Below are 55,983 nucleotides of genomic sequence, written 5' to 3'. Positions count from 1 at the left end.
CGCACAGGTCGGCGGCGAGCGCGAGCTGGAAGCCCGCTCCGACGGCATGGCCCTGCACGGCGGCGACGCTGACCAGGTCCGGACGGCGCCACCAGGTGAACGCCTCCTGGAAGACGGCGATCGTCTCGTCGATCTCCTGGTCGGAGGCGTGCGCGAGGTCGCCGAAGTTCAGCTCGCCCTCGATGCCCTCGGGAGCGAACGCCTGCCTGTCGAGGCCTGCGGAGAAGGACCGGCCCTCGGCGCGCAGCACCACCACCCGGGCGTCGCCGGGCACCATGCGGCCCGCTTCGGTCAGCGCCCGCCACAGGGCGGGGGACTGGACGTTGCGCTTGGCGGGATTGGTGAGCGTGACCGTGGCCACGGCACCGTCCACGGCGAGGCGCACGCCGTCCTTGTCCAGCAGGGTCATCGACATCCTCCGGTGGTTACTCGGCAGTCATGTGACTGAAGAGTAACCACCGGAAGGGGATGCCTGGAAGTCCCGTCAGGCCGAGGCGGACTTCTTGCCTCGCGTGGCCCCGCCGCGACCTCGCAGGGTTACACCGGATTCGCTGAGCATCCGGTGCACGAATCCGTAGGAACGGCCTGTTTCTTCGGCCAGCGCCCGGATGCTCGCACCGCCGTCGTACTTCTTCTTGAGGTCTGCCGCGAGCTTCTCGCGCGCGGTGCCGGTCACCCGGCTGCCCTTCTTCAGAGTCTCGGCCACCCGTGCCTCCTCATGGGAAGTGCGCTACGTGACTCTCATGATCACCCCTCCCCCTGCTTCTGGCCACCCATTCGGCAAGGTCCATCGGGGCGCGGTCACCGGAGGGCTACTGTCCGTTGACGTCGGAGGACGCGATTCCGGTGGCTTGATCCTTTGCCCCGGACACCGGCCGGCGGTGAACACACAGGTCAGGCAGGCCCGTTGAGCGCTGCCCGGCACCGGGGGCAGGGTCTGCCACAGGCGTCCCGCGGCGCCGCGCGGGCACGCCGGGGTACGAGCCGCCCTCACTCAGATGAAGGATCAAGTGTCGGCCGAATGATCCAGAAGGGGTTGATCAAGGGGCGCGGCCGCCGCAGAGGGTCAGGCGAGGGCGACGAGATCCGCGTAGTCCTCGCTCCACAGGTCCTCGACGCCGTCCGGCAGCATGATGATCCGCTCCGGTTCCAGCGCCTGCACCGCACCCTCGTCGTGGGTGACGAGGACGACGGCCCCCGTGAAGGTGTGCAGGGCGCCCAGGATCTCCTCGCGGCTGGCGGGATCGAGGTTGTTGGTCGGCTCGTCCAGCAGCAGGACGTTGGCGGAGGAGACCACCAGGGTCGCCAGGGCCAGCCGGGTCTTCTCCCCGCCCGACAGCACCGAGGCCGGCTTGTCCACGTCGTCACCCGAGAAGAGGAAGGAGCCCAGCGTCTTGCGGATGTCGACGAGGTCCATGTCGGGGGCGGCCGAGCGCATGTTCTCCAGCACGGTGCGCCCGGGGTCGAGCGTCTCGTGCTCCTGGGCGTAGTAGCCCAGCTTGAGCCCGTGGCCAGGGACGACCTTGCCCGTGTCGGGCTCCTCGATGCCCGAGAGCAGCCGCAGGAGCGTCGTCTTGCCGGCACCGTTGAGGCCCAGGATCACGACGCGGGATCCCTTGTCCACGGCCAGGTCGACGCCCGTGAAGATCTCCAGCGAGCCGTAGGACTTCGAGAGGTCCTCCGCCATCAGCGGTGTCCTGCCGCAGGGCGCGGGGTCGGGGAAGCGCAGCTTCGCGACCTTGTCGGAGACGCGTTCCGCCTCGAGCCCGGAGAGCAGCTTCTCGGCGCGCCGGGCCATGTTCTTGGCCGCTACCGCCTTCGTGGCCTTGGCGCGCATCTTGTCGGCCTGCGAGTTGAGCGCCGCCGCCTTCTTCTCCGCGTTGGCGCGCTCGCGCTTGCGGCGCTTCTCGTCGTCCTCGCGCTGGACGACGTACTGCTTCCAGCCCATGTTGTAGACGTCGATCGCCGCACGGTTGGCGTCCAGGTAGAAGACCTTGTTCACGACGGTCTCGATCAGGGCCAGGTCGTGGGAGATCACGATCAGGCCGCCGCGGTACGTCTTGAGGAAGTCGCGCAGCCAGACGACGGAGTCGGCGTCGAGATGGTTGGTGGGCTCGTCGAGGAGCAGGGTGTCGGCGTCCGAGAAGAGGATGCGGGCCAGCTCGATGCGGCGCCGCTGACCGCCGGAGAGGGTGTGCAGCGGCTGGGTCATCACGCGGTCGGGAAGGCCCAGGCTGGCCGCGATCGTCGCGGCCTCCGCCTCCGCGGCGTACCCGCCCTTGGTGAGGAACTCGGTCTCCAGGCGCTCGTACTTCTTCAGCGCGCGCTCGCGGGTGGCGCCCTGGCCGTGCGCGATGCGCTCCTCGTTCTCGCGCATCTTGCGGATGACGGTGTCCAGTCCGCGGGCGGAGAGGATGCGGTCCCTGGCGCTGACGTCGAGATCGCCGGTGCGCGGGTCCTGCGGGAGGTAGCCGACCTCTCCGCTGCTGGTGATGGTGCCCCCGGCAGGGTTCGCCTCACCGGCGAGGCACTTGGTGAGCGTGGTCTTCCCGGCCCCGTTGCGGCCGACGAGGCCGATGCGGTCGCCCTTGGCGACGCGGAACGTGGCGGATTCGATCAGGATGCGGGCGCCGGCGCGCAGCTCCAGGCCGGTGGCGGTGATCACGGACTACTCCAGGCATGGTTTACGGGCGTACGTACGGACACTGAGGCGGACGTACGGCGCTAATGCGTGCGGGAAGTAGCCATGCCGTCAGTCTAACGGCGCCGCGCAACGGATTTGTCTCCGGCGATTGTCAGTGCCCGCTGCGAGACTGCGGAGCAGGTGAGGAAGGTCCGCGGCGGCGCGGGCCCCGTCGAGGAGGCATCGTCATGAGTGACGCACCGACCCTGTACCCGACGCTCGTGTACAGGGACGCGAAGGCGGCCATCGCGCAGTTGGAGAAGGCGTTCGGCTTCAGGCGCTCCGCGCTGTACGAGGGGGAGGACGGCACCGTTCTGCACGCCGAACTGACCTACGGCAACGGCGCGGTGATGCTCGGCTCGAAGAACAAGGAGGGCGTGTTCGCCGAGGCGATGGGCCAGGCGGGCCCCGCAGGGCTGTACGTGGTGGTCGACGACGTCGACGCGCACTGCGCCAGGGCCCGCGAGGCCGGCGTGGAGATCCTCATGGAGCCGACCGACCAGGACTACGGCTCGCGCGACTACATGGCCAGGGACCTGGAGGGCAACGTCTGGAGCTTCGGCACCTACGTGCCGCCTCTCGGCCCGTAGGCCGCACCCGGTCCCGGCGGAGGCGGCGCGGTCAGAGGCCCCCGGTGTGGACCTGGAACGCGGCACGGCGCACCGCCTTGGCGAGCGCCGGGTCGGGGTGCGCGGCGGCGAGCGCGACGAGCACCTGCACGGTGCGGGGATGGCCGATGGCCCGCACCTCCTCCAGCAGCTTGGGAACGGTCCCCTGCACGGCGGTCTCCAGGTGGTCGACGAGCAGGCGCTCCTCGCCGTGGTCGGTGACGGCCGCCGCGGTGTCCACCCAGAGCCAGGTGGCCTCCTCGCGGGTGAGGACGCCGGGGGCGCCGCCCGCCAGGTCCTCCGGGTCGGCACCCTCGTGCTCGGCGAGCCAGAGCAGCGCGTACGGGCGCAGCGTCGGTTCCGCGGCGGCCGTGCGCACCTCGGGTTCCGCGGGGGCGCCGACGACGCGGAGCGCCTCGAAGGCCAGCCCGCGGATGAGGGCGTCCTCCCCCCGGGCGGCGCCCAGCAGTTCGGTGATGGCGGTTCCGGTGGAGCGGGCGGCCAGCCAGGCGCGGTACTCGTCGCGCGCGGGACCGGGGCTGAGGCGCGCACACCCGCGCAGCATGTCCTGGGCGGGCTGCTCGATGTTGCCGGCGGGGCTCTGGGCGGCCACGCAGATCTGTTCGAGCTTGGTCCACACCGCCCAGTTGCCCAGCGGGGTGAGCACGGCGGAGCCCTGGCGTACGGCCGGCTCTCCCGGGGGGTCCCCCGGTTCCGGGCTCCCCTCGGGTGCCGTGGCACGCGGCCCGGCGGGCGCCTCGACGTCGGAGCACCGGGTGAGGGCGCCGACGGCCGCGAAGCCGTCGAGTGCCCAGTCGAGCAGGCCGGGGAGCGAGACCTCGGTGGCGGCGATCGCCGCCGGGCCGTCGGCCGGTGCGTCCCGGCGCTCCGGCGCGGTGTCCGTCCCGTCGGGCTCCCCGTCGGCCGCCGCCTCACCCGCCGCCTCGGGTGCGGCGTCGCGCTCGGCGCGCAGCTCGGCCACGCGCTTGGCGAGCAGGTCGTGCAGATCGGGGAAGGTGAGCGGCCCGGCTGTCAGATGCATGACGGACAGCAACTGCGGGGCCGCCTCGACCACTTCGGCGACGAGGCCGGGGTCGGCGGGGGTGGGCGCCGGATAGGCCAGGGACCACGCGTCGAAGAGGGCGACCCAGCCGCGCAGTACGGCGCTGTCGTCCCGCTCCCAGGCGCGCAGTCGCCAGCCCGGGCGGGCCGTCCCGTCGTGGAGCTCGACGAGGCCGGCGAGGCGCGCGCGGTCCCACTGGGTCCGGACGTGCGACGGGGGCATCCGGAGCGCCGTGGCGGCTCGTTCGGTGTCCGGTCCGCTTCCGGGGTGTGCCTCGTGCCGCTCGGCCCACCGGGCCAGCGTCACGGCGTCGGCCAGCGCGGCTCTCGCCTGTCGGGCGAGCTCCTCGCGGGAAGGCAGTCCCTCGGGCGGCGGCGGCGCGGGGCGCGTACGCCGGGCGGTCACCGTGCGCCGGGCAGCGGCGATCGGCCGCGTGGGGACGAGGCGGAGCGGGTTGTCTCGCGGGGTACGGGACGGCGTCACAGGGGCAGTCTTCATGGTCTGTGGCGCAAATCCCAAACGGGGTCCCGGAATTCTCTGTTCCGCTTCCCGTTGCCGGGCCCAACTGCCCTGGTCCGAGCGGCGGTTGGCGACAATTCAATGGTTTTCCACGGCTGCCCCCGGCGGCACCGGCCGACCGGCTGCCGCAGCCGTTCCGCGGAGGCTGCCCCCGTTCCGGGGAAGCGGCCTTCACAGGAGCGGCGTCAGGAAGCGCCGCAGCCTCTCCTCGTACTCGTCGGGGTCCGCGTTCCACATCGCGGCGTGCGGGGCGTGCGGAACCGTGTACAGGCTGACGAGTTGCTCACGGGCGGCAGCGAAGGCCGTCGACGCTTCCCAGGGGGCGATCGTGTCGTCCGGGCCGTGGACGATCAGGGCCGGCACGGCGAGGCGGTCCGGACGGACCACCGGAGCGGGTGGGTCCGGTTCGGCGGCGCGGGCGTGCCCCTGAGCGGCCCGTACGGCCAGCGGCAGGAGCGGGCGCGGTACGTGGCGCTCCGCGGCGAGCGCCCGCAGGGTGGTCCACCAGTCGAGCACCGGCGAGTCTAGAACGAGACCGCTGACGCGTCCCGCGGCGCCGCCGTCCCCCGGCCCGGCCCGGGACCGCAGCTCGTCCGCGGCCCGCAGCGCCATGGACGCCCCGCTGGACCAGCCGTGCAGCACGACCTGCGCGGCGCCCTCCCCGACGGCGTACCGCACGGCGGCCTCCACGTCGCGCCACTCGGTGCCGCCGAGATGGCGGACGCCGCCCGGCGGGGCGGGCGCGCCGGCGTCGCCCCGGTAGGAGAGGCCGAGGACGGGGAGCCCCAGGGCGGCGTAGAAGGGGAGCAGCGGCAGCGGCTGCTCCGGTCCGGCTCCGAGGCCGTGCAGCGCGATGACCCAGACGTCGCGAGGCCCGGGCACGAACCACGCGGGCAGCGGCCCGAGTTCGCCCGGAATCTCGATCTCCGTGCGGTCCACGCCGAGCGCGTCACCGGGACCTCCCGTGCACACCTGGGGCGTCAGCCAGACCTTGGTGCGGGGAGCCAGCTCGCCGTAGGTGATCCGCTCCAGGCGGCGTACGACGGTGTCGGCGGCGGCGCCGGCCTGCTGCCCGCCGCTCAGCACGGGGCCGACGACGGCGTGGCAGCCGCGCCCGACCAGGCCGTACGTGCCCGGGAGCAGGGTCGTCAGGGAGCGGGTCAGCGCGATGTGGCCGGTGCCCACCTCGTGCACCGTGAGGGAGGGCCCGCCGAAGCCCGCGGGCAGGTGCCCCCGTCCCGCGGCCGGTGCGGAGCGCGCCGGCCGGAGAGCGGCCCCGGCCGCGTACCGGCCCGCGGCCACGGCGGCCGCGGCGGCGCCGAGCGCGGAGGTGGCGGCCACCGCCGCCGTACGCATGCGCATCCAGCCAGTGTCGCGTCTCCGGGGCGCCTACGGCCAGCGGGCGGCGTCGCCCGGGTGACCGCGACGGAAGGCGTCCGGGAACCCTGCGGCGGCGGATTTCCGGGCGGAACGGAGCCGGGCGGGTCCAACGGCGGGGAGGGGCGGAGAGGGGGCCGCGGAGCCCGGAAGCACGCCCGGCGGCCGTCGCCTTCACCCGGCCGGCGTCTGGCCGTACCCGCTGAACTTCTCGGCCACGCGCCGGAGTTCCTCGTCCGGCAGCAGCGACGGGGTACGTCCCGGCACGGAGGAGGCCGTCAGCCACAGGCGGCACATCCACTCGAGCTGCGCCGTCCTGTCGTACGCCTGGTCGAGGTCGGCTCCGTAGGCGATGGTGCCGTGGTTCTGCAGCAGGCAGGCGCTGCGCCCGTCGAGAGCCTCGAGCATGCGGGCGGCCAGCTCGTCGCTCCCGTAGGTGGCGTACGGGGCGACGCGTACGGGGCCGCCCAGCGCGGCCGTCATGTAGTGCACGGCGGGGAGTTCGGTGACGAGCGTGGAGACCGCGGTCGCGTGTACGGCGTGGGTGTGGACGACGGCCCGTGCCCCGGTGCGCCTGTACACGGCCAGGTGCATGGGGAGTTCGCTGGTGGGCTCCAGACTGCCGGCGGTGCGCCGCCCGTCGAGGTCCACTGCGCACAGGTCGCCGGGACCGAGCCGGTCGTAGGGGACGCCGCTCGGCGTGACGAGGACGTTCTCCCCCACGCGTACGGACACGTTCCCCGAGGTGCCCACCACGAGGCCCTCCGCAGCCGTACGGCGGGCGACGGTCACCAACTCGTTCCAGGCGCTGAGCACTTGAGGACCTCCGGGAGGGTGCGGAGCCCCGCTCGGGGCGGTCGGAGAGGGCCCCGGCGACGGGCCCGGGGAAGCGTGGCACGCGGGACGGACGGTGGTGGCGGGACCGGTTGTGGCACCGCTCACAACGTACGGCGGGGAGCGACACCCCGCTGCCCGCCGTAGTTCATCTTCCGTTCACCCACCGTCCCTACGTTCAACGAGTCATTAACCTTCGACTGATTGTGCCTGGGTGAATGGAACACATCACGCTTCTCATCGGGATCGTGATCGTCACGGCCTTGGTGTTCGACTTTACGAACGGCTTCCACGACACGGCCAACGCCATGGCCACCACCATCTCCACCGGGGCGCTGAAGCCCAAGACCGCGGTGGCGATGTCGGCGGCCCTCAACCTGATCGGCGCGTTCCTTTCCGTCGAGGTCGCCAAGACCATCTCTTCGGGAATCATCGACGAAGGCTCCGGTATCCAGCCTGAAGTGATCTTCGCCGGCCTGGTCGGCGCGATCATCTGGAACCTCCTGACATGGCTCGCGGGGCTTCCCTCAAGCTCTTCCCACGCGCTGATGGGCGGCCTCCTCGGCGCCACCGTCGCGTCCGTGGGGATCGGCGCCGTCAACGGCGGCACCGTGGTGATGAAGGTGCTCATCCCCGCCCTCGCCGCCCCGCTCGTCGCCGGGCTCGCCGCGCTGTTCGCGACGCGTCTGACCTACCGGGCGGCACGGAACGCCGACGAGCAGCAGACCGCGAAGGGCTACCGGGCCGGGCAGATCACCTCGGCCGCGCTGGTCTCCCTCGCGCACGGCACCAACGACGCGCAGAAGACGATGGGCGTCATCACCCTGGCGCTGATCACCGGCGGCGCGCTGGCGCCGCAGGCCGACCCCCCGACCTGGGTCATCGTCTCCGCCGGTGTGGCCATCGCACTGGGCACGTACCTGGGCGGATGGCGGATCATCCGCACCATGGGCAGCGGCCTGACCGACATCAAGCCGCCTCAGGGCTTCGCCGCGCAGACCAGCGCCGCCGTGACGATCCTGGCCTCCTCGCACATCGGCTTCTCGCTCTCCACCACGCACGTCTGCTCGGGCGCCATCATGGGCTCGGGGGTCGGCCGCAAGGGCGGCGTCGTGCGCTGGTCGACGGCGGCCCGCATGGTCATGGGCTGGGGCCTGACGCTCCCGGCCGCGGGGCTCGTCGCCGCGGGTGCGGCCCTTCTCGCGGGGCAGGGCACCTGGGGCGTCACCACGGTCGCCGTGCTCGCGGTGGTCGTCAGCGGCGGCATCTGGCTGCTCTCGCGGCGCCAGCCCGTCGACCACACCAACGTCAACGACACGGCGGTCCCGGGCGAGACCGCGGAGGAGGACGCCGCGGGCGTCGTCACGACCGCGCTCCAGGCCGTCGCACCGCCGCCCACCGTGAAGGCGGGAAGCGACGCCTCGCTGCCGGAGATGTCCCTGCCGCCGCAGGGCACGCCGGCTGCCGGGTCCGCCGCCGAAGCCGAGAAGGAACGCCCCCGGGCGGGCTCCACGCTCGGCTAGCGAGCCGGCCCGCCGGACGGGACGCTCGCACCACAGCACCGACTCGAGACACCCCGACCCCGACCGCACAGCAGAGCGGCGTCAGCCGGACCTCTGCCGGACCTGAGACAGGGAAACGCTATGGACATCGACTGGGCAGCACTGGGCGAGGTATTCGGCGTCAGCCTCGTGGCCACTGTCGGCCTGGTGGGGCTCTTCACGCTCGGCATCGTGAACGGCTCCGCGGGCAAGGCGCAGGGCGGCGGCACGGCGACCCTCGCGCGCACCGGCGCGTACGCCTGCTACGCGCTGTGCGCCGCGGCGGTGGCGTACGGCATCTACATCATCACCGCACCGTGAAGTAGCGCCCGCCGGCCGGACTTCCGGGCACGGCGGGCAGCATCGGGCGAGGGGTACGGGCGGGCAGCCCGTACCCCTCGCCGTGCGTCTGCTCACACTCTTCCGCCGCAGGTCAGCGGCGAGTTGACGGCCCATCCCGTACATGGTGGACTTCCGGTTGCCCAACGGCGGCTGGAGAGGAAGCCGGTGAGAATCCGGCGCGGTCCCGCCACTGTCACCGGGGAGCGAACCCCAAGCGAAGGTCACGGCCCACGAGCGTCAAGGGGCCGGAAGGCCGGGGGACGCTGCGATCCGGGAGCCAGGAGACTCTCGCCGCCGGTACGTCGAGCCAGGGCGAGGACCCTGAGTGAGGACACCGCCATGCGTGGCTTCCCGGCCGCACCCCGTCCCGCAGTCGCATCCGCCGTCCCGGCGGGACTCCCCCGCCCGCGCCTGCCTCGTGCCGGCAGCCCTCCGCTGGGGGCCCGTCCCGTCCGCCGGAGCCCGACGGCGCGCTGAGCCATGCGAGTTCATCGCGCGTACGCCTGGGGCGCCGCCCTCGGCTACCTGGGGGACGTGCTCCTGGGCGACCCCCGCACCGGGCATCCCGTCGCCGTCTTCGGACGGGCCGCCGCCGCGGCCGAGCGCGTCCTGTGGCGCGACTCCCGCGCGGCGGGAGCCCTCCACACCGCACTGTGCGCGGGCGGCCCGGCCGCGGCGGCCGCGCTCCTCACCCGCGCCCTGCGCCGCAGGGGTCCGGCAGCGTCCGGCGTCGCGGCGCACGCGCTCGCGGGCATCCCGGCTCATGCGGCGGCGACGTGGACCGTCCTCGGCGGCAGCGGACTGTGCACGGCGGCGTGTTCCGTCCAGGCCGCCCTGGAAGCGGGGGACGTGGACCGCGCGCGCGTGCTGCTGCCTCAACTGTGCGGCCGCGACCCGCAGTCGCTGGACGCGGAGGGCATCGCCCGCGCCGCCGTCGAGTCGGTGGCGGAGAACACGTCGGACGCCGTCGTGGGTGCCCTGGTGTGGGGAGCGCTGGCCGGCGTCCCCGGTATGACGGCGTTCCGGGCGGTCAACACGCTCGACGCGATGGTGGGTCATCTCTCCCCGCGTCACCGGAAGTTCGGCTGGGCCGCCGCGAGGCTGGACGACGCGGCGGGCTGGCCCGGCGCACGTCTGACGTCGGCGCTCGCCGCGCTCGCCGGCCCCTGCCCGCGCGGCGCCCTGCGGGCGTGGCGCGGCGACGCGCACCGGCATCCCAGCCCCAACGCGGGCCCGGTGGAAGCCGCGTTCGCGGGTGCGCTGGGAGTCCGGCTCGGCGGGACGCTGAGCTACGGCGGGCGCACGGAGCACAGGCCGGTGCTCAACTCCCCCGGCAGGGCCGTGCGTCCGGGCGACATCGCACGCGCCGTGCGCCTCTCGCGGCGCGTGGGGCTCCTCTCGCTGGCGCTCACCACGGCGGCGGGCGTGGCGGGACGGCTCGCCGCCGCCCGGGTCCGCTCGCGTGGCGGAAGCCGTACGGGAACGGGAGGTACCGCGGCGTGACGGGCGGGCAGGAAGAGCGCGGCGGACCGGGCCCCGGTGCCGCCGCACGGGGCGGCGGACTGCTCGTCGCCGGCACGACGTCCGACGCGGGCAAGAGCGTGGTCACGGCGGGCATCTGCCGCTGGCTGGCGCGCAAGGGGCTGAAGGTCGCGCCGTTCAAGGCCCAGAACATGTCGCTCAACTCGTACGTGACGCGGGAGGGCGCGGAGATCGGGCGGGCGCAGGCCATGCAGGCCGCCGCGGCGCGCACCGAGCCGACGGCCCTGATGAACCCGGTGCTGCTCAAGCCGGGCGGCGACCGCAGCAGCCAGGTGGTGCTGCTGGGCAAGGCGGTCGGCGAACTCAGCGCGCGCGGCTACCACTCGGACCGGCAGGAGAAGCTGCTGGGAACCGTCACCGGCTGCCTGGAGGAGCTGCGGCGCACGCACGACGCCGTCATCTGCGAAGGCGCGGGAAGCCCGGCGGAGATCAACCTCAGACGCACCGACATCGTCAACATGGGGCTGGCGCGCAGCGCGGGTCTGCCTGTCGTCGTGGTCGGCGACATCGACCGCGGCGGCGTCTTCGCCTCGTTCTTCGGTACGACGGCGCTGCTCGCCGCGGAGGACCAGGCGCTCCTCGCGGGCTACGTGGTGAACAAGTTCCGCGGCGATGTGTCGCTGCTGGAGCCCGGGTTGGAGATGCTGCGCGGACTGACGGGACGGTCCGTGCTGGGGGTCCTGCCCTGGCGGCACGGTCTGGGCATCGACGAGGAGGACGGGCTGCGCGTCTCCCTGCGAGGCGCCGTACGGGAGTCGGCCGCGGAGGGGCCGTACGGAACGGACCTGCTGCGCGTCGCGGTCGTACCACTTCCGCTGATGTCGAACTTCACGGACGTCGACGCGCTGGCCGCCGAACCGGGCGTGGTCGTCCGCTTCACGGACCGCCCGGAGGAGCTCGCCGACGCGGACCTGGTGGTGCTCCCCGGGACCCGCGGGACGGTGCGTGCACTGGAGTGGCTGCGCTCGCGCGGGCTGGCGGACGCGCTGCTGCGCAGGGCGGCGGAGCGGCGTCCGGTGCTGGGCGTCTGCGGCGGCTTCCAGATGCTGGGCGAGCGCATCGAGGACGAGGTCGAGTCGCGGGCGGGAACCGTCGACGGGCTCGGGCTGCTGCCCGTCCGCGTGCGCTTCGCCGCCGCCAAGACCCTTGCCCGGCCGGCCGGTCGGGCGCTCGGCGAGTTCGCGGAGGGCTACGAGATCCACCACGGCGTCGCCGAAGTCCTGGGCGGCGAGGCCGTGTTCACAGGCAGCGGAGGCGAGCCGCTCGACGGGTGCCGGGCCGGCCCGGTGTGGGGGACGCACTGGCACGGTTCGCTGGAGAGCGACGGGTTCCGTCGGGCGTTCCTGCGGAGAGTCACCCGCGACGCGGGCCGTACGGGGTTCGTCCCCGCACCCGGCACGAGCTTCGAGGCGCTGCGCGAGGAGCAGTTGGACCGCCTGGGCGACCTCGTCGAGGAACACGCCGACACCGACGGGCTGCTGCGGCTGATCGAGTCCGGCCCGCCCGCGGGTCTGCCGTTCGTCGCGCCCGGGGCGCCGGGAGATTTCCATGATGTCCGAGACGGCCGAGACGCGGGAGCGCACTCATGAGCACCATCCGGAGCCCCTACCCCTTCTCAGCGATCGTGGGCATGTCCGACCTGCGGCTGGCGCTGCTGCTCAACGCGGTCTCGCCCGCCGTCGGCGGCGTGCTGGTGCGCGGTGAGAAGGGGACCGCGAAGTCCACCGCCGTACGGGCGCTGGCGGCGCTGATGCCCGAGGTCGCGGTCGTACCGGGGTGCCGCTTCTCCTGCGACCCCGCCGCACCGGACCCCGACTGCCCCGACGGGCCGCACGAGCCGGGCGGCGGAGGGGCGCGTCCCGCGGCGATGGTGGAGCTGCCCGTCGGCGCCTCCGAGGACCGCCTGGTGGGAGCGCTCGACATCGAACGTGCCCTGTCGGAGGGCGTGAAGGCGTACCAGCCGGGTCTGCTGGCCGACGCCCATCGCGGCGTGCTGTACGTGGACGAGGTCAACCTCCTCCACGACCACCTCGTCGACCTGCTGCTGGACGCCGCCGCCATGGGCGCCTCCTACGTGGAGCGTGAAGGGGTGTCCGTCCGGCACGCCGCGCGGTTCCTGCTCGTCGGCACGATGAACCCCGAAGAGGGCGAGCTGCGGCCGCAGTTGCTTGACCGCTTCGGGCTGACCGTGGAGGTGACGGCCTCCCGCGACACCGACGAGCGCGTGGACGTCGTACGCCGGCGGCTGGCGTACGACGCCGACCCCGCCGCGTTCAGGGCGAGTTGGGCCGACGAGGAGCAGTCGCTGCGTGAACGCATCGCTGCGGCACGGGAGTTGCTGCCGGGCGTGCGGCTGGGCGACGAGGCGCTGCGGCAGATCGCGGCGACCTGTGCGGCGTTCGAGGTGGACGGCATGCGCGCCGACCTGGTCATGGCACGCACCGCGACCGCTCTCGCCGCGTGGGCCGGACGCACCGACGTCGTGGCGGACGACGTGCGGCAGGCGGCTCTGCTGGCGCTGCCGCACCGCCGCCGGCGGAACCCGTTCGACGCGCCCGGCCTGGACGAGGACAAGCTCGACGAGACGCTGCGCCGGCACAGCACGCCGGACGGCGGCGACGGATGCGGAAGCGACGACGACGGGGACGACGACCCGGACGGCGGCGGTCCCGACGGCGGCGGGCAGCCCCCCGGGAGCGACGGCCCGCCGGGTCCGGACGAGCCCGCGCAGAGCCAGGAGAGCCAGGCGGACGCGCCCCTTCCGGAGCCGCGCCGGGGCGGTGAGGGGCAGCAGGAGCCCTCTCCGGCGGCCGGCGAGGCCGAGGCAGCTCCGGAGGGCGGTGACGACGGGCCCGGCGAGAAGGACGGCACCGGCGGGGCGCCGCCGGGCCGGCCCGGTGAGAAGGCGCCCGCCCGCGCGTCCGAGCCGTTCCGGGCCCGCACCCTCTCCGTCCCCGGCCTGGGCGAGGGAGCCGCCGGCCGCCGCTCCCGCGCCCGCACGTCCCAGGGCCGCACCACCGGCGCCCGGAGGCCCCGCGGCGCGCTCGGCAGGCTGCACGTCGCGGCCACCGTGCAGGCGGCGGCTCCGCACCAGCACGTCCGCGGACGCAGCGGGCCGGGCCTGGTGCTGCGGCGCGACGATCTGCGAGAGGCCGTACGGGAGGGGCGCGAGGGCAATCTCGTCCTGTTCGCCGTGGACGCCTCGGGCTCCATGGCCGCCCGCAAGCGGATGGGCGCTGTCAAGGGGGCGGTGCTGTCGCTCCTGCTGGACGCCTACCAGCGGCGCGACAAGGTGGGCATGGTCACCTTCCGCCGGTCCGGGGCGGAGGTCGCGCTGCCGCCGACGTCGTCGGTGGAGGCCGCGGCAGCACGTCTCGAGTCGCTGCCCACGGGCGGCCGCACCCCGCTGGCCGCCGGGCTGCTGAAGGCCCGTGACGTGCTGCGGGTGGAGCGGATGCGGGACGCGGCGCGCCGCCCGCTGCTGATCGTCGTCACCGACGGGCGCGCCACCGGCGGCGCCGACCCGGCCCGTCAGGCTCAGCGCGCCGCCCGGCTGCTGGAGGCGGACGGCACCACGTCGGTGGTCCTCGACTGCGAGGCGGGGCCGGTACGGCTCGGCTTGGCGGGCGAACTCGCGCGGGACCTCGGGGGCACCGCGGTCACGCTGGAGGAGCTGAGGGCGGACGCCGTGACCGATCTCGTACGGCACGCCACCGGTTCGCGGCCCCGCGGCGGGACGGGCCCGGCAGCACGGCAGGGCCCGGGGCGAGAGCACGGTCCGGCAACAGGAGCAGGGGCAGGAGCAGAGACGCGGGCGGGGGCATCCGCCCGCCGAGGGAGGGCGGCGTAGTGCCGAAAGGACAGCCGAACACCGTGCCGGACGACGGCCTGACCACCCGGCAGCGCCGCAACCGCGCCCTGGTCGCCGTCCACACCGGAACCGGCAAGGGCAAGTCGACCGCCGCCTTCGGCCTGGCGCTGCGGGCCTGGAACCAGGGCTGGCCCATCGGGGTCTTCCAGTTCGTGAAGTCGGCCAAGTGGAAGGTCGGTGAGGAGCGGGCCCTGCGCGTGCTGGGCGACTCCGGCGAGGGCGGCCCCGTCACCTGGCACAAGATGGGCGCGGGCTGGTCGTGGATCCAGCGCGACGGCGAGATGGGCAGCGAAGAGGCCGCACTGGAGGGCTGGGAGCAGGTCAAGCGCGACCTGGCCGCGGAGACGTACCGGCTGTACGTCCTCGACGAGTTCGCCTACCCGCTGCACTGGGGGTGGATCGACGCGGACGAGGTGGTCCGCGTGCTGCGCGACAGGCCCGGCACCCAGCACGTGGTCGTCACCGGGCGCAACGCCCCGCGGCAACTCCTCGACGCGGCGGACCTGGTGACCGAGATGACCAAGGTCAGACACCCCATGGACGCGGGCCAGAAGGGCCAGCGGGGCATCGAGTGGTGAGCGCCGGAACAGCCCGCGCCCGGCGCGCGTTCTTCGGGCCTCCCGGCCTTGCCGGCCGACGGCGCCTGCCGCCCGCCGAGGTGGTGCGGGCATGGGCGGCGTGAACGTCCCGCGCCTCGTCCTCGCCGCCCCCTCGTCGGGCAGCGGGAAGACGACCGTCGCCACCGGGCTCATGGCCGCGTTCACGGAAGCGGGAGTGGCCGTCTCGCCGCACAAGGTCGGGCCCGACTACATCGACCCGGGCTACCACGCGCTCGCGACGGGACGGCGCGGCCGCAACCTCGACGCCTACCTGTGCGGCCCCGAACGCGTCGCGCCGCTGTTCGCGCACGGCGCGGCGGGCGCCCAACTGGCCGTCGTGGAAGGGGTCATGGGCCTCTTCGACGGTGCGGCAGGTGCGGGGGAGCTGGCTTCGACCGCCCATGTGGCGAAGCTGCTGCGGGCTCCCGTCGTCCTGGTCGTGGACGCCTCCTCGCAGTCCCGGTCGGTCGCGGCGCTCGTACACGGCTTCGCGTCCTGGGACCCGGAGGTGCGGGTGGCGGGCGTGCTGCTCAACAAGGTCGCCTCCGACAGGCACGAGGAGCTGCTCCGGGACGCCATGGAGGCCTCGGGCGTGCCCGTGCTGGGGGTGCTGCGGCGCGTGCCCGCGCTGGACGCGCCCTCGCGCCATCTGGGCCTGGTCCCGGTGGCCGAACGCGCTGCCCAGGCCGTCGAGGCCGTGCGGGGTGCCGCGGAGCAGGTACGGCGCGGATGCGATCTCGACGCGCTGCTGGCGCTCGCGCGAACGGCTCCGCCGCTTCCGGTGACGCCCTGGGACGCGGCCGAGGAGGTGGCGCCGGAGCCGGCTGCCGCCCCGGAGACGGCGTCCCGGGGGACTGCGCGCGGCTCCGCCGCCGCGGCCGGCGTGCCCGCCCGGAGGGACGGCCGGTGCGGGGACGGTGTACGCGGCGGACCCCGCCGCCCTGTCGTCGCGGTCGCCGGAGGACCCGCGTTCACCTTCTCCTACGCGGAGCACGGGGAGTTGCTGCGCGCGGCGGGCGCGGAGGTCGCCCCCTTCGACCCGCTGCGGGACGAGGCACTGCCCGAGGGCACACGCGGCATCGTCATCGGCGGAGGGTTCCCCGAGGTGTACGGCCCGGAGCTGTCGGCGAACAAGGCGCTGCGCGACGAGGTCGCCGGGCTGGTGGCCGGCGGCGGCCCCGTGGCGGCCGAGTGCGCGGGGCTGCTCTACCTGACGCGCGAGCTGGACGGGAACGAGATGTGCGGCGTGCTGGACGCCACCGCCCGGATGACGGAGCGTCTGACGCTCGGCTACCGCGAGGCCGTCGCCGTCGGGGACAGTTCCGTCGCGGCGGCGGGAGCCCGGGTCCGCGGCCACGAGTTCCACCGGACCGCCGTCACCCCCGGAGCGGGGCTCGAACCGGCCTGGGGGCTGGTGCGGCCCGAGCGCCGTACGGAGGGTTTCCTCGGCGGCGTACGCGGCGGCGTCCACGCCTCGTACCTACATGTGCACTGGGCCGCCTCGCCCTGGGCGGCCCGCAGGTTCGTGGAGAGGTGTGCCGAATGACGGGACCGCACGCGGACGCCGGCGCCGCCCCGCGCCGCGACGATCCGGCCGCGCCGGTACGTCCGCGCGAACTCCCCTCGCCCCAGCGGATGTTGACGGTGGGCGTGGGCGCGAGCCGCGGGGTGGGAAGCGGCGAGGTCCTCGAACTCGTCGAGCGCGTCCTCGCCGAGGGCGGCCTCCCGGCCGACTGCGTGAGGGAGTTGGCGACGGTCGACTCGAAGGCCGGCGAACCGGGGCTGCTCGCCGCCGCCGAACGCCTCCGGGTGCCGCTGCGCACCTTCCCGTCCGAGGCGCTGTGCGCGGTCGAGGTACCGACGCCCTCGGAGCTGACGCGTACCGCCGTCGCGACCCCTTCCGTGGCCGAGGCGGCGGCGCTCCTCGCCGCGGGCGGGGGCGGCCGCCTGCTCGTGCGCAAGACTCCGTCCGCGCGGCCGGGCCGTACCGCGATGGCGACGGCCGCGGTGGCCACCGCGGCCATGCCGAGCGCCGTCGGGGCGCCCCTCGGCGTTCCGGCGGAACGGGCGTACGGCCGCCCGGCGGCGGGACCTCTCGGCCCGGCGGACGCGACGGCGGGGCCCGGCGCCCATGCGCTCTGATCCGGCACCGCGGGCGGCAGCGCCGCACGGGACGCCGGACGGGCCCGGCCTGCGGCACCACGGCGACGCCGAACTCCGCGACGCCGAGCCGGGGTTGACCGATCTCGCCGTCAACGTGCGGACGGGCACGCCGCCCGGCTGGCTCACCTCACGCCTCGCCGCCTCCCTCGGCTCCCTCGCCGCGTACCCGGACCCGAGGGCCGCCCGCAGGGCCGTCGCCGCCCGGCACGGTGTGGCGGAGGAGCAGGTCCTGCTCACCGCGGGGGCCGCCGAGGCGTTCGTGCTGCTGGCCCGCGCGCTGGAGGCCGTCCGGCCCGTCGTGGTCCACCCGCAGTTCACGGAGCCGGAGGCTGCCCTGGAGGACGCCGGCCGGAGCGTGCGGCGCGTCCTGCTGCGTGCGGCGGACGGGTTCCGGCTCGACCCCGCGGACGTACCGGAGAGCGCCGACCTCGTCGTCGTCGGCAACCCGACCAACCCGACGTCCGTCCTGCATCCTTCGCGCCTGCTCGCCGGACTCGCCCGGCCGGGGCGGACACTCGTCGTGGACGAGGCCTTCGCCGACGCCGTCCCGGGCGAGGCGGAGTCCCTGGCACCTTCGCCGGCGCAGCGGGAGGCGCCGCCCCGTCCGGCTCCGGGCGCACCGGACGTGGCACACGCGGCGGGCCCCGGGACGGAGCCGGGCCCGCGGGCCGACGGGACGCGACCGCTGCCGGGACGCGTCGTCGTGCTGCGCAGCCTCACCAAGACGTGGGGGCTTGCCGGGCTGCGCATCGGCTACGTGCTCTCCGACGCCGGGACGATCGCCGCCCTCGCCCGGCATCAGCCGCTGTGGCCCGTCTCCACGCCGGCCCTGACGGCCGCCGAGGCGTGCTGCGAACCGCACGCCCTGGCCGAAGCGGAGGCGGCGGCACGGCAGATCGAGAGAGACCGTGACCATCTGCTGGACCGCCTGCGGGAGTTCACACCGGCGGGACTCGCGGTGGCGGGCCGCCCGCGTGGACCGTTCGTCCTCGTGCAGCACCCGCAGGCGGCCGCGCTGCGGGAGGAGTTGCGCGCGCGGGGCTTCGCGCTGCGCAGGGGCGACACCTTCCCCGGTCTGGGCCCCGAGTGGCTCCGTATCGCCGTCCGGGACCGGGAGTGCACGGACCGGCTGGCGGCGGCGATGGCCGGCGTTCTCGGCCTTCCCTGAGCCCCGGCGCCCCCGGGGCCGCCGGGCTCAGCGGCTACCGCGCTCTTGCGGCGTCGCTGCTCGACGGCTGCTCCCGGGGCGACCGCTCGTCCACCACGCCCCGCGCGATGCCCAGCCGCACCACGTCCTGCGGCCGGAGCCACAACTGGTCGGCGGTACGCGGCACTTCGTCGCTCGGCCGCTTGAGGATCGCCGCGGCCAGCTCGGGAGCGATCACGGAGAAGTAGCTGTCGGGGGTGACCCACAGCCTCCCGGGCGCGGCGAGAGCCAGGGCGCCGCCCGAGCCGCCCTCCCCGACGAGCAGCGACGTGACCGGCACCGTCGCCCCGGCGACCGCCGCGAAGGCGTCCGCGATGGCGGGGCCCGCGCCTGCTCGCTCCGCCTCCGCGTCGTTGGCCGCTCCCGGCGTGTCGATGAGCGTGAGCACGGGGATGCCCAGCCGGTCCGCGGTACGGATCAGGCGGGCCGCCGTACGGAAGCCCGCGGGGCGCGTGGCGGTCCCGCACTGCGCCGCGTAGGCGACCGTTCGGCCGTCCCGGCGCCCGAAGCCGCAGAGCATCCCCTCGTCGGTGCCGCCGCAGCGGTCCCCCCGAACGTCCTCACGCGTGTCGAAGTAGTCGTCCAGATAGGCGGCGGCGCGCGGCCGCAGGGCGTCGCGGGCGCGCGCCACCGCCTCCTGCCCGTCGGCGGGGACGGACGGGGGGCGTCCCCCGGGCAGGGCCCCGGGAGGGGGCGGAGCGGTGCCGGAGCCGCCGGTCAGCAGCGTGAGCCACCGCGCGAGTGCCTCCCGCAGCTCCTCCTCCCCCACGATCTGGTCGATGTGCCCCGCCTCCCACTGCCCCTCCGCGGAGTAGGGGTGCGGGTCGGCGCCCTGCGGACGTACGCGCGACCCCGCGAAGGCGACCTGGGCCCCCGGCAGGGCGAGGACGACGTCCGCTCCGGCGCCGAGCGTGGCCCATCCCCCGCCGGTGGAGGGGTCGCGCAGCACGGCGATCTGCGGCAGCCCCGCCCGTCGCGTGAGCATCGACTCCCGCGCCACGCGCTGCAGTTGGGACAGGGCGACCATGCCCTCCTGCATGCGGCTGCCGCCGGTGGCGATGAGGGAGACCACGGGCATCCCGCGTGCGCGGGCCTGCGCGTAGGCCGCGGCGATCCGGTCGCCGGTACGCGCTCCCAGCGAGCCGCCGAGGAAGGCGAACTCGAAGGAGATCAGCACCACTTCCACACCGCCGGCCACCGCCGTGCCGCACACCGCCGACTCGGTCTCGCCTGTGCGCTCCACCGCTCGCTCGCGGGCGACGCCGTATCCGTCCCAGGCCAGGGGACCGTCCGCCGCCCCGTGGTCGTCCGGCCGGAACTCGGCGCCGGTGCCCGGGAGTTCAGCGAAGCCGCTGGAGACGGCGCGGATCACGTCCCGCGCCGTCGGGCCTCTGCGGGGGGCGGCGCCGTCACTCATGGAGCGCCCGCTTCATCAGCTTGCCCATGTCGTTGCGGGGCAGCGTCTCGCGGAACCGCACCACGCGGGGCCGCTTGTAGGGCGTCAGCTGGGAGGCGACGTGATCGGCGAGCTCCTGCTCGCCGGGCTGCCGGGGACCGGGAACGATCCAGGCGACGATGCGCTCGCCGAGGTCGTCGTCGGGCTCGCCCGTGACGGCCGCCTCACGCACGTCGGGGTGTTCGAGCAGGACGTTCTCGATCTCACCCGCGCCGATCTTGTAGCCGCCGCTCTTGATGATGTCGGTGGCCTTGCGGCCGACGATCCGCACGTAGCCGTCCGGGTCCCTGGTCGCCATGTCGCCCGTACGGAACCAGCCGCCGTCGAACGCCTCCGCCGTGGCATCGGGCCGGTTGAGGTACTCGGTGAACAGGTTGCGGCCCCGGACCTGGATCTCGCCGACGGTCTCGCCGTCGAGCACCTCGATGCTGCGCCCCTCCTCGTCGACGAGCCGCACCTCGACGCCCGCCAGCGGCACGCCCACGGTGCCGGGGCGCCGCTCCCCGTCCGCGCGGACGCTGGTGTTCATCAGGGTCTCCGTCATGCCGTACCGCTCCACGATCTGCCGGCCCGTGGCCTCGGCGATCCGCCGGTGGTCGTGCACGGGCAGAGGGGCGGAGCCGGAGACCAGGAGACGGGCCTTCCCGAGAGCACGGGCCAGCTTCTCGTCGCCGCCGACCTCCTCGGCGATCCGGTGGTACATCGTCGGCACCCCGAAGAGCATGGTCGCCCCGCCGCTCAGCGCGTCCCTGACGCCGTCCGTCGAGAAGCGGCCGAGGTGGCGCACGGTTCCGGCGCGGCGCAGCGGCCCGAGGACGCCGAGGATGAGTCCGTGCACGTGGAAGAGGGGCAGGGCGTGCACGAGCACGTCGTGCTCCGTCCACTCCCAGGCGTCCTCGAGGGCGTCGAGGGTGCTGGCCAGCGCGCGGCGCGGGAGGACGGCGCCCTTCGGCGGACCCGTGGTGCCCGAGGTGTAGACGACCACCGCGGGCGCCTCCTCACCGGGTTCGGCCGGGAGCGGCGGTGCGGGAGCGGCGGGCGGCGCGGGGCTGACGTCGATGCGGGGCAGCGCGTCGAGCGCCGCGGGGAGGGAGGCTTCCGGCTCGGCCAGTACGAGGGCCGGTTCGCTGTCGCCGACGATGTGCGCCAACTCCCGCTCTCCGACCCTCGGATTGACCGGTACGGCGGGCGCTCCGGCGAGGAGGGCGGCCACTACGGCGACGCCGGTGTGGAGAGTGGGGGTCGCCCATACGGCGACGCGCTGCCCGGGGGTGAGTTCCTGGGCCAGCGTGCCTGCCGCCGCGGCGAGTTCGGCGTAGGTGAGGGAGTGGTCGCCGAAGTCCAGGGCGGTCTTCGGGGGCGGGGTGTGCAGCGCCGGGAAGAAGGTGGACACGGTGGCATTCCTCGCAGTCTCGCTGGTACGGCAGCGTGGTGGTTCGGTCGTTCGCGGGGGACGCGTGAGCGGGACGGTTCGGTCGTGTTCGCGGGACGGTCGGGTGACGGAGCGTTCAGCGCGTCGGGACGGCACGGCGCTGGTGGACGAGGGCCCTCGACAGTGCGGTTACCCGGGAGCCCGGCAGGTCACCCGAGGCCGGGGACGACGATCGCCAGCCAGACGAGTGCCGGCACCGCGGCCGTGACGGCACCGCCGTAGATCATGAGCTGACGGAAGAAGCGGTCCCTGTCGACCTCCTCGGCGCTGGCCAGGACCAGGGCGCCGTTGGTCGAGAACGGGCTGACGTCGACGACGGTCGCGGACACGGACAGCGCGGCCACCATCCCGACGACGCCGATCTCGCCCTTCTCCAGGAAGGGCACGACCAGGGGGATGAGCGCGCCGATGATGCCGACGGACGAGGCGAAGGCCGAGACGAAGCCGCCGATGTAGCAGAAGAGCAGCGCGGCGATCAGCGGAACGCCGATGGCGGCGACGCCCTCCCCGGCCCACTCGATGGTGCCCATCTCGTCCAGCACGTTGACGTAGGTGAGCATGCCGCAGACCAGGAGCACCGTCGGCCAGGTGATGCCGTTGACGGCCTCCTTGCTGTCCTGGGGCCAGATCACAGCGAGCACCACGGCGAGGGCGATGGCGGTCAGTCCCGCGTCGAGATCGAAGACGAGCACCGCGGCGACGAGGACGACCAGCCCGGCGAGCGTGGCGAACCGGGCGGGAGTCAGGGTGACCGTGCCGCCCGGCTCCTCCTCGGGTTCCGCGGCCGACGGCGCCGTGGCGACGGGGCGCGGGTCTGCGGCCACGGCCGTGCCCTCTCCCCCGCCGGTGCCGGGCTTCCCCTGCGCGCTGCCCGCGCCGCCCGCGCTCCCCACCGGGCCCTCCGCCTCCGGAGCGGTGGCCGGCGCGGCGGACGCGCCGGTCCCGCGGAGCCGCATGCCTCCGCAGGCGACGAAGATGACGGCCGCGATCACGAGGTTGACGACGAGGCTCGCGGCGAACAGGGCCAGCTCGTTGCCCGGCAGGCCTTCCCTGGCGACGATGCTGTTGACCGTCGAGCCGTAGATGCTGATCGGGGAGAAACCTCCCGCCTGTGCGCCGTGCACCACGAGCGCGCCCATCAGCAAGGGGTGGATGCGGTACTTCGCCGCGAACCCCATGGCGAGCGGCGCGATGATGGCGACCGCCGCGGGGCTGACGGCGCCGATGGCCGTCAGCACGCCCGTGACGGCGAACATCACCCATGGGATGAGCACCACGCGCCCGCGCACCATCCGGATTCCGGCGTGCACGAGCCAGTCGGTCGTGCCGTTGGCCCGCGCGATCGCGAAGAAGTACGTGACGCCGACGAGCACCACGAACAGGTCGCCGGGGAAGCCCGCGAAGACCTCCTCGGCGTCGAAGCCCGCGGCGAGCGTGCCGACGCCGAAGGCGGCCGCGAAGGCCAGAGCGCCCATGTTGACCGAGCGCGTGGTGGCGACGACGAAGATCACCGCCAGGACCAGGATCGATATGAGTTCGGCGGACATGGGGCTCCCGTCGTCGGGCCCGTGAGCGGATCGCCTCGGGGGAAGGTCGCTGTCGTGGATAGCGGGCCGGTGCCCGGACGCGGCTGACGCCGGTGCCGGTGCCCTCTCGGAAGGACCAGAGGCCGCACGGCCGCGAATTGGCCAACTGGCCGACTGGTCAAGTGGCTGAACCACGTTCGCGCCGGGTCGTCACCGGTGTCAATGACTGCGACGGAATTGGTTCGTCCACTCGGCCATTCAGCCTTTGATCCACACTGCTAGGCTCCGGCCACGGGGCAGCTGACCGAGGGGGCCCGCATGACCGACGACTCACTGCGACCGATGGCGCGTCCTCGCCTCTACGAGCAGGTGCTCGACCGGCTGAGGGCCTACGCGGTGGAGCAGAAGCTCCGCGCGGGCGACAAGCTGCCCACGGAGCGCGAACTGGCCCAGCGTCTGGGCGTCAGCCGGGCCTCCGTGAAGCAGGCCGTGGTCGTCCTGGAGGTGCAGGGGCTCGTGGAGACCCGGCACGGCGGCGGCACGTACATGGTGGGAGACACCCTCGACGCGGAACCCGTCGAACGCCTGGTGGAACGCAGGCGGCGGCTCCCCGACGTGCTCGAGGCCCGCGAGGCGATGGAGACCAAGCTCGCCGAACTCGCCGCCGAGCGCCGCACGGAGGAGGACCTGAAGGCGATGCGCGCCGCCCTGAGCGCCATGGAGGCGGACATCGCCGCCGGCGGTCACGGCGTCGAAGGCGACCGGCAGTTCCACGCGGCGGTGACCGCTGCCGGGCACAGCTCCCTTCTGGCGGAGTTCATGCGATCGATCGCCGAAGCGGTCGCGGAGAGCCGCACCGAGTCCCTGCGTCAGCCCGGACGACCCACCCGCTCCCTCGACCAGCACGTGCGCATCCTCGACGCGGTCCGGGCCGGCGACCCCGAGGCCGCGGCCGCGGCGATGCGCGACCACGTGAGGACGGTCGCCAAGGTGCGGCTCCTGGAGTGGAACCCGGACGAGAAGGCCGAGTCCCCGGACTAAGGCCTCTCGTCCGGGCTCGAGACGTGCAGTCCCGGTCCGCTCGATTCAGTCCGCCGACCGCGGCCGCCACCTTGCAGCTGCGAACCCCCTGCACGTCTGCACGGCATGCGCTTCCGTCTGCACGGCAGGCGATTCCGCAGATCGGCCGCCACGGCTGTCTGAACGGGCCTGGCCCGGGCCGGGGGCTGTCGTACCTCCCTGGTACTCATGTCCCATGAGCCAGTTCCGCGACTTCAACCTCAAGCTGCTCGTCATCGAGGAGCTCATGTACGGCCCCGAGCCGCTCCTCCCGGTCTACGACCTGCCCGCGCGGCTGGCCGAGCAGGGGATCGACGATCCCACCGGCTACGTCCTGGAGAACGGTCTCGACGCGGAGGTGCTGCCGGAGCCCCGGGCCCATTTCGAGGCCCTGGAGATACCGGCCGAGTTGCTCGCCCGCGTCGAGGAGCTGTGCTTCGACGCCGGGGCAGAGGTCTTCGGGCATTGCGCCCCCGCCTGGGACGGCGAGGACGGCCTGTTCGACGTCCGCTCGCTCGACGACCTCGCCCTGCTGCCCAACCTGCGGGAGGTCACCTTCGTCGAGGACGGTGTCCTGGCGGTGCCGGACGCGGCGGAGGTCTTCGCCGCGCGGGGCATCGAGACCGACTGAGCCCGGCACCGCGCGCGTCCGCGCCGGGTACGGACGCGCGCGGCCCCGTCCCTCGTCCGGCTCGAACACTCGCGGTCCGCTGAGAAGCCACCGCCCGACTCACGCCCTCCGTGAGGTGTTGTCACCACCTCTCGCAGGTCCTGAACGGGAGGGCCGGGTTCTCCGGCGGGCGCGCCGTCCCGTCGGCTGCCGCGGCGGCTGACGTCCGCCTGCCCGCTCCTGTCCCGCAGCCCGGCGATGAACCCGCTCAGCCGGCGGCCGCCGGCGCGGGCGGGCGGCGCTCCACCCAGTTCGTCGACTGCTCGTACGCGTAGGCCAGTTGAAGCACCTCGAAGTCGGCTCGCGGTCTGCCCACGAGCTGCAGGCCCGCGGGCAGCCCCTGCCGGCCGAACCCGGCCGGCATCCCGATCACCGGCACACCGGCCAGCGACCAGGGCACCACCGTCTCCATCCAGCGGTGGTAAGTGTCCATGCGGCGTCCGCCGACCACCTCGGGCCACCTCGTCTCCTTCGCGAAGGGGAAGACCTGTGCCGCCGGGGCGAGGATGTAGTCGTAACCACGGAAGAACTCCGCCAGCGCCGCGTACCAGCGGTCCCGCGACGCGGCCGCCTCCGTGACGTCGAGGGCGCTCAGGGCCAGTCCCCACTCGGTCTCCCACACCGCCTCGGGCTTCATCCGCTCCCGCGCGGCGGGGTCGGTGTACAGGCCGTACCGGTCCAGGGCCGCCCACCAGCGCCAGGTGAGGAACGTCCGCCAGAGCTCGTCGGCCGGGAAGTCCGGTACGGCGTCCACGACTTCGCACCCGAGCGCCTCGAAGACGGCCAGCGAGGAGCGGCACACCTCCAGCACTCCCGGCTCGGTGGCCAGCCGCCCCCGCCAGTCGCCGACCCATGCCACGCGGGTCCCCCGGAAGTCGCGTTCCAGGGGCTCCCGGAAGCGTTCGCCGCTCTCCGGGAACGCCGTCGGGGACTCCTCGTGCGGCCCCGCCATCACCGACAGCAGCCACGCAAGGTCCGTCACCGTGCGGGCCATCGGGCCGGCCACGCCCGGCTGACCGGTGAACCCGGGGCCCGGAACGCGTCCCTGACTCGGGCGCATGCCGAGCACGTTGTTGAACGCGGCGGGGTTGCGCAGGGAGCCCATGTAGTCGCTGCCGTCGGCGACCGGCAGCATCCGCAGGGCGAGGGCGCAGGCCGCTCCCCCGCTGCTGCCGCCCGCCGTGAGCGCGGGGTCGTAGGCGTTGCCCGTCGTCCCCCACACCTGGTTGTACGTCTGCGAACCCAGGCCGAACTCGGGGGTGTTGGTCTTGCCGATCACGACGGCGCCGGCGTCCCTGACGCGCCGCACGAACGGGGCGTCCCGCTCCGCGACGCGGTCCCTGTGCAGGGGCGAACCCTCCGTCCACGGCAGGCCGCGCGCCTCGGCGAGGTCCTTCACCGCGTAGGGGAAGCCGTGCATCCAGCCGCGGCTCTCGCCGCGCTCCAGCTCCCGGTCCCGCTCTCGCGCCTGCTCCAGGGAGAGCTCCGGCGCCTGGGCCCCGACGATCGCGCAGAAGTGCGGATTGACCCGTTCGATGTGCTCCAGGTATGCCCGCATGACCTCGGCGCACGTCACTTCGCGGCCCGCGACGGCCCGCGAGAGCTCCATGGCGCTCCACGAGACGATCCCTGCGGCGTCCGCCCGCCGGGGCCCCTCCGGTGTCCGCCGCGGGGCCTCGTCCGTGCGCCGCCCGTGCTCCCGGCCCGTGCGCGCTCCGCCGTCCTCCACGGCTAGTGCACCACCTCTCCCCGCAGCACGACCCTCCGCGGGGAGCCCAGCACCCCGACATCCGCCCGCGGGTCCTCCGCGTACACGACGAGGTCGGCGGGGGCTCCCTCCTCCAGCCCGGGGCGGCCCAGCCAGCGCCGGGCGCCCCAGACGGCCGCCGACAGGGCGTCCGCCGCGGGGATGCCCGCCTTGACCAGCTCGCCGACCTCCGCGGAGACGAGTCCGTGCGGCAGCGACCCGCCGGCGTCCGTCCCCGTGAAGACGGGGATGCCCGCCTCGTACGCGGCGCGGACCGTCTCGTAGCGGCGCTCGTGGAGCTGCCGCATGTGCGCGGCCCAGCGGGGGTACTTCTTGCCTCCCTCGGCGAGCTGCGGGAACGTGGCGGTGTTCACGAGGGTGGGGACGATCGCGACGCCGCGCTCGGCGAAGAGCGGGACGGTCTCCTCCGTGAGCCCCGTGGCGTGTTCGACGCAGTCGATTCCGGCTTCGACCAGGTCGCGGAGCGAGCTTTCCGCGAAGCAGTGCGCCGTGACGCGGGCGCCCTCCTCGTGGGCGGCGGCGATCGCCTCCTCCACGGCCCAGCGCGGCCAGCACGGGGCGAGGTCGCCCTCCTCACGGTCGATCCAGTCCCCCACGAGCTTCACCCAGCCGTCGCCGCGGCGGGCCTCACGCCGGGTGTAGGCGGCGAGGTCGCCGGGTTCGATCTCGTGCGCGAAGTTGCGGATGTAGCGCTTCGTGCGGGCGATGTGCCTGCCGGCGCGGATGATCCGCGGCAGATCCGCACGGTCGTCGACCCAGCGGGTGTCCGAGGGGGAGCCCGCGTCGCGCAGCAGCAGCGCACCGGCCTCCCGCTCCGTGATCGCCTGCTTCTCCGTGGCCGACTCGTCGACGGGGCCCTTGGAGCCGAGGCCCACATGGCAGTGGGCGTCCACGAGCCCGGGCAGCACCCAGCCCTCGATGACGCCCGTGTCAGGAACCGTGCCCGGGGGGCGCTCGTAGGTGATGTGCCCGCCCACCACCCACAGCTCGTCCCGGACGTCCTCGGGCCCGGCCAGCACGCGCCCCTTGATGTGGAGAATCCCGCCGTCGCTCATGGCCCGCAGCCTACGAGCCGCTCCCCCGCGTTCATACCCGGCCGGCATTTCCGGCTGCTCAGGACCGCATACGGAACGTGGCGATCCCATTGCACTCGCGGGCCTGGAGATGCGACATTGAACTCAACGGAGGAGAATGCATTCCCGGAATTCATCGAGCGTAGCCGCCCGTATTCTTGTTCCCGCTTTCCGATCGCTTAAACACTCGAATTTTCTATGGTTACCCTGACGTAATTCGAGGACCTCACAAGGTCGTTTCGAGGATGTGACAGACTCCACAGACCGCCCGCATCCTCCGGGATTATCCCTTTAAGTCGGGGCATAACGGCGCCGCCCATCTCACCTGCGCGCCTGCGCGCGATAACACAGGGACCCCTTCTCGCGTAACCCCGGCCCGCCGTGCGTTTTTGGCATCCGCTGGGTAAATTTAATACCCATGACCGCCGCACAAGCAGACCATGCACGTGCCCACAGGATTTTCCTGGAAATGCCGGAGGGACTGACACTCGACGCTCCGCGACCTGAGGACGGGGCGGCGCTGTGGCGCATCACCCGCGACTCACGGACGCTCGACCTCAACTCCTCCTACAGCTATCTCCTGTGGTGCCGCGACTTCGCAGGGACCTCCGTGGTAGCACGGGGCGCGGACGGCGAACCGGTCGGCTTCATCACCGGCTACGTGCGCCCCCGGCAGCCCCGGACGCTCCTCGTCTGGCAGGTCGCCGTCGACGAGGCGGCACGAGGCCGCGGGCTGGCCGCGGCGATGCTCGACGGGCTCGCCGCACGCGTCGCACGGGAAGCGGGGATCGACGGGATCGAGACCACCGTCACCCCGGACAACACGCCCTCGAACCGCCTCTTCACCTCTTTCGCGGCGCGCCACGGCGCCCCCGTGGAGAAGGAGGTGCTCTTCGACGCGGGCGACTTCCCCGAGAGCGGTCACGAACCCGAAGTGCTGTACCGCATCGGGCCGGTCGCGTCGCTGTCCGGCCTCGGGCCGCTCACCACGCGCTGAGCGCCCCCCGCGCATACCGCTTCGCGTCCCGAACTTCGAACAGATCCGCAACCCCTGAACTTCGCAAGGCACATCCGCAAGAAGCACTTCTCAGCACTCAACTCACTCCCAGGAGCATGCTGTGACCATCACCCAGCCGGACCTCAGCGTCTTCGAGACCGTCGAGTCGGAAGTCCGCAGCTACTGCCGCAGCTGGCCCACGATCTTCGACCGGGCCCAGGGCTCGCACATGTACGACGAAGACGGCCACACCTACCTGGACTTCTTCGCCGGTGCGGGAACGCTCAACTACGGCCACAACAACCCCGTTCTCAAACGGGCGCTGCTCGACTACCTCGAACGTGACGGCGTCGTGCACGGGTTGGACATGAGCACGACCGCCAAGCGGGCCTTCCTGGAGACCTTCCACGAGAAGATCCTCAAGCCCCGCGACATGAACCACAAGGTGATGTTCCCCGGCCCGACCGGCACCAACGCCGTCGAGGCGGCGCTGAAGCTCGCCCGCAAGGTCAAGGGCCGCGAGTCGATCGTCTCCTTCACCAACGCCTTCCACGGCATGTCGCTGGGCTCGCTCGCCGTCACCGGCAACGCCTTCAAGCGCGCCGGCGCCGGCATCCCGCTCGTCCACGGCACCCCGATGCCGTTCGACGACTACCTCGGCGGCACGACCGAGGACTTCGTCTGGTTCGAGCGGCTGCTGGAGGACCAGGGCTCCGGCCTCAACAAGCCCGCCGCGGTGATCGTCGAGACCGTGCAGGGCGAGGGCGGCATCAACGTCGCGCGCGCCGAGTGGCTGCGCGACCTGGCCGACCTGTGCGAGCGGCACGACATGCTGCTCATCGTCGACGACATCCAGATGGGCTGCGGCCGCACCGGCGCCTTCTTCTCCTTCGAGGAGGCGGGCATCAAGCCGGACATCATCACCCTGTCGAAGTCCATCGGCGGCTACGGACTGCCGCTGGCGCTCACCCTGTTCAAGCCCGAGCTGGACATCTGGGAGCCCGGCGAGCACAACGGCACCTTCCGCGGCAACAACCCGGCCTTCGTGACGGCCACGGCCGCGGTGGAGACCTACTGGACCGACAGCCAGATGGAGAAGCAGACGCTCTCCCGCGGTGAGCAGGTGGAAGCGGTTTTGCGCGCGATTTCCGAGGAACACACCGAGGACGTGGCCGACTTCCGCGGCCGCGGCCTCGTGTGGGGCCTGGAGTTCCACGACAAGGATCGCGCCGGTGCCGTCGCCAAGCGCTGCTTCGACCTGGGTCTGCTCGTGGAGACCTCGGGTCCGCAGAGCGAGGTCGTCAAGCTCCTGCCGTCCCTGACGATCACTCCCGAGGAGCTGGACGAGGGGCTGCGCGTGCTGGCGCGCGCAGTCCGCGAAACCGCGTAACTTCCCGTTCACGGCCCGCCCCGGTTGCGTCCGGGGCGGGCCGACCCCGTAATGAGAGAGAAGGGCAAGACAGAACGTGATTGTTCGTTCCATCAAGGACATCGAAGGCACCGACCGACACATCAAGTCCGCATCCGGTACCTGGGAGAGCAAGCGGATCGTGCTGGCCAAGGAGCGAGTCGGCTTCTCCCTGCACGAGACCACGCTCTACGCGGGTACGGAGACGTCGATGTGGTACGCAAACCACATCGAAGCCGTACTCTGCGTCGAGGGCGAGGCGGAACTCACCAACGACGAGACGGGTGAGAAGCACCTGATCACCCCCGGCACCATGTACCTCCTCGACGGGCACGAGAAGCACACCATGCGCCCCAAGACCGACTTCCGGTGCATCTGTGTCTTCAACCCGCCCGTCACCGGCCGGGAGGATCACGACGAGAACGGCGTCTACCCGCTTCTCACCGAACCCGCCGAGGACTGAGCTTCCAAAGCCCGGCCGCCACAGGCCGATTCGGCCGCATCAGGCCGCTCGCCCACCAATACAGGGCCGTACGAGAGGAGAGGAAGGCAACACCATGACCACCGCACCCGAGCGAACCGCCGACCTGTACCCGACTCGCGGAACCACCGAGGTGGCCACACCACGCATGGACCCGGTGGTGTGGTCCGAGCCGGGTGCCCCGGGGCCCATCGAGGCCGCGGTGCTGGCGGACTACGAGCGGGACGGATTCCTTTCGGTCGACCAGCTCATCACTCCCGATGAGGTCGACATGTACCGGCAGGAACTGAACCGGCTCACCACGGATGCGGATGTCCGTGCCGACGAGCGCTCGATCATCGAGCCCAAGTCGGACGAGATCCGCACCGTGTTCGAGGTGCACAAGATCAGCGAGCTCTTCGCCGACCTGGTGAAGGACCCGCGGGTAGTGGGCCGGGCACGGCAGATCCTGGGCTCGGACGTCTACGTCCACCAGTCCAGGATCAACGTCAAGCCGGGCTTCGGGGCCACGGGCTTCTACTGGCACTCCGACTTCGAGACCTGGCACGCGGAAGACGGCCTGCCCCACATGCGGACCGTCTCGGTCTCGATCGCGCTGACCCGCAACTACGACACCAACGGCGGCTTGATGATCATGCCGGGGTCGCACAACACCTTCCTCGGCTGCGCGGGCGAGACGCCGAAGGACAACTACAAGAAGTCGCTGCAGATGCAGGACGCCGGGATTCCCTCGGACGAGTCCCTGACCAAGTTCGCCGACGCACACGGCATCAAGCTCTTCACGGGCGAGCCGGGTTCGGCGGTCTGGTTCGACTGCAACTGCATGCACGGAAGCGGTGACAACATCACTCCGTACCCCAGGAGCAACGTGTTCATCGTCTTCAACAGCGTGGAGAACGAGGCCGTCGAGCCCTTCGCGGCACCGGTACGACGCCCCGAGTTCATCGGGGCGCGGGACTTCACGCCCGTCAGGTGACACACGACGTCACACCTGATCCCGCTGGAGAAGGGGGAGGCCGCATGGCGGCCTCCCCCTTCTCCGCGCGGCCGCCGCTCTGCTGAGATCGGCGGAGGCGACTCGGACAGCACGACAGCACAACAGCGAGGGAGCGTACGCACGCATGGCAGGCACCGCAGCCGCATACCGGGCATCCGAGGGCGGCCCCCTCGACGTCGACCGCGCGTTCTACGGACGCGCGGCCTCCGCGCTGGACGGACGGGAGCTCGTGGAGCGCTTCACCGTGCCGATCCGCTCCGGCCGGGCATGGGAGGTCCCCGCGGGGCACGTGTGCCGCCTGGTCACGGTGGACGGCCCCCAGGTCGGCGACCTCAACGTGTGGAACAGGCACGATCCCCGCGAGCGGCTGTGGGCCTCGCGCACAAGGCAGTTGCAGCGGGCGCACGTGAGCACCTACGACCGGCTGTGGTCGACGCTGCCGTTCCTGCGGCCGCTGCTGACGATCACCTCCGACACCCTCGCCGGATACGGGAGGGACGCGGAGGGCGGCAGGGTCCACGACCTGCTCGGCACGCGCTGCGACCCGTACGTCAACCGCATGCTGACCGGCGAGGACTTCGACTTCCACTGCCACTCGAACCTGGTGCGCGCCGTACTCCCGTACGGGCTCACGGAGTTCGACGTGCACGACGTCCTCAACGTCTTCCAGTGCACCGGACTCAACGACGACGACCAGTACTTCATGAAGGACTGCCCCGCGCGCCCCGGCGACCATCTGGAGTTCTTCGCCGAACTCGACCTGCTGTGCGCGCTGTCGACGTGCCCGGGCGGCGATCTGTCGGTTCCCATGTGGGGGCCTGGCTCCGACGTCGACCCCGTCGAGTTCTGCCATCCGATCGGCGTCGAGGTCTACCGCCTCGCTCCGGAGCTGCTGGAGGGCTGGACGCCCCCGGAACGGGCCGCGTACCGCAACATGCACGGCATGAGCCGTCCCGAGTGGCGGCCCTGAACCCTCCCCTTTCCAGGCGCGAGCGCCCCGAACACCATCGCCGAACGGAACAAGCGCGGCGGCCTCCCGCGGGACGCCGCCTGTCCGGGGCTTGTCCGGGGCTTGTCCGGGGCCTGTCCAGGGCCTCGGGGTCCTTCCGGATCAGGCCGCGCCACGCGCCGACCGCGCCTCTCAGCGCTCCCAGCGCCCGTCGACGCGCCGCGGCAGCCCCAGCGGGTTGGACTCGCGCAGTTCGGCCGGCAGCAGCGCGTCCGGCGCGTCCTGGTAGGCGACGGGACGGAGCCAGCGCTCGATCGCGGTGGCGCCCACGGAGGTCGAGGTGGACGTGGTGGCCGGGTAGGGGCCGCCGTGGTGCTGTGCGGGCGCCACGGCGACGCCCGTGGGCCAGCCGTTGACAAGGACGCGGCCCGCCAGCGGGGTCAGCGCCGCCAGCAGGCGCGCGCCGCGGCCGCCGTCCCCGGCCGCTTCGCCTCCGCTGAGCTGGACGGTGGCGGTCAGGTTGCCGGGCAGCCGCGAGAGCACCGCGGAGACCTCGTCGTCGTCCCGGTAGCGCGCGACGACGGTGACCGGGCCGAAGCACTCCTCCAGCAGCAACTCGTACTGCGGCTGCCCGACCTTCCCGGCGGGAACGGTGAGAACGCCGGCACCGACGGTGTGCTCGTCGTCGCCCGCGCCCGCGAGCACGGGAGCCTCGACGCCCTCCAACTCCGTCCGTGCGCTGATGCCTTCCAGGAAGGACTCGCGCATCCGGCTGTCCAGCAAGGGCCCTTGGGCCGCCTCGGCGACCTTCTCCCGCAGGGCGGACAGCAGCCGGTCGCCGTCCTCACCCTCCGGGGCGAGGACGAATCCGGGCTTCGTGCAGAACTGGCCGGTGCCCATCGTCATGGAACCTGCGAGCCCCGCACCGATCTCCTCCGCCCGCTCGGCCGCCGCGGCGGCCGTGACCACCACGGGGTTCAGGGAGCCGAGTTCGCCGTGGAAGGGGATGGGCGCCGGCCTGGCCGCAGCGGCGTCGAAGAGGGCGCGGCCGCCGCGGACGGACCCGGTGAACCCCGCCGCCGCGACGAGGGGGTGCTTGATGAGCTCCACGCCCGCCTCGAACCCGTGCACCACGGTGAGCACGTCCTCCGGCAGCCCCACCTCGGCGGCCGCGCGGCGCAACGCCGCCGCCGTCAGCTCGGACGTCGCCGGGTGGTCCGGGTGGGCCTTGACGACGACGGGGCAGCCCGCGGCGAGCGCGCTGGCGGTGTCGCCGCCGGGCACGGAGAAGGCCAGCGGGAAGTTCGAGGCGGCATAGACCGCCACGACGCCGAGCGGGATCCGGTAGCGGCGCAGGTCGGGGCAGGGCGGAGTCGCGTCGGGGTCGGCGTGGTTGACGGTGATGCCGAGGTAGGTGCCGTCCTCGATCTCGTCGGCGAAGGCCCGCAACTGGGCCTGGGTGCGGGCCAGTTCGCCCGGGAGCCGCGGCCGCCCGAGGGCGGTCTCCGCGTCCGCCGTCGTGATGATCTCCTCGCTCGCCGCGCCCAGTTGTTCCGCGGCGGCGCGGAGCAGCGCGGCGCGCACGGTGCGGTCGGCGAGCGGCTCGAGGGTGCCGTGCGCGGCGCGTACTGCCGCGTCGACGTCGACGGCTGTGGCCTCCGTGCCGACCTGCTCGCGCTGCTGTCCGGTCCTGGGGTCGACGCTCCACACTGGTGCTGCCACCGTGATTTCCTCCTGCCGCCTGCTTGTCTCCGCAGAGAGGTCGTTCGATATGCTGAACACCGTCTCTGTCAGTGAACCACTGCGGGGACCCTAAGAGTGCCGCGACGAGGGGGTCAAGGTCGATGTCAGCCGGTGAGACGGGTGCGTCGCAGGTCAAGTCCGCTGTCCGCACGGTGGAGCTGCTGGAGTTCTTCGCCGGACGGCCCGGCATGCACTCCCTCGCCTCCGTGCAGGAAGCCGTCGGGTACCCCAAGTCCAGTCTGTACATGCTTCTTCGCACGCTCGTCGATCTGGGCTGGGTCGAGACGGACTCGACGGGCACACGCTACGGCATCGGCGTGCGGGCGCTGCTGGTCGGAACCTCCTACATCGACGGCGACGAGGCCGTGGCCGCCGCCCGCCCGACGCTGGACCGGCTCTCCGAGGACACCACCGAGACCATCCACCTCGCCAGGCTCGACGGCACGAACGTCGTCTACCTCGCCACGCGCCAGTCGCAGCACTACCTGCGGCCCTTCACCCGCGTCGGGCGGCGGCTGCCCGCGCACTCCACGTCGCTCGGCAAGGCGCTGCTGGCCACGTACGACGACGAGCAGGTCCGCGAGATGCTGCCGGAGAAGCTGCCGGCCCTCACGGAGCACACCGTCACCGACCGCGAGGCGCTGATCCGGGAGCTCGCGCTGGTACGCGAGCAGGGCTACGCCGTCGACCGCGAGGAGAACACGCTGGGGCTGCGCTGCTTCGGCGTTGCCATCCCCTACCGGACGCCCGCGCGGGACGCCGTCAGCTGCTCGGTCCCCGTCGCACGGCTGACGCCCGCGCACGAGCAGATGATCAGGGACGCGCTGTTCGACGCACGGGACCGGCTGACGCTGGCCACCAGGCGCCTCTGACGGGCCGGCCGGCTCCGCACCCGGGACGAGGGGGTCTCCGCCGCCCGGCGGAGGCCGTTCGCCGTCGGGCAGGACGCCCCCGCCCCGGCGCGGCGCGAGGGTGGAGCGCATGAAGACCTCGACCGCGCGAAGCGCACGCTCCGTTCTGTGCCTGGTCGCATGGGCCGCGTGCCTGCCGTGTCTCTCGCTCAGGACCGCCTGGGTGTCCGGCAGCCACATCGGAATCCCGGAGGGAAGCCCGCTGCGCGAAGGCGGCGGGATGCTCGCCGCGGCGAACGCGCTGGGCGTGGTGCTGGACTCCTTCGTCGTCGTCCGACCCCACGGGCCGCCGTGAGCCGGCCGTGCGCCCCTCTCACGCGCTTCTCGGCTCCCTCGCCGCCCTGCTGCCCCGGGCGACGTGCACGCCATGTGGGCCGCGGGGGCCGGGCTTCGGCCTGAGCCACGAGCGCAGAGCGGCGCACGGCGCGGACACCGTCGTCAGCGAGGCGGCCTTCGCCCTCCTGCCGCTTCCCGCCGTCGCGGGCCTGCTGCCGGCGGCGCGCCGCCGCGGCGAGGGACGGCTGCTGCCGCCCCTCGTGCTCGTCTGGACCGGCTCCGGGGCGACGGCCTGCTGGGGCGGCTGGATGCTGCTCAACTCCCTTGCCGGGGTGGGAGGAACGCTCGGCGAACAGCCCACCGCCATGGTGCCGGCGCTCTACGCTGGGCAGATGCTCGTGGGACTGGGGATCGCCGCTTTCGGGGCCCGGCTGCTGGCCCGGCGCCCGGCGTACGTACGGAGAGACGCGTACGTACGGAGAGACGCGTCGGTGCCGAGCGCCGCGTCCGTGCGGAGCGCGCCTCCCTCGGAGCGGCAGCCGGCGTGATCCGGGGAAGGTGGCGGGAGGCCGGCCGGCGGCTGGCCCTGCGCTGGGTGCACCTGCTGCTCGGCGGAGCCCTGCTGATGCCGTACTTCCTGCTGGTGACGGTCGTGCTGAGCCTCGCCGTGCCGGGCATCGACGTCTTCACCGGGCTCGGCCGGCAGTTCGCCGTGTACGCGCTGTGCCTGCCGCTGATCGCGGGGACCGCGCTGCTCTTCCCGCTCGTGCGGGCGCTGGAGTCGGCCGCCGCCGGAGCGCTGTGCTCCGTCCCGCGGTCCTCGATGGTGAGCGAGCCCGCCGACTCCTGGGCGGCGCGGCGGCGTACGGCGGGCTGGTTCACCCTGCACGTCGGTGTGGGCGCCCTGGTGAGCGGCGCGAGCCTCGCTCTGCCGCCGGCGGCCGCCGTCCTGGTGCTGTATCCGCTCGTCGGGCCCCTGCGCGAGGTGGAGTGGCTCTGGCCGGACGGTACCGCCGCGTGGACGGCGCTGCCCGCCGGGCTGGCGCTGGCGGCGGCGCTGGTCGCGGCCGTCCATGCCGCGGGAGCGCTTCTCGACCGCTGCGCGCCCGTACTGCTGGGGCCAACCCCCGCGGACCGGCTGGCACTGGCCGAACGGCGCGCCGCGGAACTGGCCGTCCGCAACCGCCTGGCACGTGAGCTGCACGACTCCGTGGGACACGCGCTCAGCGCCGTGACGCTGCAGGCCGGGGCGGCGCGCCGCGTCCTCGGCTCGGACCCGCACTTCGCGCGTGAGGCGCTGGCGGCGATCGAGGAGACTGCGCGCAGCGCCGTGGCAGAACTGGACGGAGTGCTCGGCGTGCTGCGCGAGGACGACGAGCCCGCCGGGCCGGCGGCGGAGACCGGGGCTCCCGGCCGTGCCCGGGAGCCCCGGCCGCCCACCCTGGCGTCGGGTCTGGCGGGCCTGCTCCAGCGGATGCGGGCGGCCGGTGTACGGGTGGACGGCACGTTCCCGGAGGAAGCGGGAGCGGACCTCGCGGGTCTCCCGGACCGTCTCTCCCGTGAGGCGTACCGGATCGTCCAGGAAGGGCTGACGAACGTGCTGCGGCACGCGGGCCGGGTCCCCGTCGATCTGTCGATAAAGGTCCAAGCAGCCGGCCGGGGTGAGGAGTTGGTCGTCCGCGTGGAGAACCCGCTGACCGGTCCCCAGGATGCGGGCACCTCCCACGGCGGGGGCCGGCGGCGGGGCGGACGCGGACTGCGCGGCATGGAGGAACGAGCGGCCCTGCTCGGCGGCAGCGTCGAGTCGGCACCGCATGAGGGGAGTTGGCGGATGACGGCACGGCTGCCGTTGCGGAGCGGAGGGCCGGAACGGTCCGGACACGACGTCGAGCAGGCGGAGGGGACGCTGTGACGCCGTCGCCCCGGCCGGGCGGTACCGGTCACGCGGAGAGACCCGCACCGCGCGAGCTGCGGCTCGTCGTCGCCGACGACGAGCGCATGGTCCGCAGCGCGCTGCGCGCCATCCTGGGCGCTGAGGAGGACATGACTGTCGTCGGCGAGGCGGCCACGGGGGCCGAGGCCGTCTCCGTCGTACGGGCGCTGCGCCCCGACGTGGTGCTCATGGACGTGCGGATGCCGGACGTCGACGGCATCCGCGCGACGGAGCAACTGCTGGGCTCCATGGGCGAGGAGGCGCCCCGGATCGTCGTCGTGACCACTTTCGAGAACGACTCCTACGTCTATGACGCGCTCCGCGCGGGAGCGCACGGCTTCCTGCTCAAACGCGCGGCCGCCGAGGACCTGGTGCAGGCGGTGCGGCTCGTCGCCCGCAGCGAAGCGCTCCTCTTCCCGGCTGCGGTACGGAGGTTGGCCGCCCGGTACGCCCCCGGCCTCCGGCACGGGCCGGAGACCCTGCGCGCCCGGCTCACCGGCCGCGAGGCCGACGTCCTGCGGCTGGTGGCCGAAGGCCTCACCAACGCCGAGATCGCCGCCCGGCTCTCGGTCGGCCCGGCCACCGTGAAGAGTCATGTGGCCGCCATGCTTGCCAAGTTGGGCGCCCGGGACCGTACGCAGGCTGTGGTCGCGGCCTACGAGCAGGGCTTCGTCACACCGGGAACGCGTTGACGTCGGCGGCGGAGGCTCCGGGCATGCCGTCGAGGGCGTCTGCCCGTACGGAGCCGCACGCATTAACGTGACCGCATGGCTGAGTTGCTGCACATCACGGAGCGCTCCGTGTGGGAGTCCGCCCGCCCGTCCGGCCGGTACGAGATGTCGACGCGGGGGCGGACCCTGGCGGAGGAGGGCTTCATCCACTGCTCGTTGCGGCACCAACTCCCGCGAGTGGCCGAGATGTTGTACGCCGACACCGACCCGTCCGGCCTCGTCGTCCTCGTCGTCGACAGCGAGCTCCTCTCCGCACCCGTGCGTTTCGAGCCCCCTGTTCCCGACGCGGTGTGCGGTCCCGGCACGGAGGAGTTCCCGCACATCTACGGGCCACTGCCCGTGAGCGCCGTCGTCGCGGAGGAGGCGTGGCCCGGGCCGGCCGGCGAGGCGGGCTGACGGCCGGCGTGCCGCGCCCCGCGTGAACAGCCCGCCCGCCACGGGCCGTTCACCACGTGCGCGGTCTGCCGGGCGGCCTCAGGCCCCTGCCGCTCCCGACCTGTGCGGCTGCACCGCGCACCGGTCGGAGAACCCCTGGCCGACCAGGCCCAGCGCCGCGTTGATGCGGGAGCGGTGGTTCTCCACGGCGACGATCGCGGTGAGCTCGACGAAGGCGCGCTCCCCCAGCCTGCGGATCAGCTCCTCCGCCATCGCGTCGGTCACCGTGGGCTCGGTCTCGGTCATCGCCTCGGCGTACTCCATCACGAGCAGCTCGATCTCGCTGAAGCGCTCCCTGTGCTCTCGCCACACGGGCACGTACTGGACCTTCTCCATCGGCATGCCGAGGCCGTCGGCGAGCCAGTGGCCGAAGTCCATGCACCATGAGCAGCCGATGCGCGCGGCGGAGACCATCTCCGCCAGGTGCTTGAGGCCCGGGTCCAGGTCGCGCCACTTGCCGACGCCCTGCTCGTAGAAGGTTCCCGCCCGCAGCACTCTGGGGTTGTGCCCCATGGCCAGCAGCGGGTCGAGGACCTTCCCGTACTTGCGGCGGGAGTACCACTCGGCGAACCGCAGGAAGACCGTGCGCGGCGGGTCGAGCGAGATGCGGGCCATGAGCTGCTCCTTCGTTCGTGCGTCTGCCCGTGTCCGGGCCGTTCCGGCTGACACCCCTACGACGGGAGCGGTCTCGTCGATGTGACACGCGCCGCCGGGGTCGCCCGGCCGGACCCCACCGATACGGCCGGGTGACAGCGCCGCCGCCCGAAGGGCTCCGCCGCCGGGACGGCCGAGGAAGCGGGCCGGGGGGCGACGGGCGGAGCAGGCGCCCCTTCGCTCTCCGGCCCTCGCTCGTTCAGTCGCGCGAGTCGCGGACCAACCGCAGCCCGCGCTCCGTGAGTCCGGCCAGCTCCTCCAGGTGCGCGGGCGAGGGCTCGCACAGCGGGGGACGCACCTCCCCGACGTCCAGGCCACGCTGCCGCACCCCGGCCTTCACCAGCGAGACCGCATATCCGCGGCCCCTGTCGCGAAGCTCCACCAGCGGGCGGAAGAAGCCGTCGAGGAGGCGGCCGGCCGCGGCCTCGTCGCCGGTCCTCAGCGCCTCGTGGAAGGCGAGCGCGATCTCGGGGGCGAAGCAGAAGACCGCCGAGGAGTAGAGGGTCACGCCGATGGCCCGGTAGGCGAGTCCCGTCTGCTCGGCGGTGGGCAGCCCGTTGAAGTAGCGGAAAGCGGCGGCCTGTTGCTCCGGCACCTCGGTGCGGACGGCGCTGATGACGCGCTGCATCAGATCGAGGTCCCCGTGACCGTCCTTGAGCCCGCAGATGCCGGGGGTGCGGGCGAGTTCGGCGACGGTCGCCGGGGTGAAGACGGCGTTGTCGCGCTGGTAGACGACGACGTCGAGGAAGGTGGAGCGCGCCAGCGCCCTGTAGTGCCGGAGCAAGCCCTCCTGCGAGGGCCTGACGAGGTACGGCGGCATCGCCAGCAGTCCGTCTGCTCCCGCGTCTTCGGCGAGAGCCGCGTAGTGGCAGGCGAGCGCCGTGCCGTAGCCGGCACCCGCGACGACGGGGACCCGCCCCCGCACCTCCTCGACCGCGGCGCCCACGCACACGCGGAACTCCTCGGGGGTCAGCGCGTGGAACTCGCCGGTGCCGCAGCAGGCGAACACCGCGCCCGCGCCCGCCTCGATCCCCTGGCGCACGTGCTCGCGGAAGACCGCGACGTCGACGGATCCGTCCGGAGCGAAGGCGGTGACCGGGAAGAAGAGCAGTCCGTCGAGGCGTCCGGCGAGCGTGCCGCGCCCGGATGCCTGCGAGGCGGGCGGAGGGGAGGAGGGTGAGGTCATGCGGGACTCCCGGGGAGGGACGGTACGCAACTGGGCCGTCGGGGCGCGTCGTTGAGCCGACGTGCCACGCCCCGTGGCGCGGCTCCGGTCGCGTGCACGTTTCTGATCGGCGTCTACATTTCTGAACGTGACATCACCGTAGGTCAGCCGTGATCCGTCGGTCAAGCACGAGAGGGAGCACGACAGCTCCACCGCACACCCGCAGGCGGAGAGGGGCGGCCAGACCGGCCGCTGCGAGCGCCGCACCCGCGCCGCGCCGTCCCCGACTGCCCCCGCACGAGGCGAGTCGGGCCCGCCGATCCCCCATCGCCGCCGTCGCACAGGCCAGTTGGCACGGGGTGGACGTCAACCCGCTGCACTGAAGCGCAAGTCAGCGGGCATGATGGTTCCCGAACCGATCATCACGGTCGCCACGGGGAGGCGCTTCACCATGTTCTTCATCGCAGACACCGATCCGGAGTCGGCCCTGTCCGGCCTTGTGGAGTCCGGGGTCGTCAGCTGGCTGATCCTGGGGCTCGTCGCCGGCACCGTCGCCAAGGTCCTCCTCCCGGGCCGCGATCCGGGCGGGCTGCTCGGCACGATCCTCATCGGCATCGTCGGCGCCTTCATCGGCGGCTGGCTCTCCTCGACGTTCCTCGACCGGTCGGTCGACCACGACTTCTTCGATCCGGCGCTGTGGGTCGCGGCCATCGCGGGATCGCTGGTGCTGCTGATCGCCTACCGCATCTTCTTCGGCCACTCGCGGGAACGACGCCGCTGACCTCACCCGCGCCCACCGCCGATCCCCACCTGCGCTCTCGGCAAAGGAACCGCAAAGCGGGGCCGCTCGTTACGACCGGCATGACCGCAATGACTCCTGGCTCGAACCTTCCGCTGACCGCACCGCGGGTGGCGGTGGAAGTGACCGCACCGACCCGGCTCGACGTGTCGGGGCTGCTGCTCGGCGAGCAGGGAAAGGTTCGATCGGACGACGACTTCGTCTTCTACAACCAGCCCACCGCCCCGGGCGTGACGCACAGCAGCGGCGCCGCCGACACCATCACCGTCGACACCGCCGCGGTGCCCGCCGACGTGCACAAGGTCGTCGTCACGGCCAGCCTCGACGCCCCCGGCGCCACCTTCGCCGGCACGGAACCGACGGCGACCGTGCGGGACGCCGACACGCAGGCCGTCGTCGCCACGTTCACCCCGCCCCAGCTCGGCCCGGAGACGGCCGTCGTCGTGATCGAGGTCTACCGCCGCGGAAACGCGTGGAAGGTGCGCGCCGTCGGCCAGGGCTACGCCAACGGACTCGGCGGTATCGCCGCCGACTTCGGCGTCAACGTCGAGGAGCCCGCTGCGCCGCAGGCGTCACCCGCTCCCCCGCCCACCCCGCACACGCCTCCCCCGCAGCCCGCACCGCAGGCGGTCCCCGCTCCCCCGCCCACGCCCGCCGCGCAGCCCGCGCCGTCCGCCCCGCCCGCCGGCGGAAAGATCAACCTGGACAAGGGCAGGGTCAGCCTGCAGAAGAACCAGACGGTCTCGCTCACCAAGGGCGGGCGTCCCGTGCTCAGCACGGTGAAGATGGGCCTCGGCTGGGAGCCCGCGTACAAGGGGCGCGGCAGGGCCCAGGACATCGACCTGGACGCCTCCGTCATCGCCTACGACGCCAACCGCAAGAAGGTCGACGCCTGCTACTTCGGCAAGCTCGTCATCCTCAACGGCGTCGTGCAGCACTCCGGCGACAACCTCACCGGTGAGGGCGGCGGCGACGACGAAGTGATCACCGTCCACCTCGGCGACCTCCCGCCGCAGGTCTCGGGGCTGGTCTTCACCGTGAACTCCTTCTCCGGGCAGAAGTTCACCGAGGTGGCCAAGGCGTACTGCCGCCTCATCGACGCGGGCAGCAACCAGGAGCTGGTGAGGTTCGACCTCAGCAACGCGGAGCCGCGCACGGGCGTCCTGATGTGCAAGCTGGTCCGCCAGTTCTCCGGCGAGTGGGACATGACGGCACTGGGCGAGTACGTCGACTCGCGCACTGTCCGCGGCATGGTCAAGCCGGGAGGCGCCGCGCTGTGACGGTGCCGGCGGAGGGGCGGTCCCGGTCGGCCCGCCCCTCCGCCGGTCTGTCCGTCTCCCCCGTCGTCCCTTCCCGCACCTCGCCTCTCTCGTCTGCTGCCGCTTCCGGCACCCGCGATGAGCCATAGGGCGCCCGATCCGGGGTACCGCGGAGGCGCGGAGTGCCGGCGCCCGTGCGGACAGCCGGCGCCCGTACAGCGCGTACGCGCAGACAGGCTCCCGAAGCAGGCAGAAGGAGGCGCTTCACATGGCCATCGCCACCGTGAATCCGGCCACGGGCGAGACCCTCAAGACGTTCGACGCGCTGAACGCCGGCGAGATCGAAGAGCGGCTCGTCCGGGCGGACAGGGCGTTCGGCGAGTACCGCCTGACGGATTTCGCCCACCGCGCCGGGCTCATGCACCGCGCCGCCGACCTGCTCGAGGAGGACCAGGAGGGCGTCGCCCGCACCATCACCACGGAGATGGGCAAGACGCTCGTCTCCGCCCGGGCCGAGGTGGCCAAGTGCGTCAAGGCGATGCGCTGGTACGCCGAGCACGCCGAGAAGCTGCTCGCCGACGAGCGCCCCGAGCAGGCCGACGTCGAGGACTCGGGCGCGGTGCGGGCCTTCGTGCGCTACCGCCCCCTCGGCACGGTGCTGGCGGTCATGCCGTGGAACTTCCCCCTGTGGCAGGTGGTCCGCTTCGCCGCTCCGGCCCTCATGGCAGGCAACACGGGCCTGCTGAAGCACGCGTCGAACGTCCCGCAGACCGCCCTCTACGTGGAAGAGCTCTTCCGCAGGGCAGGGTTCCCCGAAGGCGTCTTCCAGACCCTGCTGATCGGCTCCGACGCCATCGCGGACCTCCTGCGCGACGAGCGCATCGTCGCGGCGACGCTGACCGGCAGCGAACCCGCGGGCCGCTCCGTCGCCTCCATCGCGGGCGACGAGATCAAGAAGACGGTGCTCGAACTGGGCGGCAGCGACCCGTACCTCGTGCTGCCCTCGGCCGACCTGGACAAGGCCGTGCGGACCGCCGTCACCGCCCGCGTGCAGAACGCCGGGCAGTCGTGCATCGCCGCGAAGCGCTTCCTCGTCCACACCGACGTCTTCGAGCAGTTCTCCTCGGCGTTCGTGGAGCGCATGGCGTCGCTCAAGGTCGGCGACCCGATGGACGAGGAGACCGACGTCGGTCCGCTCTCCAGCGCGAACGGCCGCTCCGACCTGGAGGCGCTCGTCGACGACGCGACCCGTCGCGGAGCCACCGCCCTGTGCGGAGGCGGGCGCCCGCAGCACCTCACGAACGGCTACTTCTACGATCCGACGGTGCTCACCGGCATCACGGAGGCGATGCGGGTGCACCGCGAGGAGGCCTTCGGCCCCGTCGCGTCGCTCTACCGCGTGGCCGACCTCGACGAGGCGATCGACCTGGCCAACGACACGCCCTTCGGCCTCAGCTCCAACGCCTGGACCCGCGACCCCGCCGAACAGGAACGGCTCACCCGCGACCTGGCGGCCGGAGCCGTCTACTTCAACGGCATGACGGCCTCGCATCCGGGACTGCCCTTCGGCGGCACCAAGCGTTCCGGGTACGGGCGGGAGCTGGCCGGGCACGGCATCCGCGAATTCTGCAACGCGACGACGGTGTGGTTCGGGCCCGAGGGGTGACTCGTACGGCCGAGCCGGCCGTGCGGACCGGTGGGGGCCGGCGGGGACCGGGCGGGCGGACATCCGGGGAGAGGGTCCGCCCGCCTGGCCTCTGCCGCGCCCCGGAGCGTCGGAGCGCGGGCGCTCCGGCACTCTCAACTCAGCCCGTCGGTTCAGCCCGTCGATGCCGTCAGAGCGCCGCCAGCCCCGTCAGCCCCCGTGAGCCCCGTGTGCGCCGTCAGCAGACCCCGTCGCGCGGCGCGGGGTTGCCGAGCTTGAACAGCGGGCGGAGCTTCAGGCCCGCGTACGTCCCGGCGATCGCGGCGGCCGCCCAGATCCAGCCGTGCAGGCTGCCGGAGGCGATTCCCGCCAGGTAGGCGCCGATGTTGCAGCCGCCGGCGATCCTGGCGCCGATCCCCATCAGCACGCCCCCGAGGACGGCGCCCACGCCGCGGCGCAGGGCGATCCCGCGGTGCAGCGTCCACACGCCGCCCGCCGCCGCGGCCAGGGCGGCGCCGATCATGATGCCGAAGTCGGTGAGGCTGGTCTTGTCCGCCAGGACCGGCCCGGAGAGCTGGACCGCGTTCTTCGGCTCCTGCCAGTACGCCCACGTCTCCGGCGAGGCACCCAGCGCGGCCGCCAGCTTCGAACCCCACAGAGCGAACGCGCTGGTCACGCCCCATGCGCCGCCCGAGACCAGCAGCACGCCCGCGCCCAGTACGGCAAGTACCACGGCCCCGGCGGCCAGCGGCCACGAACCCCGCACCGTACGGGCGAGGGCACCGCGGGCCGAGGGCGGGGCGCCGAGGGGCGGCGGGTTGCGCCGCGCCTGGATCTTCCGGGAGACGAGTACGACGAGGGCGAGCAGCGCCAGAGTCAGCGCCAGGGAACCCGGCCAGCCCAGCCCGTCGGAGAAGAGGACCGGCTCGAAGGCCGGCAGGTCACGCCAGAGGCCGTACTGCCAGGCCGCGAGCGTCGATCCGGCGATGAAGCCGCCCAGCGTGAGCACGATCGTGCTCTGCCCGGAGCCGACGGCGAAGAGCGTGCCGGAGGCGCAGGCCCCGCCGATCTGCATGCCGACGGCGAAGAGGAAGGCGCCGGCGAGCAGTCCGACGCCGAGCGGACCGGTGCTGGGGGCCGGCGCGGTACCGAAGAGTCCCGTCCCCGTGCCGATCACGAGGGCGAAGAGCGTCGCCGTCGTCCCGAGCAGCAGGGCGTGCGCCCGCAGTCCCGTGCCGTTCCCCACGGCGGCGAGCTGGCGCCAGGCCGAGGTGAAGCCGAAGCGCGAGTGGAAGAGCCCGACGCCGAGGCCCACGCCGAGGAGGAGCAGGATGCCCGGCTTCGCACCGTGGACCGCCCACACGTACGCGGTGAGGGCGGCTCCGAGCACCGTGGCGACGAGGAGGGGCACGCGCCGCACAGGCGGCACGGGGTCGGCGTCGGGCGCGGGTACGCGCGTCGGCGCGGGCTCGAACCAGGTGAGCTTGCGGAGGGGGCGTTCCGTCCGGTCCGGACTGTCCGTTCCGGTGGGCGTCGCTCCGGAGGGTGGTGCGGTGGTCACGAGGTAACTCCGGTGGGTGCGGGAAGGGCGGTGAGGAGGGGGCAGGGCCGAGCGGGCCAGGCCCGGGAGGCGGGTCCGACGGGTGGGGGCCCGGCGGGTGCGGGCGCACCGCGGGGCGAGCGCTGGACGCGTCGGGCCGCCCGGTGCCCGGCGAGTGCCGGGGCGGGAGCGCCACGGGCCGGCAGCCGGCACGGGAGCGGTCCGCGGGTTCAGCGGACCGAGAGGGGCCGGCGGGGGCGCGGGGCGCGGCGTTCAGCGCCGACAGAGAGCGTCGTCGACGCTCCACGCCGTGGCCGCGAAGAGCGCGAGTGCCAGATGGCGCGTGGTACCGGACATGCGCAGCAGGCTACTTCAAGCCATCCATATGACGGAATCACGTCTCGCACAGCGAGACGCCCCCGTCCGTGGGGCGGCGGGAGCCGGGTGGGGCCGGTGCCGGCGCCCAGCGATAGGGTCCTCGAGCGCTGCCGTGCGCCCGTGCGCCCCGGGGCCGGGCGCGCTCCACCGTCCTGACACAAACGGAGGTCCGCCCATGGCCGTACGCACCGAGAAGCAGGGCCCGGTCACGACGGTGATCCTCTCCCGCCCGGCCGCGCGCAACGCCGTGGACGGCGAGACGGCGCAGGCGCTCGCGGACGCCTTCAGGGCCTTCGAGGCGGACACCGGGGCGCTGGCCGCGGTCCTGTGGGGCGAGGGCGGCAGCTTCTGCGCCGGTGCCGACCTGAAGGCCATCGGGACGGACCGGGCCAACCGCGTCGCCCCCGGCGGAGACGGCCCGATGGGCCCCACGAGGCTCCGCCTCTCGAAGCCTGTGATCGCGGCGGTCGCCGGCCACGCCGTCGCCGGAGGGCTCGAACTCGCCCTGTGGTGCGATCTGCGGGTCGCCGAGGAGGACGCCGTCTTCGGCGTCTTCTGCCGCCGATGGGGCGTCCCCCTCATCGACGGCGGTACGGTGCGCCTGCCGCGCCTGATCGGCACCAGCCGCGCCCTGGACCTCATCCTCACCGGCCGGCCGGTCCCCGCATCCGAGGCGTACGGGATGGGCCTCGTCAACCGCCTCGTCCCGCCCGGTACTTCACGCACCGCCGCCGAGGAACTGGCGGCCGGGATCGCCCGGTTCCCGCAGACCTGCCTGCGCGGCGACCTCGCCTCCGTACACGAGCAGCACGGCCTGACCGAGGAGGAGGCGATGGCCGGCGAACTGCGTCACGGCCAGGAGGCGCTGCGCGAAGCCGGCGAGGGTGCGGCGCGCTTCGCCGCCGGCGCCGGCAGGCACGGCGACTTCGACGCCATCTGAACCAGCCCCGCCCGCCGCCCGCCGCGCAGGAGGACCGCAGCCCGCGGAGTCCCGTCCCGCGGGCCGCGTCCGCCGCCCGTCGCCCACCGGGGCTCAGGCGTCCAGCCGGCTGCGCGCTTTGAAAGCCGCCTTACGGGCCTCCTTGGCCGTCTGCCTGTCGGGGTGCACCCGGCCCATCGCCTCCAGCACCTCCGCGGTGGCCGGGTGGTCGACCCGCCATGCCTTGTCGAAGAATCCGGTGTGCTGGTCGACCAACCCCTGGACCAGTCCCTGCAGTTCGGCCGCCTCCCCGGCCGTCGCCAGCTGCGCCGCGATCGTGTCGACCGTGAGCCAGAAGACCATCTCCTGGTCCGGCTGCGGCACGTCGTCCGCTCCGTGCTCGACGAGCCACACCCGGGCCAGCCCGCCCAGCTCCCTGTCCTCCAGCACGTCCCGCAGGGCCGGTTCGGCCTCCCTGCCCAGCAGCGAGAGGGCCTGCTGGCAGGCGAGCCGGCGCGAGGGCGCGTGCTCGTCCATGCCGTGTGCCGCGCCGAGGAGTTCGCGGGCGGCGTCGAGGGGCGTACGGGCGGCGAGCCAGGACTCGATCTCGGCCCGGGCGTTCTCCTCGGTGTACGCGGACAGCGCGCCGAGCAGTTCGGCACCGCCCGCTCCGGCCAGGTCCCCGACGGCGGGCGCCTCGATACCGGCCTCCCTGATGCGGGTACGGACACCGTGGACGCCGAGGGGGGTCAGCTTCACCATGCCGTAGCGGGAGACGTCCTCGTCGTCGAGCTGCTCCGGCAGCTCCGTGTCCTCGTCGGACTCCTCCGTCAACGCCTCGTCCACGGGCCGGTATTCGACGAGTCCGGTGGGCGCGAGCATCCGGAACTGCTCGTCGAGCCTCATCATGGCCGCCGAGACGGCTTCGAGGACCTCGTCCGTGGGTTCCTCCATGTCGTCGGGGACGATCATGGAGGCGGCGAGCACCGGGAGCGGCACCATCGCACCGGCGGAGACGGCCTGGTCCGTCGCCGTCAGGTAGTAGAGGCTGGCGAGCGCTCCGTCGAGGAAGTCGGCCTCCTCCTCCGGGTTCCAGTCGAGGTCGTCGAGATCGATGGCGTCCGGGTCGATCTTCCCGTCCTCGTCCGTGACACCGTCGAGATCGCCCACCAGGTCCTCGAAGCTGGGGACGGCGGCGTCGGCGAGGACGCTCTCCAGGCCCCCCTGCCAGATCTCCAGCACGTCCAGCGGGCTGCCGCCGCCCCTGAGTTGGGCGAGTTCCCCGCCGGGACGCGCGACCCCCACGGGTTCCTCGGTCAGCGTCCTCGCGGCCCCGCCCTCCGCGGAGCCCTCCGTGCCGCCCGCGTCCTCGCCGCCGTCCTCCTCGACCTCCAACAGCCCCGTGTCGACGGCCAGATGCCACGCCTGGCCCGTGTGCGCGGCCCCGTCCTCGTCCTCGGAGAGCCCCAGGTACGCCACGGCCTCCTTCAGCTGGGGGGCGAGGAGTTCCCCGCCCGCGCCGACCGGGACGCCCTTGCCGCCGGACCCTCCCGTGGCGTCGCCGCCTCCGTCCTCTGCCCAGCTCGCCAGCTTGGCGGCCCACGCGAAGAGCGGGGCGGCCAGCGCGTCCCGGGCCAGCTCGGCTTCGGACGGCAGCCGTACGGGCGGCATGGCGGGAACGTCGCCACCGGTCATCTCACCGGACATCAGTGCGTTCAACTCCTACGGGGTGCTACTCACTGCCGGAATGGTGCGGGCCCAGCGTAGACGGGATGTGTCCCGTGCCGCCCGAATCGCACGGCTCGCCACCCCGACGCCCCAGAGTGACACTACGATCGCGGTGGGTGTCACCAGGCGGGCCCCGGGCGAGAGTTGCGTCGCACTCGTGACAACCGGCTGGTCTTCTTCTTGACAACTCGGGTTTCGGCGCCAGACTTTACGCGCGTAGAGAATCACGGATCCTCACGAACGCCCGGACCACCGTCCGTAACCCCCCTCCGGAGGCACCGTTGTCGTCACGTCTGGCCCGCTCCTCGGCTCTCACCGTCGTGGCGCTGTGTTCCACTCTCATCGTCCTGCCCGCCCCCTCCGCGGCCGGCGCCACCGCCAAGTCGCCGCGCGTGCACGAGATCCAGGGCAACACGCGGATATCCCCCTACGCGGGCGAGCGCGTCACCGACGTACCCGGAGTCGTCACAGCGGTACGCGTGTTCGGCAAGGCCCGCGGCTTCTGGATGCAGGACCCCAAGCCCGACAACGACCCCGCGACGAGCGAGGGCATCTTCGTCTTCACCGGCGAGAAGACCCCCGACGTCATGGCCGGGGACCAGGTACGGGTCTCCGGTGAGGTGAGCGAGTTCTACCCGGGCGGCAGGGAGTCGGGCGGCCAGTCCGTCACGCAGCTGACGAAGGCGGAGTGGACCAAGGCGGACAAGAAGCGGAAGCTGCCCCGCGCCGTCACCCTGGACGGCGGCCGGATCCCGGACGAGTACGCGCCCCCCGCCGAGGACGGCGGCGACATCGAGCCCCTCGCGCTGCGCCCCGGCGACTTCGCCCTCGACCTCTACGAGTCCCTGGAGGGCATGCGGACGCAGGTCGAGGACGCCGCCGTCACCGGGCCCACCACGGAGTACGACGAGGTGTGGGTCACCGCGGACCGCTTCGAGAACCCGACACCGCGCGGCGGCACGCTCTACGGCGCCTACGACCAGCAGAACGGCGCCCGCGTGAAGGTCAGTTCGCTCCTTCCCACCGCGATACAGCCCTTCCCGAAGGCCGACGTCGGCGACAAGCTGAGCGGCAGGACCTCGGGCCCGCTGGACTTCGACAGCTTCGGCGGCTACTCGATCCGGGCCACGGATCTGGGCGAGTTGGAGGACAACGGCCTCGCCCGGGAGAAGACGCGCAAGCAGCACAAGGGCGAACTCTCCGTGGCCACCTACAACGTGGAGAACCTCTCCCCGAAGAGCGAGCCGGAGAAGTTCACCCGCCTCGCCGAGGCCCTCGTGCAGAACCTCGCCTCGCCGGACATCGTCGCGGTGGAGGAGGTGCAGGACAACTCCGGTCCCGACGACGACGGGACGGTCGCCGCCGACGAGACGCTGAAGAAGCTGGCCGAGGCCGTCGAGGCGGCCGGCGGGCCCTCGTACGACTGGCGCCAGATCGACCCCGCCGACAAGGCCGACGGCGGGCAGCCCGGCGGCAACATACGCGTCGCGTTCCTCTTCAACCCGGAGCGGGTCTCCTTCACCGACCGCAAGGGCGGCGACGCCGACACCGCGGTGGAGGTGACGGACGAGGACGGCACCCCGCAGCTCTCCGCGAACCCCGGCCGCATCCAGCCGCAGAACGAGGCGTGGAAGGCGAGCCGCAAGTCGCTCGCCGGTGAGTTCACCTTCCGCGGGCGGCAGGTCTTCGTCGTGGCGAACCACTTCAGCTCCAAGGGCGGCGGCGACCTCGAGGGCGACCAGCCGATGGACGGCCGCATCCAGCCTCCGGCGCGCCACTCCGAACCGCAGCGCATCGAGCAGGCGAAGCTGGTCAACTCCTTCGCGAAGCAGGTCCAGTCCGTCGACCCCGACGCCGCTGTGATCGCCGCCGGCGACCTCAACGACTTCCCCTTCTCCCCCAGCCTCGACGCCCTGCGGGCCGGCGAAGCCCTCACCAGCCCGATGGACCGGCTGCCCGCGAGCGAGCGCTACGGCTACGTCTTCAACGGCAACTCCCAGGCTCTGGACCATGCTCTGACCAGCCCGGGCGTCGGATGGGTGGACTACGACATCGTCCACATCAACTCGGAGTTCCACGACCAGACCAGCGACCACGACCCCTCGGTGATCCGGTTCCGTCCCTGACGGGAACCGGGTTCCCGGCCCAGCACCGACCTGCCCGGCGGGCGCCTCTCAGTGGAGGCGCCCGCCGGCTCGCTCACCGTGACCTTCGGCAGGGGTGCCCGTCCATCTGATCGCCGACCCCTACCTCGGGCGGTGCCACCTCTGCACCCGGCCCAAGGACCCGGCCGGCTACCGGGGCGAGTTGACCGTGGACTTCGGCACCCCCGTCGACCTGACCAGCACGCTCCTGGGGGATGACGCTGCCTACTGAGGGCTTCCCCCGGGAGGCCGAGTCCCGGCAGCCGGGTTGACCCGGGGGTCGACCGCCGCGCCGCCGACCGGCCCCTGCGGCCATGCCCCCTCACCGGCCGCGCCGCCCTGGACCTCGCCGGCCGCCACGTCACCGCCACCGTCGCCGTCCCCGCCTGCGTCGGCGTCCACGAGGTCCCGTACGAGCAGCGCCGCTCCGGCCACCGCGCCGGGCATCAGCACCACCGCCACCAGCGGGACCAGGAAAGCCAGCACCAGCGGAACGCCGAAGCCGAGGGCGAGCGCCCTGCGCGTACGCAGGATCCGCAGCCGCTCCCGTACGGGGATGCCGCGGCGCTGCATGGCGACCGAGACGAGTTCGAGCGTGAGGAAGAAGCCGGACACGCAGAACCCCAGTGCCGGGACGACCGTCTGGCCGAGCACCGGCACGAAGCCGAGGAAGAAGAGCGGCACGGCGAAGAGCAGGGCCCTCCACAGCACGTAGAGGCTGTCGCACAGCGACGTCCACAGTTCGCGCCAGAGCGGGCGGTCGAGGCCCTCGGGGCAGTCTCCCTCGGACTCCTCGACCTGTTCGGAGAGCTTCTCGTAGAAGGGATCGCCGACGAGGAGCGTCACCGCGGTGAAGGTGAGCACGGACAGCAGCAGCGCGCCGAGCCAGAGCAGCACCGCGAAGAGGCCGCGGAGGGTCGAACGCCAGGTCTCGTCCCAGCCGTCGGCGAACGGGGTGGCCCACGCCGCGATGTCGTCCGCCCAGAAGGCGAGCGCCGCGAGAGCCGCCGCGTACAGCACGAATGTGACCAGTGCGGGCAGCAGGCCGAAGCCGAACCACCGTCCGTGCCCGAGGACCCAGCGCTGGCCGCGCCCCAAATACCGTACTCCTGCCGCAAGATCGCGCATGCCCGTAAGCCTATGGCCTACGGGCATGCGCGGGGAACTTCGGTCCGGCGCCCGCCCCGGCAGCCGCGACGACTCCTCACGCGGCGGTTGCGGGCGGCCGAACTCCCCTGGCGGCGCGGCGGCTTCAGTTGCTGTGCAGGGCCTCGTTCAGCCCGCCCCACGAGCCGGTGCGCTGCAGGACCTCGACCGTGCCGGTCGTCGAATTGCGGCGGAAGAGAAGGTTGTTGGCGCCGGAGAGCTCCAGGGCCTTGACGATCTTCCCGTCGGGCAGCGAGACGCGCGTACCGGCCGTCACGTAGAGACCGGCTTCGACGATGCAGTCGTCGCCGAGCGAGATGCCGATGCCCGCCTCGGCACCGAGCAGGCAGCGTTCGCCGATGGAGATGGTCTGCTGGCCGCCGCCGGAGAGGGTGCCCATGATCGAGGCGCCGCCGCCGATGTCGGAGCCGTCGCCCACGACGACGCCCGCGCTGATCCGGCCCTCCACCATGGACTTGCCCAGCGTGCCCGCGTTGAAGTTGACGAAGCCCTCGTGCATCACCGTCGTGCCCTCGGCGAGGTGCGCGCCGAGACGCGCGCGGTCGGCGTCGGCGATGCGCACTCCCGCGGGCGCGACGTAGTCCGTCATGCGCGGGAACTTGTCCACGCTGGTGACGCTCAGGTGCTTGCCCGCCGCACGGGCCGCGAGCCGCACCCGCTCCAGACGGTCGACTGCGACGGGGCCGAGGTTCGTCCAGGCGACATTCGTGAGCAGACCGAAGAGACCTTCGAGGTTCTGCCCGTGCGGCGGCACCAGACGGTGGCTGAGCAGGTGCAGGCGCAGGTACGCGTCGTGGGCGTCGAGCGGCTTGTCCTCCAGCGACGTGATGACCGTGCGGACGGCCACGATCTCGACGCCGCGGACCGGATCGGTGCCGAGCGCCTTCGGCGCGGCCTCCCCCATCGCCTCGGCGGCGCTCTCGGGGCTCAGCCGGTCGCTTCCGGCGGGCACACCGGGCTCCGCGACGAGTTCGGGGGCGGGGAACCAGGTGTCCAGGACCTTGTCCCCGGCGATCGTGGCGAGCCCGACGGCGACGGCGCCGGTCGTACGGGTGGTGGTGGCAGCTTGGGTCATGTATCGAACGCTATCGGCCCGCGCGTGGCCGATGCCAACCGGTCTCAGCAGGCGGAGCGCCCGGCGGACGTCCCTCCCGTCGGCCGCGCGGCGGCCTCCTCACCCGGCCCGGGAACCTCAGGGTTCGCCCGTGACGCGGGCGAGCGCCGACCGCACGGCCTGCCGGTCGAAGGGCCGGTCGGTGAGCAGGAGCTGGAGCAGCAGGCCGTCGATGAGCGCGACGAGGACGCGCGCCGTGGCCTCGTCGGCGGTGTGGCGGGCGAGTATCCGCGCCATCTCGTCGCACCAGGCGGCGGCGACGGGCTGCAGGGCCGGGCGGCGCAGCGCGGCCAGGTAGAGCTCGTACTCCAGGCGGATACGGCCCCGGCCGCCGTGTGCGTACTCGTCGAGGAGCCGTGTGAGGGCGTCGGCGAGGGCGAGCCCGCGGCCTTCCGGGGCCTGCGGCCCGGCGCCGTCCGCCGGCGCGGGCCGTCCCACCTCCGCCAGCACGTCCTCCCAGTCCGTCATGGCGCTGCTCGGCTCTCTGGTGACCTGTTCGAGCGCCGCGACGAGCAGATCGTCGAGGCTGGCGAAGTGGTACGTCGTCGAGCCGAGCGGGACGTCCGCCTCCGCGGCGACGGTCCGGTGCGAGAGCGCGGCGATGCCCTTGAACTCGGCGATGCGGATGGCGGCGTCGATGATGCGCTGCCGCCGTCCGGGGTCGAAGCGGCGGGCGGCCATCAGTGCGCGCTCCCCAGGTTGAGCAGCATCACCCCGACGATGACGAGGAGGATGCCGGCGATCTTCGCGGTGCTGACCGACTCCCCGATGAAGACGATCCCGATGACGGCGATCGCCGCCGTGCCGACGCCCGACCAGATCGCGTAGGTCGTGCCCACGGCCATCGTCTTGAGCGTCTGGGCGAGGAGCACGAAGGCGATCGTGTAGCTGGCGGCGGTGGCGAGGGACGGCCAGAGTTTGCTGAACCCGTCGCTGTACTTCATCGCGGTGGTGCCCAGGACCTCCGCCAGGATCGCCCCTATGAGCGTCACGTAGACCATGGCCACGAGCCTACAGAGCGATGCGTACGGTCGTACACAACCGCGCCGCCCCGATCCGTGTCGATTCCGGAGACTTCAGGCGGGGACGGCACGAAAAGGCGTGCCCCGGCACGAGTGCCGGGGCACGCCCGAGGTGAGGCATGGCGGGGCGACGTGCCCGCGCGCGAGCGGACGGCTCAGACGTTGAAGCCCAGCGCCCGCAGCTGCTCGCGGCCGTCGTCCGTGATCTTGTCCGGGCCCCACGGGGGCATCCAGACCCAGTTGATCTTCAGTTCCTTGACGATGCCCTCGGTCGCGGACCGGGCCTGGTCCTCGATGACGTCGGTCAGCGGGCACGCCGCGGAGGTGAGCGTCATGTCGATCGTCGCGACGTTCGACTCGTCGATGTGGACCCCGTAGATCAGGCCCAGGTTGACGACGTCGATGCCCAGCTCCGGGTCCACGACGTCCAGAAGCGCCTCGCGGACCTCGTCCTCGCTCGCGGGCTTCGTTGTGGTCTCGGTCATGCGGTCTTCTCCTTTACCGAGTCCTCGCCCAGCGCCTGGGCGGTGGCGTCCTTCCATGCCATCCAGCTCAGCAGAGCACACTTCACACGTGCCGGGTACTTCGAGACCCCGGCGAACGCGACGGCGTCCTCCAGCACGTCCTCCATGGCCTCGTCCGGCTCGATCTTCCCGCGGGACTGCATCAGCTCCAGGAAGGTCTCCTGGATGGTGCGTGCCCGGTCCAGCTCCTTGCCGACCAGCAGCTCGTTCAGCACCGAGGCGCTGGCCTGGCTGATGGAGCAGCCCTGGCCCTCGTAGCTGACGTCGCGAACCGTCTCGCCGTCGTACCGCACGCGCAGGGTGATCTCGTCACCGCACGTCGGGTTGACGTGGTGCACCTCGGCGTCGCCCTCTCGCAGGCCCTTGCCGTGAGGATTCTTGTAGTGGTCCAGGATCACTTCCTGGTACATGGAGTCCAGCTTCACGAGTCGTCCGTCCGTCCAGTCCTCAGCTGCGGCTTCGTCTCCGCCTAGGCGAAGAAGTTCCGTACGTGTTCCACACCCTCGGCCAGGGCGTCCACCTCTGCCGGCGTGGAGTACAGATAGAACGACGCCCGCGTGGTCGCAGGAATTCCGTACCGGAGGCAGACGGGCCGCGCGCAGTGGTGGCCGACACGGACCGCGATGCCCTGCTCGTCGAGCACCTGCCCCACGTCGTGAGGGTGGATGTCCCCGAGCGTGAAGGAGATCGCCGCGCCCCGGTCCTCGGCCGTGGTGGGGCCGATGAAGCGCAGGTCGGGGATCTCCTTGAGCCTGCTGACCGCGTACTCGGTCAGCGCGTGCTCATGTGCCTGGATCTTGTCCATGCCGATCGACGACAGGTAGTCGACGGCCGCGCCGAGACCGACCGCCTGGGCGATCGGCGGCGTGCCCGCCTCGAACTTGTGCGGCGCGGGCGCGTACGTGGACGCGTGCATCGTCACTGTCTCGATCATCTCGCCGCCGCCGAGGAACGGCGGCAGGTCGTCCAGCAGCTCCTGCCGCCCCCACAGCACGCCGATGCCCGTCGGACCGCACATCTTGTGCCCCGTGAAGGCCACGAAGTCCGCCTGCAGCGCCTGCACGTCCAGCACCATGTGCGGCGCTGCCTGCGAGGCGTCGACGACGACGAGCGCGCCGACCTCCTGGGCACGCCGGACGATCGCCTCGACCGGGTTGATCGTGCCCATGATGTTGGAGACCAGCGTGAAGGAGACGACCTTGGTCTTCTCCGTGATGACCTGCTCGATGGACGACAGGTCCAGCCGGCCCTCGTCGGTCAGCCCGAACCACTTCAGCTTCGCGCCCGTGCGCTGCGAGAGCAGCTGCCACGGGACGATGTTGGAGTGGTGCTCCATCTCCGTGATGACGATCTCGGTGTCGTGCTCGACGCGGTAGGGCTCGTCCGCCCAGCCCAGCATGTTCGCCACGAGGTTGAGCGACTCCGAGGCGTTCTTCGTGAAGACGACCTCGTCGCGGCTCGGCGCGTTGATGAAGCCCGCGACCTTGTCGCGCGCCCCCTCGTACAGCGCCGTGGCCTCCTCCGCGAGGACGTGCACGCCGCGGTGGACGTTGGCGTTGTGCCGCTCGTTGTAGTCGCTCATCGCGTCGAGCACCTGGCGCGGCTTCTGCGAGGTCGCCGCGTTGTCCAGGTACACGATCTTCTTTCCGTCATGGACCACGCGGTCCAGGATCGGGAAGTCCTTGCGGATCGCCTCGGTGTCGAGCAGACCCGGAAGCGTCACGTCGCTCA

The 55,983-nt window shown here is 72.9% G+C and carries 52 protein-coding genes, 1 pseudogene and 1 riboswitch (2 of these 54 cut by a window edge); of the genes and pseudogenes, 29 read left to right on the top strand and 24 right to left on the bottom strand.

Annotation, left to right across the window (positions count from 1 at the left end; all coding sequences use genetic code 11):
- The 3 genes from H181DRAFT_RS12085 to H181DRAFT_RS12075 form a co-directional block, all read right to left on the bottom strand.
- On the bottom strand, positions 1 to 409 hold the 5' portion of the coding sequence (locus H181DRAFT_RS12085; RefSeq protein ID WP_045864329.1) for an enoyl-CoA hydratase/isomerase family protein. Its footprint begins 371 nt before the window's first position; 409 of the gene's 780 nt are visible here — the first part of the coding sequence; it begins with the start codon at positions 407 to 409; the stop codon falls past the left edge of the window.
- 75 nt (positions 410 to 484) lie between these two features.
- Positions 485 to 706, bottom strand: a complete 222-nt coding sequence (locus H181DRAFT_RS12080) for a helix-turn-helix domain-containing protein (protein WP_045864328.1) — start codon at positions 704 to 706, stop codon at positions 485 to 487.
- 360 nt (positions 707 to 1,066) lie between these two features.
- The gene (locus tag H181DRAFT_RS12075) at positions 1,067 to 2,665 is read right to left on the bottom strand and encodes an ABC-F family ATP-binding cassette domain-containing protein (protein WP_045864327.1); all 1,599 of its coding nucleotides are present in this window, start codon (positions 2,663 to 2,665) and stop codon (positions 1,067 to 1,069) included.
- Positions 2,666 to 2,871: 206 nt separating this feature from the next.
- Between H181DRAFT_RS12075 and H181DRAFT_RS12070 the strand changes: the two genes are divergently transcribed.
- On the top strand, positions 2,872 to 3,273 hold the full coding sequence (locus H181DRAFT_RS12070) for a VOC family protein (protein WP_045864326.1): 402 nt from the start codon (positions 2,872 to 2,874) through the stop codon (positions 3,271 to 3,273).
- Between the two features lie 31 nt (positions 3,274 to 3,304).
- Here H181DRAFT_RS12070 and H181DRAFT_RS12065 read toward each other — a convergent pair whose 3' ends face one another.
- The 3 genes from H181DRAFT_RS12065 to H181DRAFT_RS12055 form a co-directional block, all read right to left on the bottom strand.
- Positions 3,305 to 4,837, bottom strand: a complete 1,533-nt coding sequence (locus H181DRAFT_RS12065) for a hypothetical protein (protein WP_254666798.1) — start codon at positions 4,835 to 4,837, stop codon at positions 3,305 to 3,307.
- Positions 4,838 to 5,044: 207 nt separating this feature from the next.
- Positions 5,045 to 6,235, bottom strand: a complete 1,191-nt coding sequence (locus H181DRAFT_RS12060) for an alpha/beta hydrolase (RefSeq protein WP_045864325.1) — start codon at positions 6,233 to 6,235, stop codon at positions 5,045 to 5,047.
- Positions 6,236 to 6,424: 189 nt separating this feature from the next.
- Complete coding sequence (locus H181DRAFT_RS12055) at positions 6,425 to 7,066, bottom strand: class II aldolase/adducin family protein (protein WP_045864324.1); 642 nt, start codon at positions 7,064 to 7,066, stop codon at positions 6,425 to 6,427.
- Between the two features lie 236 nt (positions 7,067 to 7,302).
- On the opposite strand from H181DRAFT_RS12055, the gene H181DRAFT_RS12050 reads away from it, so the two are divergent.
- The 9 genes and pseudogenes from H181DRAFT_RS12050 (at position 7,303) to H181DRAFT_RS12010 (ending at position 18,310) form a co-directional block, all read left to right on the top strand.
- Complete coding sequence (locus tag H181DRAFT_RS12050; protein ID WP_045864323.1) at positions 7,303 to 8,607, top strand: inorganic phosphate transporter; 1,305 nt, start codon at positions 7,303 to 7,305, stop codon at positions 8,605 to 8,607.
- 120 nt (positions 8,608 to 8,727) lie between these two features.
- On the top strand, positions 8,728 to 8,946 hold the full coding sequence (locus tag H181DRAFT_RS12045) for a hypothetical protein (RefSeq protein WP_045864322.1): 219 nt from the start codon (positions 8,728 to 8,730) through the stop codon (positions 8,944 to 8,946).
- 137 nt (positions 8,947 to 9,083) lie between these two features.
- A riboswitch (cobalamin riboswitch) is annotated at positions 9,084 to 9,278 on the top strand.
- Between the two features lie 169 nt (positions 9,279 to 9,447).
- Complete coding sequence (locus tag H181DRAFT_RS12040) at positions 9,448 to 10,470, top strand: cobalamin biosynthesis protein (RefSeq protein WP_045864321.1); 1,023 nt, start codon at positions 9,448 to 9,450, stop codon at positions 10,468 to 10,470.
- Entirely contained in the window at positions 10,467 to 12,098 is a 1,632-nt protein-coding gene (locus H181DRAFT_RS12035) for a cobyric acid synthase (protein ID WP_045864320.1), read from the top strand. The genes H181DRAFT_RS12040 and H181DRAFT_RS12035 overlap by 4 nt, the downstream gene beginning before the upstream one ends.
- A gap of 5 nt (positions 12,099 to 12,103) precedes the next feature.
- The gene (locus H181DRAFT_RS12030) at positions 12,104 to 14,359 is read left to right on the top strand and encodes a putative cobaltochelatase (RefSeq protein ID WP_078895691.1); all 2,256 of its coding nucleotides are present in this window, start codon (positions 12,104 to 12,106) and stop codon (positions 14,357 to 14,359) included.
- On the top strand, positions 14,359 to 14,958 hold the full coding sequence (gene cobO / locus H181DRAFT_RS12025; RefSeq protein WP_045864319.1) for a cob(I)yrinic acid a,c-diamide adenosyltransferase: 600 nt from the start codon (positions 14,359 to 14,361) through the stop codon (positions 14,956 to 14,958). The genes H181DRAFT_RS12030 and cobO overlap by 1 nt, the downstream gene beginning before the upstream one ends.
- 91 nt (positions 14,959 to 15,049) lie before the next feature.
- Entirely contained in the window at positions 15,050 to 16,525 is a 1,476-nt protein-coding gene (locus H181DRAFT_RS12020; RefSeq protein ID WP_074467818.1) for a cobyrinic acid a,c-diamide synthase CobB, read from the top strand.
- Positions 16,526 to 16,614: 89 nt separating this feature from the next.
- A pseudogene (locus H181DRAFT_RS29900) lies at positions 16,615 to 16,989 on the top strand (cobalamin biosynthesis protein); the annotation flags it as partial.
- Between the two features lie 121 nt (positions 16,990 to 17,110).
- Positions 17,111 to 18,310, top strand: a complete 1,200-nt coding sequence (locus tag H181DRAFT_RS12010) for an aminotransferase class I/II-fold pyridoxal phosphate-dependent enzyme (protein WP_045864318.1) — start codon at positions 17,111 to 17,113, stop codon at positions 18,308 to 18,310.
- Positions 18,311 to 18,344: 34 nt separating this feature from the next.
- Here H181DRAFT_RS12010 and H181DRAFT_RS12005 read toward each other — a convergent pair whose 3' ends face one another.
- The 3 genes from H181DRAFT_RS12005 to H181DRAFT_RS11995 form a co-directional block, all read right to left on the bottom strand.
- Positions 18,345 to 19,766: a carboxyl transferase domain-containing protein gene (locus tag H181DRAFT_RS12005; RefSeq protein WP_045864317.1), complete on the bottom strand. Its 1,422-nt coding sequence runs from the start codon at positions 19,764 to 19,766 to the stop codon at positions 18,345 to 18,347.
- Complete coding sequence (locus H181DRAFT_RS12000) at positions 19,759 to 21,198, bottom strand: acyl-CoA synthetase (RefSeq protein ID WP_045864316.1); 1,440 nt, start codon at positions 21,196 to 21,198, stop codon at positions 19,759 to 19,761. Before H181DRAFT_RS12000 ends, H181DRAFT_RS12005 begins: the two co-directional genes overlap by 8 nt.
- A 188-nt stretch (positions 21,199 to 21,386) precedes the next feature.
- Positions 21,387 to 22,784: an SLC13 family permease gene (locus H181DRAFT_RS11995; protein WP_045864315.1), complete on the bottom strand. Its 1,398-nt coding sequence runs from the start codon at positions 22,782 to 22,784 to the stop codon at positions 21,387 to 21,389.
- 297 nt (positions 22,785 to 23,081) lie between these two features.
- On the opposite strand from H181DRAFT_RS11995, the gene H181DRAFT_RS11990 reads away from it, so the two are divergent.
- Together H181DRAFT_RS11990 and H181DRAFT_RS11985 are read left to right on the top strand one after the other, a co-directional pair.
- Positions 23,082 to 23,804, top strand: a complete 723-nt coding sequence (locus tag H181DRAFT_RS11990; RefSeq protein WP_045864314.1) for a FadR/GntR family transcriptional regulator — start codon at positions 23,082 to 23,084, stop codon at positions 23,802 to 23,804.
- Between the two features lie 214 nt (positions 23,805 to 24,018).
- Entirely contained in the window at positions 24,019 to 24,453 is a 435-nt protein-coding gene (locus H181DRAFT_RS11985) for a DUF6892 domain-containing protein (protein WP_045864313.1), read from the top strand.
- Between the two features lie 247 nt (positions 24,454 to 24,700).
- Here the strand turns inward: H181DRAFT_RS11985 and H181DRAFT_RS11980 are convergent, their stop codons facing one another.
- On the bottom strand, positions 24,701 to 26,221 hold the full coding sequence (locus H181DRAFT_RS11980) for an amidase (protein ID WP_199810820.1): 1,521 nt from the start codon (positions 26,219 to 26,221) through the stop codon (positions 24,701 to 24,703).
- Between the two features lie 2 nt (positions 26,222 to 26,223).
- On the bottom strand, positions 26,224 to 27,315 hold the full coding sequence (locus H181DRAFT_RS11975; RefSeq protein WP_045864312.1) for an amidohydrolase family protein: 1,092 nt from the start codon (positions 27,313 to 27,315) through the stop codon (positions 26,224 to 26,226).
- A gap of 487 nt (positions 27,316 to 27,802) precedes the next feature.
- On the opposite strand from H181DRAFT_RS11975, the gene ectA reads away from it, so the two are divergent.
- The 5 genes from ectA (at position 27,803) to H181DRAFT_RS11950 (ending at position 32,186) form a co-directional block, all read left to right on the top strand.
- Positions 27,803 to 28,330, top strand: coding sequence for a diaminobutyrate acetyltransferase (ectA, locus tag H181DRAFT_RS11970; RefSeq protein ID WP_045864311.1), 528 nt, complete (start codon positions 27,803 to 27,805; stop codon positions 28,328 to 28,330).
- Positions 28,331 to 28,451: 121 nt separating this feature from the next.
- The gene (ectB, locus tag H181DRAFT_RS11965; protein WP_045864310.1) at positions 28,452 to 29,720 is read left to right on the top strand and encodes a diaminobutyrate--2-oxoglutarate transaminase; all 1,269 of its coding nucleotides are present in this window, start codon (positions 28,452 to 28,454) and stop codon (positions 29,718 to 29,720) included.
- Between the two features lie 76 nt (positions 29,721 to 29,796).
- Positions 29,797 to 30,201 carry an ectoine synthase gene (locus H181DRAFT_RS11960; RefSeq protein ID WP_045864309.1) on the top strand — a complete coding sequence of 135 codons (405 nt, stop codon included), beginning with the start codon at positions 29,797 to 29,799 and terminating at the stop codon, positions 30,199 to 30,201.
- A gap of 94 nt (positions 30,202 to 30,295) precedes the next feature.
- On the top strand, positions 30,296 to 31,195 hold the full coding sequence (gene thpD, locus H181DRAFT_RS11955; protein WP_045864308.1) for an ectoine hydroxylase: 900 nt from the start codon (positions 30,296 to 30,298) through the stop codon (positions 31,193 to 31,195).
- A gap of 145 nt (positions 31,196 to 31,340) precedes the next feature.
- Positions 31,341 to 32,186: a DUF1989 domain-containing protein gene (locus tag H181DRAFT_RS11950; RefSeq protein WP_045864307.1), complete on the top strand. Its 846-nt coding sequence runs from the start codon at positions 31,341 to 31,343 to the stop codon at positions 32,184 to 32,186.
- Positions 32,187 to 32,357: 171 nt separating this feature from the next.
- On the opposite strand, the gene H181DRAFT_RS11945 is transcribed toward H181DRAFT_RS11950, so the two are convergent.
- A complete protein-coding gene (locus H181DRAFT_RS11945; protein ID WP_254666810.1) occupies positions 32,358 to 33,893 on the bottom strand; it encodes an aldehyde dehydrogenase (NADP(+)) in 1,536 nt (511 codons plus the stop codon).
- 116 nt (positions 33,894 to 34,009) lie between these two features.
- Between H181DRAFT_RS11945 and H181DRAFT_RS11940 the strand changes: the two genes are divergently transcribed.
- From H181DRAFT_RS11940 to H181DRAFT_RS11915, 6 genes are all read left to right on the top strand, one after another.
- Positions 34,010 to 34,780 carry an IclR family transcriptional regulator gene (locus H181DRAFT_RS11940; RefSeq protein ID WP_045864305.1) on the top strand — a complete coding sequence of 257 codons (771 nt, stop codon included), beginning with the start codon at positions 34,010 to 34,012 and terminating at the stop codon, positions 34,778 to 34,780.
- 109 nt (positions 34,781 to 34,889) lie between these two features.
- Positions 34,890 to 35,114 carry a hypothetical protein gene (locus tag H181DRAFT_RS11935; RefSeq protein ID WP_139131698.1) on the top strand — a complete coding sequence of 75 codons (225 nt, stop codon included), beginning with the start codon at positions 34,890 to 34,892 and terminating at the stop codon, positions 35,112 to 35,114.
- 7 nt (positions 35,115 to 35,121) lie between these two features.
- A complete protein-coding gene (locus H181DRAFT_RS11930) occupies positions 35,122 to 35,643 on the top strand; it encodes a hypothetical protein (RefSeq protein ID WP_045864303.1) in 522 nt (173 codons plus the stop codon).
- A 77-nt stretch (positions 35,644 to 35,720) separates the two neighbouring features.
- A complete protein-coding gene (locus H181DRAFT_RS11925) occupies positions 35,721 to 37,007 on the top strand; it encodes a sensor histidine kinase (RefSeq protein WP_045864441.1) in 1,287 nt (428 codons plus the stop codon).
- A complete protein-coding gene (locus tag H181DRAFT_RS11920) occupies positions 37,004 to 37,720 on the top strand; it encodes a response regulator transcription factor (protein WP_045864302.1) in 717 nt (238 codons plus the stop codon). The genes H181DRAFT_RS11925 and H181DRAFT_RS11920 overlap by 4 nt, the downstream gene beginning before the upstream one ends.
- Positions 37,721 to 37,795: 75 nt before the next feature.
- Positions 37,796 to 38,155, top strand: a complete 360-nt coding sequence (locus H181DRAFT_RS11915; protein WP_045864301.1) for a DUF952 domain-containing protein — start codon at positions 37,796 to 37,798, stop codon at positions 38,153 to 38,155.
- A gap of 78 nt (positions 38,156 to 38,233) precedes the next feature.
- Here the strand turns inward: H181DRAFT_RS11915 and H181DRAFT_RS11910 are convergent, their stop codons facing one another.
- Both H181DRAFT_RS11910 and H181DRAFT_RS11905 read right to left on the bottom strand, forming a co-directional pair.
- A complete protein-coding gene (locus H181DRAFT_RS11910; protein ID WP_045864300.1) occupies positions 38,234 to 38,809 on the bottom strand; it encodes a carboxymuconolactone decarboxylase family protein in 576 nt (191 codons plus the stop codon).
- 238 nt (positions 38,810 to 39,047) lie between these two features.
- Positions 39,048 to 40,034, bottom strand: coding sequence for a 5-dehydro-4-deoxyglucarate dehydratase (locus H181DRAFT_RS11905; RefSeq protein ID WP_045864299.1), 987 nt, complete (start codon positions 40,032 to 40,034; stop codon positions 39,048 to 39,050).
- Between the two features lie 430 nt (positions 40,035 to 40,464).
- On the opposite strand from H181DRAFT_RS11905, the gene H181DRAFT_RS11900 reads away from it, so the two are divergent.
- The 3 genes from H181DRAFT_RS11900 (at position 40,465) to H181DRAFT_RS11890 (ending at position 43,737) form a co-directional block, all read left to right on the top strand.
- Positions 40,465 to 40,794 carry a GlsB/YeaQ/YmgE family stress response membrane protein gene (locus H181DRAFT_RS11900; RefSeq protein WP_045864440.1) on the top strand — a complete coding sequence of 110 codons (330 nt, stop codon included), beginning with the start codon at positions 40,465 to 40,467 and terminating at the stop codon, positions 40,792 to 40,794.
- 89 nt (positions 40,795 to 40,883) lie between these two features.
- Positions 40,884 to 42,092 carry a TerD family protein gene (locus tag H181DRAFT_RS11895; protein WP_045864439.1) on the top strand — a complete coding sequence of 403 codons (1,209 nt, stop codon included), beginning with the start codon at positions 40,884 to 40,886 and terminating at the stop codon, positions 42,090 to 42,092.
- A 247-nt stretch (positions 42,093 to 42,339) separates the two neighbouring features.
- On the top strand, positions 42,340 to 43,737 hold the full coding sequence (locus H181DRAFT_RS11890) for an NADP-dependent succinic semialdehyde dehydrogenase (RefSeq protein WP_045864298.1): 1,398 nt from the start codon (positions 42,340 to 42,342) through the stop codon (positions 43,735 to 43,737).
- A 217-nt stretch (positions 43,738 to 43,954) separates the two neighbouring features.
- On the opposite strand, the gene H181DRAFT_RS11885 is transcribed toward H181DRAFT_RS11890, so the two are convergent.
- Entirely contained in the window at positions 43,955 to 45,145 is a 1,191-nt protein-coding gene (locus H181DRAFT_RS11885; protein ID WP_254666808.1) for a YeeE/YedE family protein, read from the bottom strand.
- Between the two features lie 664 nt (positions 45,146 to 45,809).
- Between H181DRAFT_RS11885 and H181DRAFT_RS11880 the strand changes: the two genes are divergently transcribed.
- The gene (locus tag H181DRAFT_RS11880) at positions 45,810 to 46,574 is read left to right on the top strand and encodes a crotonase/enoyl-CoA hydratase family protein (RefSeq protein WP_045864296.1); all 765 of its coding nucleotides are present in this window, start codon (positions 45,810 to 45,812) and stop codon (positions 46,572 to 46,574) included.
- A gap of 93 nt (positions 46,575 to 46,667) precedes the next feature.
- Here H181DRAFT_RS11880 and H181DRAFT_RS11875 read toward each other — a convergent pair whose 3' ends face one another.
- Positions 46,668 to 48,260, bottom strand: a complete 1,593-nt coding sequence (locus tag H181DRAFT_RS11875; RefSeq protein WP_254666797.1) for a hypothetical protein — start codon at positions 48,258 to 48,260, stop codon at positions 46,668 to 46,670.
- A 302-nt stretch (positions 48,261 to 48,562) separates the two neighbouring features.
- On the opposite strand from H181DRAFT_RS11875, the gene H181DRAFT_RS11870 reads away from it, so the two are divergent.
- Both H181DRAFT_RS11870 and H181DRAFT_RS29415 read left to right on the top strand, forming a co-directional pair.
- Positions 48,563 to 50,407 (top strand): endonuclease/exonuclease/phosphatase family protein, encoded by a 1,845-nt coding sequence (locus tag H181DRAFT_RS11870; protein WP_045864295.1) that lies wholly within the window; start codon positions 48,563 to 48,565, stop codon positions 50,405 to 50,407.
- A gap of 94 nt (positions 50,408 to 50,501) precedes the next feature.
- Positions 50,502 to 50,657, top strand: coding sequence for a hypothetical protein (locus H181DRAFT_RS29415; RefSeq protein ID WP_158715434.1), 156 nt, complete (start codon positions 50,502 to 50,504; stop codon positions 50,655 to 50,657).
- Here the strand turns inward: H181DRAFT_RS29415 and H181DRAFT_RS11865 are convergent.
- The 8 genes from H181DRAFT_RS11865 to sufC all read right to left on the bottom strand — a co-directional run.
- Positions 50,651 to 51,553, bottom strand: a complete 903-nt coding sequence (locus tag H181DRAFT_RS11865; protein WP_078895674.1) for an EI24 domain-containing protein — start codon at positions 51,551 to 51,553, stop codon at positions 50,651 to 50,653. The genes H181DRAFT_RS29415 and H181DRAFT_RS11865 overlap by 7 nt on opposite strands.
- Before the next feature lie 124 nt (positions 51,554 to 51,677).
- The gene (dapD, locus tag H181DRAFT_RS11860; protein ID WP_045864294.1) at positions 51,678 to 52,667 is read right to left on the bottom strand and encodes a 2,3,4,5-tetrahydropyridine-2,6-dicarboxylate N-succinyltransferase; all 990 of its coding nucleotides are present in this window, start codon (positions 52,665 to 52,667) and stop codon (positions 51,678 to 51,680) included.
- A gap of 117 nt (positions 52,668 to 52,784) precedes the next feature.
- Positions 52,785 to 53,387 (bottom strand): TetR/AcrR family transcriptional regulator, encoded by a 603-nt coding sequence (locus tag H181DRAFT_RS11855; protein WP_045864293.1) that lies wholly within the window; start codon positions 53,385 to 53,387, stop codon positions 52,785 to 52,787.
- Complete coding sequence (locus H181DRAFT_RS11850; RefSeq protein WP_045864292.1) at positions 53,387 to 53,707, bottom strand: DMT family transporter; 321 nt, start codon at positions 53,705 to 53,707, stop codon at positions 53,387 to 53,389. The genes H181DRAFT_RS11855 and H181DRAFT_RS11850 overlap by 1 nt, the downstream gene beginning before the upstream one ends.
- Positions 53,708 to 53,883: 176 nt before the next feature.
- Positions 53,884 to 54,213, bottom strand: a complete 330-nt coding sequence (locus tag H181DRAFT_RS11845; protein ID WP_045864291.1) for a metal-sulfur cluster assembly factor — start codon at positions 54,211 to 54,213, stop codon at positions 53,884 to 53,886.
- On the bottom strand, positions 54,210 to 54,677 hold the full coding sequence (gene sufU, locus H181DRAFT_RS11840) for a Fe-S cluster assembly sulfur transfer protein SufU (protein ID WP_045864290.1): 468 nt from the start codon (positions 54,675 to 54,677) through the stop codon (positions 54,210 to 54,212). Before sufU ends, H181DRAFT_RS11845 begins: the two co-directional genes overlap by 4 nt.
- A 44-nt stretch (positions 54,678 to 54,721) precedes the next feature.
- Positions 54,722 to 55,975, bottom strand: a complete 1,254-nt coding sequence (locus tag H181DRAFT_RS11835) for a cysteine desulfurase (RefSeq protein WP_045864436.1) — start codon at positions 55,973 to 55,975, stop codon at positions 54,722 to 54,724.
- A gap of 5 nt (positions 55,976 to 55,980) precedes the next feature.
- A protein-coding gene (gene sufC / locus H181DRAFT_RS11830; RefSeq protein ID WP_045864289.1) for a Fe-S cluster assembly ATPase SufC crosses the window boundary here: on the bottom strand, positions 55,981 to 55,983 show its 3' end. It continues 762 nt past the right edge of the window; only the last 3 of its 765 coding nucleotides appear in the window; its start codon lies off the right edge, out of view; its stop codon occupies positions 55,981 to 55,983.

It is taken from the genome of Streptomyces sp. WMMB 714, assembly GCF_900090125.1.
Lineage (GTDB): Bacteria > Actinomycetota > Actinomycetes > Streptomycetales > Streptomycetaceae > Streptomyces > Streptomyces daqingensis.
This window is presented reverse-complemented; position numbering and strand designations above follow the sequence as displayed.

Bases quoted from the DNA above. Each gene is read 5' to 3' on its own strand.
- H181DRAFT_RS11900 (WP_045864440.1), top strand. From the start codon at position 40,465: ATGTTCTTCATCGCAGACACCGATCCGGAGTCGGCCCTGTCCGGCCTT.
- H181DRAFT_RS12070 (WP_045864326.1), top strand. From the start codon at position 2,872: ATGAGTGACGCACCGACCCTGTACCCGACGCTCGTGTACAGGGACGCG.
- H181DRAFT_RS11875 (WP_254666797.1), bottom strand. From the start codon at position 48,260: ATGTCCGGTGAGATGACCGGTGGCGACGTTCCCGCCATGCCGCCCGTA.
- H181DRAFT_RS11895 (WP_045864439.1), top strand. From the start codon at position 40,884: ATGACTCCTGGCTCGAACCTTCCGCTGACCGCACCGCGGGTGGCGGTG.
- H181DRAFT_RS11985 (WP_045864313.1), top strand. From the start codon at position 24,019: ATGAGCCAGTTCCGCGACTTCAACCTCAAGCTGCTCGTCATCGAGGAG.
- H181DRAFT_RS11890 (WP_045864298.1), top strand. From the start codon at position 42,340: ATGGCCATCGCCACCGTGAATCCGGCCACGGGCGAGACCCTCAAGACG.
- H181DRAFT_RS11910 (WP_045864300.1), bottom strand. From the start codon at position 38,809: ATGGCCCGCATCTCGCTCGACCCGCCGCGCACGGTCTTCCTGCGGTTC.
- H181DRAFT_RS11880 (WP_045864296.1), top strand. From the start codon at position 45,810: ATGGCCGTACGCACCGAGAAGCAGGGCCCGGTCACGACGGTGATCCTC.
- H181DRAFT_RS11950 (WP_045864307.1), top strand. From the start codon at position 31,341: ATGGCAGGCACCGCAGCCGCATACCGGGCATCCGAGGGCGGCCCCCTC.
- H181DRAFT_RS11925 (WP_045864441.1), top strand. From the start codon at position 35,721: ATGCCGTACTTCCTGCTGGTGACGGTCGTGCTGAGCCTCGCCGTGCCG.
- H181DRAFT_RS12005 (WP_045864317.1), bottom strand. From the start codon at position 19,766: ATGAGTGACGGCGCCGCCCCCCGCAGAGGCCCGACGGCGCGGGACGTG.
- H181DRAFT_RS12010 (WP_045864318.1), top strand. From the start codon at position 17,111: ATGCGCTCTGATCCGGCACCGCGGGCGGCAGCGCCGCACGGGACGCCG.
- H181DRAFT_RS11995 (WP_045864315.1), bottom strand. From the start codon at position 22,784: ATGTCCGCCGAACTCATATCGATCCTGGTCCTGGCGGTGATCTTCGTC.
- H181DRAFT_RS11975 (WP_045864312.1), bottom strand. From the start codon at position 27,315: ATGAGCGACGGCGGGATTCTCCACATCAAGGGGCGCGTGCTGGCCGGG.
- H181DRAFT_RS11845 (WP_045864291.1), bottom strand. From the start codon at position 54,213: ATGACCGAGACCACAACGAAGCCCGCGAGCGAGGACGAGGTCCGCGAG.
- H181DRAFT_RS11915 (WP_045864301.1), top strand. From the start codon at position 37,796: ATGGCTGAGTTGCTGCACATCACGGAGCGCTCCGTGTGGGAGTCCGCC.
- H181DRAFT_RS12060 (WP_045864325.1), bottom strand. From the start codon at position 6,235: ATGCGCATGCGTACGGCGGCGGTGGCCGCCACCTCCGCGCTCGGCGCC.
- H181DRAFT_RS12050 (WP_045864323.1), top strand. From the start codon at position 7,303: ATGGAACACATCACGCTTCTCATCGGGATCGTGATCGTCACGGCCTTG.
- dapD (WP_045864294.1), bottom strand. From the start codon at position 52,667: ATGACCCAAGCTGCCACCACCACCCGTACGACCGGCGCCGTCGCCGTC.
- H181DRAFT_RS11990 (WP_045864314.1), top strand. From the start codon at position 23,082: ATGACCGACGACTCACTGCGACCGATGGCGCGTCCTCGCCTCTACGAG.
- H181DRAFT_RS11850 (WP_045864292.1), bottom strand. From the start codon at position 53,707: ATGGTCTACGTGACGCTCATAGGGGCGATCCTGGCGGAGGTCCTGGGC.
- H181DRAFT_RS11940 (WP_045864305.1), top strand. From the start codon at position 34,010: ATGTCAGCCGGTGAGACGGGTGCGTCGCAGGTCAAGTCCGCTGTCCGC.
- H181DRAFT_RS11905 (WP_045864299.1), bottom strand. From the start codon at position 40,034: ATGACCTCACCCTCCTCCCCTCCGCCCGCCTCGCAGGCATCCGGGCGC.
- H181DRAFT_RS11855 (WP_045864293.1), bottom strand. From the start codon at position 53,387: ATGGCCGCCCGCCGCTTCGACCCCGGACGGCGGCAGCGCATCATCGAC.
- ectA (WP_045864311.1), top strand. From the start codon at position 27,803: ATGCCGGAGGGACTGACACTCGACGCTCCGCGACCTGAGGACGGGGCG.
- H181DRAFT_RS12020 (WP_074467818.1), top strand. From the start codon at position 15,050: ATGGGCGGCGTGAACGTCCCGCGCCTCGTCCTCGCCGCCCCCTCGTCG.
- H181DRAFT_RS12040 (WP_045864321.1), top strand. From the start codon at position 9,448: ATGCGAGTTCATCGCGCGTACGCCTGGGGCGCCGCCCTCGGCTACCTG.
- H181DRAFT_RS11865 (WP_078895674.1), bottom strand. From the start codon at position 51,553: ATGCGCGATCTTGCGGCAGGAGTACGGTATTTGGGGCGCGGCCAGCGC.
- H181DRAFT_RS12045 (WP_045864322.1), top strand. From the start codon at position 8,728: ATGGACATCGACTGGGCAGCACTGGGCGAGGTATTCGGCGTCAGCCTC.
- thpD (WP_045864308.1), top strand. From the start codon at position 30,296: ATGACCACCGCACCCGAGCGAACCGCCGACCTGTACCCGACTCGCGGA.
- H181DRAFT_RS11935 (WP_139131698.1), top strand. From the start codon at position 34,890: ATGAAGACCTCGACCGCGCGAAGCGCACGCTCCGTTCTGTGCCTGGTC.